Raw genomic sequence first — 55,656 nt, 5'->3', positions numbered from 1 at the left:
TGCCAGGGATTGGGCCTTCGACTACGAGCAGGTGATCTTCGTTGCCGGCGTGTTCAGCGCGCGACCGGACAAGTTCGACCTCTACTACCGCTGGCTCACCCACGAGCCCTACGCCTCGTCGCGCGTGCGCTTCAACACTATTGCCGACGATGTCGGGGCGGATCTCCTGACGCTGCCGACCACCTTCAAGGCGATCTGCGCGGTGATCGAGATCGACCGGCAGCGTGCCGTCGCCGCTGCCGAGCTCGATGATATCGAGCCGGCGATGCTCAAGCAGGTGCGGCTGCGCAAGGCCGAGAACGACCTCTATGTCGGTCGCTTCGTCGCCGCGCTCGGCTACCGCTACGGTTCCTACAGCTACGCGCTCGACCACTTCCTGGTGGAAACGCCGCACGGTGAGGCGGTGGAAGTCGACGAGCGGCTGAGCCGCCTCGCTATCTGGGTCGACCGCGCCGAGGCGCTGGATTTCTGCGGTGACGGCTGGGACGACAATGGCGCTGGCGCGGGCGCTATCCCCGGCCGGGTGCTGATGGATGCGCCCAGCGAGGGCGAATACCGCAAGTAGCTTGGTTGACCGACTGTAACCCATGAGTTACATATGGCCGAAATCGAGATCCGACAGACCGACGCGTATCGAACCTGGTTCTCCCGACTGCGGGACGAGCGGGCAAAGACCAGGATCAACCTCCGCATCTACCGGCTATCGCTCGGCAATGCCGGTGACGTGCGACCGATCGGCGGCGGTCTGAGCGAACTGCGGATCGACTACGGCCCCGGATAACCGGGTCTACCTGATGAGGCGCGGTGATCTGTACGTCCTGCTGCTGTGCGGTGGCGACAAGGGCAGCCAGGATCGGGATATCCGCCGCGCCCAGGAACTCGCGGCGGCATGGAAAGAAGGATGATCATGGTACTTGCGACGACAAAGTGGGACATCGCCGATCATCTCGATACCGACGAGCGAGCGGCGCTCTTTCTGGAGGCAGCGTTCGAGGACGGCGACCCGGCAGTGATCGCCGCAGCGCTGGGGGACATTGCCCGCGCGCGGGGCATGACGCAGTTGGCGCGGGATACGGGACTGGCGCGTGAGGCGCTCTATCGCGCCCTGAGCCCCGAAGGGCATCCGGAGTTTGCGACGGTACTGAAGGTGGTGCACGCCCTTGGTCTGCGCCTGACCACCGTACCTCTGACCAAGTCGGAGCCGCAGAGCTAGCCTCAGGTAGCGATGGTGCCGCACTTGAGGCCGGCGAGCGCCTTCTCGTAGCGGGCTCGCATTTCCGGGTGCGGCGGGGCGAGGCGGACGACGACGAACAGGTCGTCTTCCTTGGCCTCGACGATCAAGAGGCCCTCCGCGATATCGAGCTTCTGCTCTGCGAGGAGCCGTGTCTGCCCCGGGTTAAAGATGCCGAGGTCGAGCGCGGTGCCGATGCCGTCGCGGTTGGTGGTCGAATAGACCACCGTGCCGGCGCGGCTGTAGACGGCGACCGACCAGAAAGATTGCGGCAGCGTACCGGTGACCGAGGCGGGGCCGTTACGCAGATCGATGCGGCACACCGCATAGGCAAGTTCGGGGTCGAGCCGCAGCGGGTTGGGCTGGCTCGCCGTGGCGGCCGACAGCACGGTGGGGCCCGGGCCGGCGCCGGCGGCAGCGACGTGGTCCCAGGCGGACGTGGCTGAGAGTGCCGGCAGGCTGAGGATCACCGCGATGTGGATGATGCCGCCCAGCACCACGCCGCCAAGCAGCCAGAGCAGGGTGCGGATCATGCGCAGGCCTCGCGGATGATCGAGGGCAGGGCGGCGACATCGGCACCCACGCCCGACAGGCTCGAGGTGTCGTAGAGCGTCAGCACCAGGTCGAAGGCGCCGTCGCCGGTGATTTCGAGCCAGTTCTGCGGGGCCAGGGTTTTCGACACATAGAGCTCGACCGAGCCATCGCCGGCCCGGCTGAGCCGCGCACTGTGGAAATCTGTGGGGCCATCGGCGCGGGTGATCGGCGCGCCATCGCCGGGGGCCACCGGCACCAGGGTCCAGAAGCGGGCGGCGGGTGTCGTGCCGTCGATGCGGTAGCGGCAGGCGCGGTCGAGGCGGCGGTTGTCGCTGTCGGTAGTGGCGATGAACTGGATGCCCTCGCTGGCGCCGAGCTCGAGCGCACCCGAACGGGCGATGAAGGCGCGGGTGTAGGGGTCCGGCGCCGGCACGCCGACATCACGCCAGGCCGACCACGGGCCGATCTCGATGGCGCCGAACAGCCGGCCATCGCTCAGCGCGTACCAGCTGAGGCCGAAGCCGACCAGCAGTGCGACCAGCAGCATGCTGCCGAGGTGAACGAGAAAGCGCAAGGGTTACAGCGCCTTGGCCGGAGCGGGGGAAGTAATGGTGAGCGCCGCCTGGTTGCTGGCGCCGCCCAGCGCGTTGCGCAGGCGCTCGGCAACCTCCAGCAGCTTGTCCGCCGCGCCGGGCTTCAATCCCGGAGGGCGCTCGACGGTCGGGGCGACCGGCTGGCCTTCCTCGGCATTGGCGATGACGAACGGCGCCGGCGCGAAATCCACGCCCTCCACGGGTTTGATCTCGATATTGGTGTGGGCGTAGGCCATGAACTTTTGCCAGGCGGTGGTGGGCAGGGTGCCTCCGGTCAGGTTCTTGGTCGGCCGGTAGTCGTCATTGCCGAACCACACCGCGGCGACATAATTGCCGGTGAAGCCGCAGAACCACGCGTCGCGATATGATGACGTGGTGCCGGTCTTGCCGACCGAGGGTACGCCTTCGATCAGCGCGCGGCGGCCGGTGCCGCTCTCGACCACGGCGCGCATCATCCGGTTCATGTATTTGACCGTCTGCTCGCTGACCACGCGCTCCTGCTGCGGCTCGGAATCCGCGTCATAGATCGGATCGCCCGACAGCGTCGTGATGCGGGTGATGCCATAGGCCGGGGTCTTGTAGCCGTGGTTGGCGAACACTGCATAGGACGAGGCCATGTCGATGACGCTGACCGAGGCGGCGCCCAGCGCCAGCGAGCGGGTCACCGGGAAATCGTTCTGCAGCCCGATCTTGTGGGCGAAGTCGGCGATCGGCTGGCGGCCGGTCTTGATCGACAGGTTCACCGGCACGGTGTTGATCGACTGCTGAAACGCCGAGATCAGGCTGATGCGGCCGACCGAGTTGCCCGAATAGTTGCGCGGGCACCAGTTGCCGATGCACTGGGTGGCGCCCGAGACCACGGTGTCCGGGTCATACTCCGGGATCAGCTCGAAGGCGGTGGCATAGTCGAACAGCTTGAACGCCGAGCCGGGCTGCCGGTTGGGGACGATCGATCGGTTGAACTGGCTCTTGCCGTAATCCATGCCGCCGACCATGGCGCGGATCGGTCCTGTCGGCTCCAGCACCACCATGGCGGCCTGGCTGACATTGAACGCCTCGCCCTGCTCGCGCACCACCGAGGTGACGGCATCCTCGGCATAGGACTGCAGCACCGGATCGATGGTCGAGCGCACGACGAAAGTGTTCGAGGTGCTGCCCGAGGTCTCGATGATCTTCTTGGCTTCCTCGAAGGCGTAATCGAGGAAGTAGTTCGGCGAGTTGGCCTCGGCGGAGCGGTCGATCGGCACGGCCGGGTTGCGGCGCGCCGCGGTGACCTGCCCCTCGGTGAGGAAGCCCGCATCGACGAGGTTCGACAGCACCAGGTTGGCGCGGCCGCGCGCCGCCGCCAGATCGACATGCGGTGCGTACTTGGTCGGCGCCTTGAACAGCCCGGCCAGCATCGCCGCTTCGGCGAGGTTCACGTCGGTGACCTTCTTGCCGAAATAGAACTCGGCTGCCGCCGCGGCGCCGAAATTGCCGCCGCCCATATAGGCGCGGTCGAAATAGAGCTTGAGGATCTCGTCCTTCGTATAGTGCCACTCGAGCCAGACCGACAGGAACGCTTCCTTGATCTTGCGCTCGAGGGTGCGCTCGGACGAGAGGAACAGGTTCTTGGCCAGCTGCTGGGTGATCGAGGAGCCGCCCTGCGTCGAGTTCTCGCCCTGCGCGTTCGACACCAGCGCGCGCAGCGTGCCGACCACGTCGATGCCCCAGTGCTCGTAGAAGCGCCGGTCCTCGGTGGCGAGCGTCGCCTTGATCAGGTAGTCGGGCAGCTTGTCGAGCGGGTAGGAATCGTCGGACCGGATGCCGCGCCGGCCGATCTCGTTGCCGTAGCGATCGAGGAAGGTGACGGCGAAATCCTCGGCCTTGTTGAAGCGGCCGGTGACCGTGGCATCGAACGCCGGCAATGCCAGCGCGGTGACCAGCACCATGCCGATGGCAAGGAAGCTGAAGCCGTCCGAGAGGATCTCGACGAACAAGCGCTTGATGCCGGAAACGCGGAAACGCGAGAAGAAATCCTCGACCCGGGTGTAGCCGCGCCCCAGCGATTGGCCGAACTCATAGAGCGCCGAGTCGAGCCAGGCGTCGGCCGCCAGCATGCGGGTTTTCTTGCGCCGCTTCTCTTTGTGGTAGAACGGATCTTGCACCGAACACTCCGCGGCGTGCCAACAGCGCCCCTATGGTCTTGAATCTCCCCAATTTGGGGCGCATTGGCAAGGCAGTCGCTCGAATATGATCAGCGGACAGTTTGCGCAAGCGCAGTTGCTTTGCGTAGCGGGACCCAAACGGAAGAGTCCACGGCTTTTCCCGGGTCCCGTTCAGCCGTCACAGGAACCTGAATGGCCTTCTGGGAAGAAAAGACGCTCGAGGAAATGACTGACGTGGAGTGGGAATCGCTCTGCGACGGCTGCGGGCGCTGCTGCCTGATGAAGCTCGAGGACGAGGATACCGGCGACATCTACGTCTCCGATGTGCGCTGCCAGCTGCTCGACGGCGAAAGCTGCAAATGCTCGGACTATCCCAACCGGCTGAAGAAGGTGCCCGACTGCATCAAGCTGACGCCGGAGAACGTCCGCACCATCGAGTGGATCCCGAGGACCTGTGCCTATCGCCGCATCGCCGAAGGCAAGGGCCTCGCCTGGTGGCACCCGCTGGTCTCGGGTGACCCCGAAACCGTCATGGCGGTCGGCGTCTCGGTCCGCGGCCGCACCGTGCCCGAGCAATCGGTAAAGCCCGGAGAGTGGGAAGAGCATGTGGCGGATTGGCCGAACTGGGAGCCGCCGGAGGAGATCTAAATGATCTCACGATTGGGCTGCACCGGCGAAACTGATGGGCTCGGCCTTTGAGCCCCGGCTGTCATCCTGGCGAAAGCTCACGTGCGCTAAGTTACCGGATTTCCCGCCCTGATGCGGGGCCATCGCCGAACTTGTCACCAGACGGCGCCCCAAACTCGATGTAACCGGGGTGAGCGCGGTGGTCTGCTCGACCTCGGCGCGTCCCGACTCTCCACCGGCCGGGATTCGCAGGGATGGCCCCGCAGGTAGCTCAACTCACCTGTGAAGAGATCTAGAGCTGCTTGGTCAGCCACAGCAGCAGCTCGTCGTCGATCGGGAAGGTTGCGCCCGGCACGACCGGGGCGTGGCGGTAGGTGATGCCGTGGCCGTCCGGTCTGTAGCCGAGGCGGGTATAGAGCCGTTGCGCCGGGCCGTAGTCGGCGTAAAGGCCGACGCCGAGGCCGGTCACATGGTGGCCGCGCTGGCGCGCCAGGTATTCCAGGGCGGCGATCAGGCTGGTGGCGACACCCTTGCCGCGGTGCTGCGCCTGCGTTGCGAGGTCGTGGACTTCGGGAATGTTGGCGGCGGCGAAGCCTGGGTAGCCCGAGCGCCACAGCAGGCTGCCATAGCCAACCACCTGCGCGCCGAGCACCGCCACCAGTGTGGTGCGCTGCCCCGTCTCGATCTGGGCGAGCACGCCCAGCCAGTGCTCCTCGCGCCGGTTCCAGCCGTTGCCGCCGTCCTGAGCGATGATCGACGCCGCGCGGGTCGGTGTGAGGGGAAGGATGTTCATGCTGTGCCGAAGCTAGCCCATGACAGGCGCACTCGAAAGCAGCCGTCCTCACCTCCAGGCACACGCTCTGCACCGCGCGGTGGCGGATCGAGAACTGATCGGCGGCGTTTCCATGCGCTCCCAACTTGCCGTTGTTTGATCAGTCAAAGCTTTCGTTGCAGATCCGCGGCGGGTGCAGCGTCGTCGCAAAGCTTTCTTAATTATGACAGTGCTTTAGCTCGAAAGCTGTGCTTGTCTAAGCTTCGGGCTCGCGGCAGTTTGAGTCGACACTTTACGTCATATCTTATGGATTTTGAGGGCGGCATGTCTGTTGGGGCAACCGGGCGCGGCTACGCTGATCGCGGCTGGAACCTTGGCAGGGCGAGGCTGCTATCGGGCGTTGGCTTGGCAGCGCTGGCGCTGGCGGCCCTGTGGGCGGGTCCCGCGGCGGCCCAGAGCTGGACGGGAACCACCAGCGACGACTGGACGGTCGGGAGCAACTGGTCCGGAGGAACGGTGCCAGTTGCCGGCACTGTCAACATTGATCCGACTTCGCCAAGCCCGACTGTCCTCGGTAAGAACGGTCCCGCTGTCGGCACGACGGGTTCCCTGACGGTCGGCAATACGCCTGGCAGGTTCGGCAATCTGACAATCCAGAACGGCAGCACGCTGACAAGCACTGGCGCCGAGCACCACATCGCCGACGGCAATGGGACCAATGGCACAATCACGGTCACCGGAGCCGGATCGCAGTGGATCGTGTCCGGTGCCCAGATTGAAGTCGGCGCCGGCGGCGAGGGTGTTCTCAACATTGAGAACGGCGGTAAGGTCGTCGCTCAATCGGGAGTCACTTTAGGGAGCTTTACGAATGGCGACGGCACGATCAACATCAGTGGCGGGAGCACGCTCGAGACCAATAGACTTTCACGTGCCTCTTCCGGCACCGGTCAGGTCAATTTCGACAACGGCATTCTGCGAGCACGGGCCGACAACAACTTCTTCATCTCCGGATTTTCGCCAGGCACGCTCAATATTGCGGCAGGCGGCCTGACCGTCGACACCCAGGCCTTTGAGGTGCGTGCGGGCTCCGGTTTTTCCGGCATCGGCGGGCTAACCAAGACCGGTGCGGGCATCCTCGATGTCCGGGCCGTCAATAGCTATGCCGGGGAGACCGTGCTCCAGGCAGGCACGATCGAACTGGTGGGCAATGGCTCGATCGCCGCCTCAAGTCGGGTGGTGGTGAACGGAATTTTTGACATTTCCGGTGTCAGTGCGGCCGGTACCAGCATCCAGAGCCTCGCCGGCAGCGGCGTCGTCACGCGCAACGCCAAGAGCCTGACGATCACAGATGCGAAGAACGATGTGTTCTCCGGCATCATCTCGGGCAGCGGCACACTGACCCTCACTGGCGGCACGCAGACGCTGTCGGGCGCCAATACCTATACCGGCGCTACCAGCGTGAACGGCGGCACGCTGCGGGCCGGGGCCGCCAACATCTTCGGCACGACATCGGCCTTCAACGTCGCCTCCGGCGGCACGTTCGACCTTGCCGGCTTCAACCAGACCCTCGTTTCGCTCAACAATGCCGGGATCGTTCGCCTGGGCGGTGCTGGTCCTGGCACCAAACTCACGGTGACCGGCAACTATGTCGGCAACGACGGTACCGTCTATCTCAATACGGCGCTTGGCTACGACAATACCTCGGCCACGGATCAGCTCGTCGTCAACGGCTCCACCTCGGGCAACTCGTCGCTGGTTATCACCAATGTCGGCGGCGCCGGCGCACAGACAGGCAATGCAGGCATCAAGGTCGTCGATGTTCTCGGCGCATCGAACGGCACCTTCTCGCTGCTCGGCGACTATGTGTTCGAGGGCGACCAGGCGGTGGTTGGCGGGGCCTATGCCTACCGGCTGTACCAGGGCACCCAGACCACAGCCGACGGCGATTGGTACCTGCGCTCCGAAATCATCGACGCCGGCCCGCTCTATGCGCCGACCGTGCCGCTCTACGAGAACTATGCCAACGCGCTGCAGGCGTTCAACGAACTGGGCACCCTGCAGCAGCGCGTCGGTGGCCGGCAATGGCTGAATGGCGGGGAGGGCAGCACCGATGGCGCGCTGGCGCCCAACGCCATCTGGGCCCGCATGGATGCCTCGCAGGGGCATTTCGAGCCCGGTGTCTCGACCACCGGCGCCAGCTATGACGTGACCACCTGGCGGCTGCAGGCTGGGCTCGATGGCGTGCTGCACCAGGGTGAGGCCGGCACGCTGGTCGCCGGGGTGAACGCGCAGTTTGGCACCGTCAGCTCGGATATCACCTCGATCTATGGCGCGGGCTCGGTCAACGCCCTGGGTTTTGGCGTCGGCGGCACACTCACCTGGTACGGCGCGGGCGGGCTCTATGTCGACGGCCAGGCGCAACTGATCGGTTACTCGGCCGATATCGTCTCCGACGACACCGGCGCCACGCTGGTCGAGGGCAACGATGCCTTCGGCTACGGGCTCAGCCTCGAGGCCGGCCAGAAGATCGGGCTCAACGACAACTGGTCGCTGACGCCGCAGGCCCAGCTCAGCTATTCGGCCGTGCGCTTCAGCGATTTCACCGACCAGTATGACGGCACGGTCTCGCTCGACGATGGCGGCGACACCCTGGTGGGCCGGCTCGGGCTTTCCGCCGACTACGAGAGCGAATGGCAGGACGCGGCCGGCGAGACCAAACAGACCCACCTCTACGGTATCGGCAACCTCTACTATGACTTCCTCGACGGCTCGAGGGTCGATGTCTCCGGCACCAAGTTCGCCTCGCAGAACCAGGGGCTGTGGGGCGGTGTCGGTGTCGGCGGTTCGCTGAGCTGGGCCGACGAGCAGTACAGCGTCTTCGGCGAAGCGCTGGTGCGCGGCAGCCTCGACGATTTCGGCAATAACAACGCGATCGGCGCCAAGGTCGGGTTCAACGGCAGGTGGTAAGGGCGCTCAACGGCGCCCAACCCACCTCATTCGCGATCCGGCTCCCGGCACAGCGCTTCGAACCGCCCCGCAGCGGCTGAGAGGCGGCGTTCGCGGTGGCGGAGGATCGAGAACTGCCGGGGTGGCAGCTCGATATCGAGCACCTGCAGCTCGCCGCTTCTGACAAACGGTGCGACCACCATCTCGGAGAGGGCGGCGGCGCAACTGCCCGAGCGGACAGCGCTGAGCACGGCTTCGTTGGTGGGCAGCACCAGGGCAACCTGCAGTTCGGCCGGATCGTAGCCGGCGGCGCGCAGCCCGGCTTCGAACACTGCCCGCGTGCCTGAGCCGCGCTCCCGCATGATCCAACTGAGGTCGCTGAGTGTCGTGCGAGTACCTGCTGTCGCAACCACCACCAGCCGGTCGCGCACCACCGGCGTGCTGGCCAGCACCGGCTCGTCGATACTGCCTTCGACGAGGCCGAGTTCCGCTCGGCCGTCGACCACGGCCGCAGCGACGGCGCTGGTATTGCCGACCTCGAAATTGATCGTGACGCCGGGGTATTGCCGCTGGAAGGCCAAGAGGCGCGGCGGCAGCCAGTAGTTGGCGACGGTCTGGCTGGCCTGCACGTCGAGGATACCAGTCCTGAGGCTGCCCAGTTCGCTGAGCACGGATTCGGTGTTGCGGACCTGCGCCAGGGTGAGCCGCGCTTCGGCCAGCAGCACGCGCCCCTCACGGGTGAGCTCGATCCGCCGCCCGACGCGATCGAACAGGCGCACATCGTAATAGGCCTCGAGCGACTTGATCGCCGCGCTCGCCGCCGACGGCGAGAGGCCGACGGCATTGGCGCCCTGCGTCAGGTGCTCGCGTTCGGCGACGGCGATGAATATCGAGAGCTGCTCCAGCGTCATCGTGCGATCCAGCAGAATGAAACATGCATTTCTATGTCATTATCCAGAATGATCGCAATGCCTATGCTGTCCGCGACTTGGTCTGGAGCATGCTGTGCTAGCGAGGCGGAAAATCGTGGCTGTCCTGCCTGGGCTGGGACTGGCCCTTGGCGTGACGGCAGTGGCCCTGGGCGCGGAGGCGCTGCAGGAGCGGTTGCTGGGCGGGCGCTGCGTTGATGGCCTGGTCATCGCCATCCTCGCCGGCACGCTGATCCATACACTGATGGGCCTCGCGCCACGCTTCGTCGCCGGCGTACAGTTTGCCTCGAAGACCATCCTGGAAATCGCCGTCGTACTGCTGGGTGGCACGATCAGCGCAGCTGCCCTGGCGCAGTCGGGCATTGAACTGATCGCCGCGGTGGCGGTGGTGGTGCTGCTGGCGCTGACCGCCAGCTACCTCGTTGGCCGTTGGCTCGGGCTAGACGAGCGGCTGGCGACGCTGGTCGCCTGTGGTAATTCGATCTGCGGCAACTCGGCGATCATGGCGACGGCGCCGGTGATCGAGGCGCCGGCCGAGGACGTCGCCGCCTCTATCGCCTTCACCGCGGCGCTGGGTATCGTGGTGGTGCTGCTGCTGCCGCTGGCATTCGGCGCGCTCGGGCTGACGCAGTGGCAATACGGCGTGGTTGCCGGCCTCAGCGTCTACGCGGTGCCGCAGGTGCTCGCTGCGACCGGGCCGGTGGGCGTGATGAGCACGCAGGTCGGCACCCTGGTGAAGCTCATGCGGGTGCTGATGCTGGGGCCGGTAGTGCTGTTCGTCGGGTTGCGCCACGGGCGGAAGGAGGCGGTGCGACCGTCCTTCTCACTGCTGCTGCCCTGGTTCATCACCGGCTTCCTGCTGATGATGGCGGCCCGCTCGCTCGGGCTTTTGCCGGAGGCGACGTTGCAGCCGCTGCAGGCGGCCTCGTCGCAGCTGACTTTGGTCTCCATGGCAGCCCTCGGCCTGTCGGTCGACCTGCGCAGCGTGCTGTCGTCGGGCGGCCGGGTGCTGGCCGCCGGCTTCATCTCGATCCTGGTGCTGTTGGGCCTCGCGCTGGCCACAGCGTTGATGCTGCAGGCCGGCTAGCCGGCCGGCGACTCGATTGGCACGACCGACGCAATCTCCCGCCGGCACACCCATCGGCAGGCGCGGCGTCATTGCAGCACACATCGGGTTCATATACGGGCTACCAGCAGAGCCGCCGGCGCCCCAAGCGAAGATTACTGTCCGTCTGGCAAAGGACAATCGAATGGCAATGTCTTGGGCCCCAAACGGCAATATCTACCTTTCTCCGCATCATGACGACATTGCCTTCTCGCTTGGCGCGCGGATTGCGGCGGAGCCTGGTGGCCGGCTGGTGAACGTCTTCACACGCAGCGGTTATGTCGCCGGCGCGCCGCTCGCCTTGCCCCCGGATGTCGCGACGATCGAGCGGGTCACCACGCTGCGGGTCGCCGAGGACATGGCGTTTGCCGAGCGCTTTCGGTTGGAGCGGATCGATCTGGGCCTGGAGGATGCCCCAGTGCACGGCCGTTCGCCGTGGGACCTGGATGGACTGGCTGACGACATCGTGCAGGTGCGGGCGCCGCTGGCCGAGCTGTTGCGGGAGACTGAAGGCGCCCGGGTGTTCTGCCCCGCGGCGATCGGCGGGCATGTGAACCACCTGGCCGTACGGGCGGTGGTGATCGAGCTGCTGCCGGAGCTGGAGCGGCGTGCCGAGGTGCTGTTCTATGAGGACCTGCCTTATGCCAGCTCGAGCCGGGCGCGGCGGCATTGGCTGCCGGATTTCAGGGCAGCATTGGGCGTCCGGCGACTGCGGCGACGCACCTCGGCAGCGGGACCCGAGAAGCTGGCGGCGGTGAACCTATACCCTAGCCAGCATACCAGCACGGTGATCTCGTTGCGGCAGTTCTCGCCGAAGACACTGTGGCCGATCGGGCCGCATGAGGCGGTCTGGCGGCTGTTCACAGCTTCGTGATCGGAACTTTAACCCGGCCGTGCCGTTGGCCAAAGGCGAGATTGTGGCAGCGCGGCTGCTCGCAGACTCCTGACGGATAAAGCAAGTCAGCATCGCTGCCATTTCAGGGCCGTACTTCGCCGCAAAGATGAACGGCAGATGAACGATGCCTTTATTCAAGATTCAGCCAAAGTTCCTATTTATCCGGCCAACCAACCGAACCGACCCGAAATTTTCCGGAGACGCATGACCATGCACCTCGCGACCAAACTTGCCGCCGCCGTGTTCGCCACCCTCTGTGCCGCGGCCCCCGTATACGCTATCGCTGCCGATCCGACCGGCACCTGGCAGGCCGATGACGGCAAGAGCCGTTACAAGATCACCGAGTGCGGCAGCGGCGCCCTGTGCGCGCGCCTGATCTGGCTGCGCGACAAGGATGATGTGAACCGGCAATACCTGAACCAGGTCATCGTGCAGGGCACTCAGTCCTCCGACAACAAATGGACCGGCACGGTCAAGAACGCCGGCGACGTCTATTCCGGTACGATGATCATGACCGGCAGTGACAGCCTGAAGGTCAATGGCTGCCAGGGCGTCTTCTGCCAGACCGTCAGACTTAGCCGCGTTTGAGGCGCTGCTTGAAATAGGCAGCCTTCAAGAACTGCCGTACTTGAAACCCGCGCCTCCGCCGGCGCGGGTTTTTTGTTGCCTACGCCTCTGCGATCATGGCGATCGAGATCTTGAGGCCAGGCACCCGAACCGGCAGCTTGGCGCCCTGCCGCGCCGGCGGATCAGCCGGAAACCACTTCAGCCACTCCTCATTCATCCCGGCGAAGTCGTCCTCCTCGGCGAGGATGACGGTCGCGCTCACCGCCTTGTCGAGGCTCGTGCCCGCGGCCGCGAGGATGGCGCTGATGTTGCGCAGCGCCTGGGCGGTCTGTTCCCCGATGGTTTCGCCCACGATCTTGCCGGTCTCAGGCGAATAGGGGGCAGTGCCGGAAACGAACACCAGCCCGGCGCTCTTTACCGCATGGCTGAAATAGGGGGATGGCTTGGGCAGGTGTTCAGAAGAAACGATGGTGCGCGGCATCCGCTTGGCCTCCAGCCGTGATCTCGGACGCGGATAGCGAGCGCGCCGTGAACCGTGGCTGAACGGCTGAGGAGCAGCCCGCCGAACCGTGTCGGCGGGCTCTCGTGCTTCTGGCTAGAGCTTGCCCCGGATCCCGGCGGTGACGCCGAGGCTGTAGCTGTCGCCGAGATGGTTGAGGCTGCTGCCGAGATTGACCTCGCCATAGAGCGACAGCGCGTCGCCGGCCCAGTTGACCGAGCCGCCGAGCCCGATGCTGCCCCACAGCGGGTCGACCTTGCTGCTCAACGTGTCGCCACCGACGCTGGTCGACGTGCCCTGAAGGAACTCATAGGTCAGGTTGGCGATACCGTAGAGGCGGGTGCTCCCCGTCTCGCCGGCCGCGTCCTGCCACTCGCTCTCGTGGTCGACCAAGAGGCCGAGGCGGCCGAGCAGGCTGTCGCCGCTCTGGAGCGCTACGGTCGAGCCGTAAGAGACGAACTCGTTGAAATCCACCGCGGAATAGGCGAGCTGTGCCTGCGGCGTCACCGACCAGTTGTCGCCGAGCGCCACCTCCTGGCCGGCCTCGAGGCTGAGCGCGTAGCCGAACCCGGCATTGCCGGAGACGATGGTAGTGCCGAGGGTCTCCGAGTCCAGCGTGCTGTCGAACCAGGTGAGCTTGCCCTGGCCATCGAGATAGAAGCCCTCGTCGCCGTACCAGGTGAGCGTGGCGCCGAGGCCATAGCCGTTGCTCGCCACGCTGCCGCGGCCCGAGGCCGAGCTAATATCGGCGGAGATGATGCCGAACTGCGCATTGACGCCTGCGACCAGCGTTCCCGCGTCGGACTGGCTGAGCACGCCATCGAAGCCTGCCTGCAACTGCCAGGTGGTGACGTCGTAGCCGGCGCCGGTGCTCGAATCCGGCGCAATCGAGACACGGCCGGCTTCGATGCGGCCCCAGAGCCCGTTGCCATCGGACATGGTGCGGTTGCCGATGCGCTGCAGGAGGCTCTCGGTGGTGTTGAAGGCCTGCAGCGCTGCGCCGACATAGGCTTCGATGACAGGGGCGGCCGGCTGGAACACCGGCCCGTCGTCGATAATGTTGCGCAGGTGCCAGTCGCCATCGTCAACGTCCTGGTAGAGGCCGTAGAGATAAGCGCCGCCGATCACCGCCTGCTCGCCGTTGTGGACGATGTCGCCGCTGAGGTTGAAGGTGCCGGCAGAGGTGCCGCCAACCTCGATGATCCTGATGCCGGTGGTGGTCACACCGCCGACGCCACCGATATTGGTCACCTTGACGTCGGTCGTGCCGCTGGTGTTGCCGTTGACGACGAGACGGCCGGTCACGGAATTGTCGTCGCCGAGGGCGGTCTGGATCTCCAGCAGTCTGCCGGTGCCGATATGATCGCCGGTGAGGACAAGGGTGCTGTTGATGCCGATCCGGGTATCGCCGGCATAGGTGCCGGCACCGGTAAGAGTAAGCGTGCCGGGATTCGCACCGCTGTTCATCACGCTGAGATCGCCTGCGCCGCCGAATCCAACGGCGCTGATCGCGAAACCGTTGGTGTCCACGGTCAAGCCGCCCGCCGCGATGGTGAGTTCGTTGACGGCCAATGTGCCGGTGAAGGTGGCAGTGTTCGCCAGCGCGCGAAGCGTCGCATTATCGAACGTGAACAGAGCGCCGCCAGCGCCTTTGGTCAGGCCGGTCGTTTCCAGCACGCTGCCGCCGTTTACGTTGACCGATCCAGTGCCAGCAGCATTGAAGCCGAGGCGCACGCCGCTCAAGGCAGTCACGGTGCCACCGGACCAGATGTTGAGCGTACCCGAACCGGTGCCCCCTACAGTCAGTTGCCCGCTGGTTGTCCAGTGCGAGCCGCTTCCGGTCACGGCGACGGCCGCAAGGCTTCCATTTGCCGCGCCTATCGCCGCAGTCGAGCTGGAGAGCGTGCTGCCGTTCTTGACGGTTAGCGAGCCGCTCCCGTTGAGGATGACACCGTTGGTGGCACCAGACACCGCACCGCTGTCACCCAGCGCTGTAGGGCTGGCGATGGTCGTACCATCGCTGCTGTCCGGAACGCCGTTGGTCCAGTTCGATGCGTCTGTCCAGTCGGTGCTGGTCGCTCCGGTCCAGACCGTCTGCGCCGCGGCCGGCGCTGCAACAAGCATCACGATCATGCCGACCGAGGTGGCAGCCAGCGCCCTCTTGGTGGTCGCAGCCGAGAGGCAACTCAGATGGCGTAGCAAAACGTCTCGCTGCTCCGATGCAGCGCCTCTATCAATGATCACATCATTCCTCGTTAGTTGACGAGCGGCCTCGCCGGTGGTCTGCCCCACGTATCGCCAAGCTTAGGCGCGATAAATCGCTCAGTCTGGGCAATGACTTATTCGCAATGACGACAACGTTAGCTCATGCTGGCCGCCTTGAAAATGACGTTATTGATCACAGTTTCGACGACTTTCGACTAAGCTTGCAGGGCGACGCCCAGCGTGTTGGTTTGTAGCCGCGCTGCAGCCAGTGCAGCGTCAGTGCGGCGGACGTGAACTGTCTCCGCGGCAAGCATCCGGACGACCTGCTCTCTCACGACCAGATGCAGGTCGAGCACCCGGCCCACCAGCGCAACCGGGAGGCTGCCCGCGCGCCCGACAAGTGCGGTGGCGAGGCGAGCCAGCTCGGTGCCGGCGGCCCGCAGGATCGCCGCCGCCGCCGCATCGCCGTGGGTGGCGGCGCGAGCCACGGCAACAGAAAGCGTGCCAATGCGGCCGCGGTCGCCGCCATAGACGTACTGGCGTACATCATCCCAACTGTTGCCGCCGATGGCGCCAAGCAACTCCTCGGCCAGCACCGAGTCGGCGCCGAATGAAGCGTGGCGGTCGTACCCGCGGAAGATGTGATCGAGGGCCCTGAGTGCAATCCACGCGCCTGAGCCGGCATCGTCGATCAGGATGCCCCTCCCACCGACGCGGATTCTCGATCCATCCGCCGCAATGTGGAGCCCGAACGAGCCGGTCCCGGCAGACACCAGGTGCCCCTCGCCCGGCGCGAACTGCTCAAGATAGGCGAGCGTCATGTCGTCGACTGCGAGGACACTCGTATGCGCAAGCGCCAGCGGCTGCGCCAGCACCGCCTTGACCTCGTCGGCAGCGCCGGGTCCAAACCCGGTCAGGCCGGCAATGACTCGTTCGGCGACCAGGCCCTGTTGCGCCAAGGCCTGGGCGGCGAGATGGGCGGCAGCGGATAGGCGGTCGCGTTCGAGCGGGTCGAACACGCGGCCCGATGCCCCGCCTGTTTCACCGCGAGCCACCACCGCGCCGGAGGGGTCGCACGCGACCCAACGGCTAGCCGTCCCGCCGATGTCCAAGCCAAGCCGAACCGGGATGCCCACGAGCCCCTAGCCCTTGACGGCGCCGGCCGACAGCCCGGCCACCAGGTAACGCTGTACCACCAGGAAGAAGGCCAGTGCGGGCAGGGCGAAGATCACTGCAGCCGCCATCATCTGACTCCAGTCGAGCGTATACTCGCCGCGGAACGAGGTGAGGCCCACCGACAGCACCCACTGGTCCTGCGAGGCGATCAGCGTGCGGGCGAGGAAGAACTCGTCCCAGCCCGAGATGAACGACATCGCGACCACCACGACCAGGCCGGGCAGTGATAGCGGCAGGATCACCCGATAGAAGGCGCCCAACTGCGAGCAGCCGTCGATCATCGCCTGCTGCTCGATTTCGACCGGGATCTGATCGAAGAAGCCTTTCAGCAGCCAGATGGCAAGCGGCAGGATGAAGGCGGTGTCGGCGATCGCCAGACCGACAAGGCTGTTGTAGAGCCCGATCTGCTGGAAGATCACGAACAGCGGCACGACGATCAGCGCGGCGGGTAGCAGTTGCGAGAACAGGATGATGACGGTGAACACCGAAGTGGTCCTGGTCTTGAAGCGTGACAGCGCATAGGCCGCATTGATGGCGATGATGGTCGAGAACAGCGAGGTGCTGCCGGCAACGATCAGGGTGTTCAAGAGCCAACGGCCGATGTCGCGCTCCTCGAAGATGGTCCAGTAGGAGTCGAGGCTGAACCCGCTCGGGATCAGGTTGGGCGGCCAGGTGAAGATGCTGTCGGTTTCGACCGAGGAGACGAACATCCAGTAGTAGGGAAAGAACACGATGGCTGCGAAGACCAGCGTCAGGGCAAACCAGAATGCGTTGAGGATCGACTTCTTGCGCGCCGGGGTCATTTGGCCTGGTTGCTCCGCATGATGCTCCAGAAATAGACGAGGCTGAAGGCCAGGAGGATCAGCAGCAGCACGGTGCCGACGGCGGCAGCGTAGCCGACGCGCTGGTACTCGAAGGCGGTATTGTAAGTGAGAACGGACAGCGTTTCGGTCGAACGGGCGGGGCCGCCGCGGGTCATCGCATAGATCATGGTGACGCGCCGGAACGAGTTGAGGATCAGCAGCAGGATCAGGATGACGTTCACTGACCTGAGGCCGGGAAGCGTCACATGCACGAAGCGCGTCCACGCCCCGGCGCCGTCCATCTTGGCGGCTTCGTACTGCTCCTCGGGAATGGTCTGCAGGCCGGCCAGGAGGATCAGCATGGCCAGGGGGAACTGTTGCCAGGCAGTTAGTACGACGAGCGCAGGCAGGGCGAGGTGCGATTGCGACAACCAGGCCTGCGGCTGCTCGATGACCCCGATCATCACCAGCAGGTAGTTGCCGACGCCGAACTGCGGGTCGAGCATCCAGGCAAAGATCAGGACCGCGACAACCTCCGGGATCGCCCAAGGCAGGATGAAGATCGTTCGGATGAAGCCACGGCCCTTGAAGTCGCGGTTGAGCAGCAGCGCGAAGCCAAGGCCCAGGGCATAGGTGCAGATGACCGAGGCGGCGCCGTAGATTGCCGTCACCCTGAGCGAATTCCAGAAATATTCGTCCTGGAACAGGGCATTGAAGTTGGCGAGGCCAATGAACTTGCCCGCGGAGTAGTTGAGGATCCGAGTGTTGAAGAAGCTCAGGGCGACGCCCTGCACGATCGGCCAGATCAGGATCACGGCCAGCAGGATCGCCACCGGCCCAAGCAGCCAGATCGGTAGCCAGTTGATGCGTTGCGTCATAGGTCTCGGCATTGGCGTTCTTCATATTGGATCGAGGGGCGTTTCGGGGCGGCCTGCGCCACCCCGAAACACGGGGGTTGGACGTTGCTAGAGTGTCGCTTTCCAGTTCTCCAGCTTGCCCTGCAGGCCGTTGAGCCCGTCCTCCACCGAGGTCTTGCCCGAATAGATTTCAGACAGGGCGTCGACCACCATCTGACGGAACTCGGCAGCCTGGATCAGGTAGCCCGGAGGGGCGTAGCCAATGCCGCCCGGATACTGGGCCGCGATGTCGGCCATCTTGCCGACCCAGGCGTTCTTGGCGAGGAACTCGGGGCTGGCCTGCACCTTGGTGCCGGGGATCTGCAGCAGGTCCTCGAGCCAGTGACGCTGCGCGTCTTCGCTGAGATAGGCGGTCAGTAGCTTGCAGGCCGTTTCGGGGTTGGGCGACTTGGCCGGGATCACGTAGAAGGCGCCACCGGTGATCGCCGCGTGGGTCGGCGTCGGCACCACCTCGAAGTCGATATCGGCCATCATTTCGGGTTTCTGGCTCTGCACCTGAGTCATCAGCCAGGGGCCTTCGAACATGATTGCGACCTTGCCGTCGAGGAACAGATCCCGCGCCTGGATCACCCCGAGGCCGACCGGAGCGAGTTGCTCATCCATGAAGCGCTTGATCCAGCCGATTGCCTCGACGTTCCTTGGGTCATTGGCCGTGATGGTGCCATCGGGCTGCGACCAGTCCGAACCAAAGCCGAGCACCCACTGCATCGAGTTGATGTAGACGTGCAGCGGCGCGGCCATGTCGTTGCCGAAGGCATAGCCATAGGCGCCGGTCTTCTCCTTGACCGCTTTGGCTGCGGCGTAGAGCTCTTCCACGGTCTTGGGCATCTCGGTGATGCCTGCATCGGCCAGCAGCTTCTTGTTCACCACTACCGACCAGGGGCTCATGGTGAGCGGCACGCCATAGGTCTTGCCGTCGACCTGGGCAAAGCTCACCGAGGGCAACAGGCGGTCACCGAAGCCGCCGTCGGCGATGCACTGGTCGAGTGGCGCGAGCGTACCGGCGTCGATCATCGGCGGGAGCATGGAGGTGAAGGCGGTCATCAGGTCGGGAACCGCGCCGCCGGCGATTTGGGTGGTGACGACCTTCTCGAAATCGGCAGACGGGATCTGGGTTGGGGTGACCTTGATGCCTTCGGCGGCCTCGAACTGGGCGGTGTTGGTCTTGAACCAGACGCCCACATTGCCCTCTTCCCACATCCAACTGGGCACGCTGAGGGTCTGCGCCTCGGCGGCGCCTATGCACAGGCTCAACATCACGGTTGCTGCCGCGGATAACAGAATGCGCTTCATTTGCTAGTCTCCCTTGCTTGTAGTGATTGGGGCCCCCGCCCCGCATCAATGCCCGCGTCCAAAGCGACGCGGAGAATTCCCCCGGCATCCACCAGTCGTGCCTTGGCCTCAGCGGTGGGGAGGCCTGACAACCGGACGAAGATCGCGAGCTTGGTGTCATGCCCGGCATCAACCAGAGCCTCGCCGGCCTCGGCGATCGAGCACCCGGTGGCCTGCGCCACGATGCGCACCGCACGAGCCCGCAGCTTCTCGTTGCTGGCCCTGAGGTCGACCATGAGGTTGCCGAAGGCCTTGCCCATCTGCACCATGCTGGCGGTGGTCAGCATGTTGAGGATCAGCTTCTGCGCCGTACCCGACTTCAGCCGGGTCGAACCGGCCAGAACTTCCGGCCCCACCTCGGGGGCGATCGAGATATCCGCCTCGTGTGTCATCGGCGAGCCGGGGTTGCAGGTGACTGCGATGGCCGTCGCCCCGAGGCTCCGCGCATAGCGCAGGGCTGAGGCGGCATAGGGTGTGCGGCCCGAGGCGGCGAGCCCCACCAGCACGTCCTTGCAGCTGAGCGTGATGCGCTGCAAGTCGGCCACGGCGGCGGCTTCGTCGTCTTCGGCCCCTTCGACCGCGTGACGCAGGGCATGGTCGCCGCCGGCGATCAGCCCCACCACCATCGATGCGTCGACACCGAAGGTGGGCGGGCATTCGGATGCATCCAGCACGCCAAGCCGGCCGCTGGTGCCGGCGCCGGCGTAGACCAGCCTGCCACCCTCGCCAAAGGCGGTAACGATACGCTCGACCGCCACCGCGACCTCGGGCAGGACCTTGGCGACCGCAACCGCAACGGTGCGGTCCTCGTCGTTCATCGCCTGCACCAGCTCAATGGCGCTCATGCGGTCGAGACGGTCGGTGCGGGGGTTGCGCGCCTCCGACACCAGGCCATCCAGCTCCGACAGTAGCCTCGGTTCCACCTTGCTTTCCTCCCGCGACACCGTTCTAGACCGACAGCTGCACCGGCTGGCCGAGGCGAGCCGCCTCGATCAGGGCGCTGATGATCCTGGTGTTGGCGAGGCCATCCTCGCCAGTTGCCAGTACGGGCTTGTCGTGCAGCACCGCCTCGACGAAGTGCACCACGGCGTCGAGCACGAAGCCGGTCAGATGCGGCCCGAACGGGGGTACCAGCATGTCCGGGAAGGAGCCCTTTTCGCTGGTATAGAGTTCCATGGTGCGGTTGTGCGACCCGTCGATATTGATGGCGCCCTTGCTGCCGAGTAACTCGAGCTTGAGGTCTTTTACCGTGTTGTAGGTACGCGGCAGGATCCAGGCGTGTTCGAACACGGCGACCGTGCCCTTTGCATACTCCACAGTGGCGACATGGAAGTCAGGCGCATCGACGCCCAAGTCCTTGAGTACCCCGTCGCGCGAGACGACATAGGCGCGCACCGGCTTGTCATCGAGAATCCAGCCGACGACGTCGATCATGTGGCTGCCCAGGAACCACAGGGCCGACGAATTGCTCGACCACTTCAGCATGTCCTGCGGCACGGCGACGGTGTTGCTCAAACGCGCGTAGACGTAGGACGGCTTGCCGATATCGCCGCGCGCCAGGGCGTCGCGTGCCGCCACCATCGGGGGGTTGGCCCGGTTGTGGAAATCGACCATCAGCTTGACGCCGGCCTTGCGGGCGGCCGCGATCATCGCCTCGGCGTCCTCGATGGTCGTGGCCAGCGGCTTTTCGACCAGGATGTGCTTGCCGGCTTCGACCGCGGCGAGGGTGGCGGCGCGGTGGGCGTGATCGGGCGTGGCGATCGAGACGGCCACCACCTCGGGATCGGCGAGCACCTCGTTGATATCAGTGGTGTACTTGCCGGCGCCATAGGTCTCAGCGATGCGCTTGGCGCGAGCCTCGTCGAGGTCGCAGACATACTTGAAGTCCACCAGCGGATGGCGGCTGTACGCCTGAGCGTGCCTCTCTCCAAACAACCCGGCACCAACCAGGGCAAAACCGTTCTTCATAGTTTCCTCGTTTCGACATTCAGCGGCGCTTTTGGGTCGCCGGGGACTTCACTTCCAGAATTCGATATGATACCGGTATTATATCGCGGTATCAGGCGCAGAGCGAACAGTTGCGGCAGAAAGTATCGATCTCCGGAGGCTGGTTGCATCGCTCCATCTCGCGCGGGATGGCGCGACTTGCCTGCGGCTGCGGGATTCCTCGGGAAACTTCATGCGCCCCACCCGGCGTTGCGTATTCCGTGCTATCCGCGGGGGAACTGGTGACCTCGTACTCGGTCATTCCTCCCTCGCGGTCTGATTGTGGTATGATACATGTCTTACAAAACTCGTCAATAGAGCGTCATGGATAAGACCGGTACTCTTGTTGGTCTGCTATTGGAGCGGATCGAAAGCGGCGAATACCCGGCCGGCGAAGCTGTGCCCTCTGAGCGACAGCTCGGTGAAGAACTCGGCCTGTCGCGTACGACGATCCGCCGCGCCATCGACGACCTGGTGCAACGGGGGCGGTTGCAGCGCCAGCCGGGGCGCGGGACTTACGTTACCGGCGGCAGCGCGCCCGCCGAGGCGGTAGCCGGCGCCCAGCGCATCGTTTCGGTGATCATTCCGACATTCTCGAACCCGTATTACGGCGAGATGGTCAACGGCATCGAGAAGGAAGCCCGGCGCTACAATCTGCGCGTCATGGTAGGGCAGTCCGAATACTCGACTGCCAGCGAGAGCTTGCAGGTCGGCCAATCTGCCGCCGACCCGACGGTGTGCGGTGCGCTGGTTGTGCCCAACTCGGTCGAGCAGTCTTCGAGCGGCGTGCAGCAGTTCATCGCTGCGGGCAAACCGCTCGTCTATATCGGCCGCTGGCCCAGGGGAGTGAACTGCGACGGGGTCTGTGTCGACTACCGTATAGCCGCCCACCAGGCGGTCGAGCACCTGATCGGGCTGGGTCACCAGCGGATCGCCTATGTGGAGGGCCTGCCGCACCTGCCGGGGTTCTCGCCGTACGACGGCTACGCCGACGTATTGCGAGAGCATAAGGTTGCTATCAAGCCGGAGCTGGTGCGGTCTTACGATCTGCCATCGGAGGCCGCGGGCCAGCAGTCCGTAGCCGATCTGGTCTCGCGTGGAGCGGAGTTCACGGCGATCTTTGCCCGCAACGACGTGACCGCGATGGGAGTGATTCAGGGCCTCCGCCAAGCGGGACTGCGCGTGCCCCAGGACGTTTCGGTCGTTTCGATCGCCAATAGCCTGTGGTCGCGTTCGCTCGACCCACCGCTGACCAGTGTTAACCCACACCCGGGTGCTGTCGGGCAGCTTGCCATGCGCATGCTGTGCGATCGGCTGGAAGGCACCTATACCGGGCCGGCGATCCGCACGACCGTGACGCCCGATTTGATCGTTCGGGCGTCGACAGCTGAACCGTCATAGTTGGCTGGCGAAGCAGGATAGAGGATCGACATGGCAGCGATCAGCATCGTCCCGTTCACCGATCTCAGCTCGTCGCAGCGGGAAACCGCCGCCGAGATCCTGGTCGCGGCGCTGGCGCATGTGCCGGCCGCCTGGAAGACGCTGGACGAGGCGCGCGAGGAGATCGAGAAGCTGATTGCCGACCCGGAATGGGCTGGCCTCGCGGCGGTGGAGGGCGATGCGGTTTGCGGCTGGGTCGGCGCGATCGCCAGCTATTCACACGCTTCGGAGCTTCATCCGCTGGTCGTCGCGACTGATCGGCAGGGGCAGGGGATTGGCAGCCAACTGATCGTCGCCATCGAAGACCGGGTCCGCGCCACCGGCGCGCTGACGTTGTTCCTCGGCAGCGACGACGATTTCGGCGGTACCACGGCGTTCGGCGCCGATCTCTATGCCGATACACCTGCCATGCTGCGCGAGCTGGCCGCCACACCGGGCGGCAAGCACCCGCTCGAGTTCTACCGAAAATGCGGGTTTCGGGTGATTGGGTTTATCCCGGACGCCAACGGCCTCGGAAAGCCCGACATCTGGCTGGGGAAGCGCCTGTAGGACCGGACTCGTCGTCGTGAGGCGGTCCCCTCACCTCGGTTGCAGCGACGCCAGATAGAACTCCAGCATCACTGCAAGTGGCGCAGGGTTACGTTTCAGGCGGCTGCGCAGAGCCGCGCCTTCCCAGCAGTTGACCAGCAGCTCGGCGAGCTCGCGCGTGTCGCTGTCGGGAGCAATGCTGCCATCGGCCTTGGCGGCGTCGAGGCAGAGCTGCAGGCGATCGGCGATCGAGGAGAAGCACCACTCGATCTTCTGCCGGAAGGTGTCGCTGACTCCGGAGAGCTCCTGACCAAGGCCGCCCATCAGGCAACCGAGATAGCCCTCGCGCTCGTAGGAATTCTCGACGTTGCGGAAGAACGTCCGTATGCGGTCGAGCGGCGCAAGCGCCGCGTCGTGGACACAGCTGTCGAGCACGGCATGCACATCGGCGACATAGGCATCGACGACCTGGAGGGCGAAATCCTCCTTGTCGGCGAAGTGGTGATAGAATGACCCTTTGGGCACGGAGGCGGCATCGAGCACCGCCTGAATACCGAGGCTGTTGTAGCCCTGCTGCAGCAACTGCTGCAGCCCGACATCGATCATCCTTCGCTTGGTGGAATGCATGATCTGCGATGACCGCGTTCGATTCACGCGGTCACCCTGCGCGCTCGCCTGCCAATATCCAAGTGCTCTCAGCCCGAGGTCCGGGCGATCATGTGGTCGATCACCTGACTATGCTCGTGCTCGGGGCTGAACATGATGATGCTGGCGTCGCAATCGACCCGCACATTGTGGCCAGGCGGCCAGTAGAACAGGTCGTTCTCCTCGACGGTTTCCTCGTTGCCATCAGCATCGGTGGTGGTGAGCCGGCCGCGCAGCACATAGCCCCAGTGCGGGCATTGGCAGAGGTTGCCATCGAGGCCCTCGAACAGTGGTGCGGTGTCGACCCCGGCGCTGAGCGTGAAATGCTCGCCGCTGATCCGGCCATAGCCGCTGACATCGCCGAAGCCGCGCCGCTGCCGGATGATCGCGCCCGGCAGTTCCAGCCGGATTTCGACGTCGCCTTTCGAAACGTGCATCCTCTCCTCCGTTAGACCGAGTGGTCTAGACTGACTGGTCTAATTGTGAGATCCCACGGAGTCAATCGGCTGGAGTGGCGAGGCCGAAAATGTGATCGGGGAGGCGTTGATGCCTCCCCGATGGTCCTTATTCCGCCGCCTGCGGTACGGCGCTGGGGACGCGGCTGGTCGCCGACCTCGGCCCAACCGCGGCGATCAACGTCGTCACCACTGCCAGCGCCGCAACGAACGCTCCACCGGCAATGTAGGGCTCCCAGCTGAAGCCCGGCGCTGCCGTGAAGATGGCGGAGACCGCCGCGAGGACAATGCCGCCGCCGATCTGGAACGAGGCGAACAAGAGCCCCGAGGCAAGGCCCGACTTGTCGTCTTCGACGTCGGCGAGGGCCGCGACCTGCACCGAGGGGTAGGTGGCGGCGTAGCCGAGGCCGAGGAACAGCTGGGTGATGATGACGAGAGCAATCGGATCGAACCGGCCGATGGCCAGCACCCAGAAGACGTAGCCCACCGCCTGCAGCGCCACGCCGATGGCCATCACCTTGGTCGTGCCGTTGCGTTGTGCCACGCCGGCGAGGCGCGGGGCGAGGAACATCACGCAGGCGCCGCCGAGTGCGAAGCTGAATCCGGTGGCGAAGGCCGACCAGCCATAGACATGCTGATAGTAGAGCGTCGCGAGGAACTGGAAGCCGACATAGACCCCCTGGAACAGCGCGGCGACGATGTTGGCGTGGCTGAGCTTACGCCGCTTGAAGATCGACAGCGGCACCATCGGATCGTGATGGCGGGCCTCGACGACAAGGAAGATGACGATCAGCGCGATGGACGCGGCCAGCGGTCCCCAGGTGAGCGGGGCGGTAAAGCCGGCGGCCGAGGCGTTGGTGACGCCGAACACGAACAGCAACAGGCCCGGCGTGATGGTGATGGCGCCGGCCCAGTCGAACGAGGCGCGTGACTTGCCGCTAGCCTTATCAGGCGGCAGCACGAACGGCGCGATGAGCAGGACGAGGATGGCGACCGGCGCCGCCATCACCAGCGTGGCGCGCCAGGTGAAGACGGTGACCGCGCCACCCAGCACCATGCCGAGCACGAACCCGGCGGCCCCGGTGGAGGCGAAGAGGCCAAGCGCCTTGGCCCGGGCCTGGCCCTCACCGAACACGCTGAGCAACAGGGCGAGCGCCGCTGGCGCAGTGAAGGCGGCCGCAATGCCCTTGATCAACCGGGCGGCGATCAGGGTCGGACCAGAGTCGACGAAGGCGCCGGCGATCGAGGCGGCGGCGAAGATGCCGAGCGCCCAGAGGAAGACGCGACGGTGGCCGAAGATATCGGCGACCCGGCCGCCCAGCAGCAGGAAACCGCCATAGCCCAGCACATAGGCGCTCACTGCCCATTGCAGCACATTGGGCTCGAGCCCGAGTTCGGCCTGGATGGCGGGCAGGGCGACGCCGATGGTGGAAACGTCCATGGCGTCGAGGAAGTTGGCGGCGCAGAGCAGGAACAGGGCCAGCCCGGCGACACCTCCGATCTTGGTAGAGGTCATCGAAATTATCCCTTTCGCAATGCCGCCGTCGCGTGAGGGAGGAGCGCCGGCCGGCAGAGGGAGCGGAAACTGACGAGCTGCCATCCATATTGCAAATTGATAGTGATCATGCGAGGTATCACTGGCAATGATGAATGATACCGCCCTCCGCAAGATCGATCTGAACCTGCTGCTGGCCTTTTCGGTGCTGATGCAGGAGCGCAATGTCAGCCGCGCCGCCGAGCGGCTGCTGCTCGGCCAGCCCGGCCTCTCGGCGGCGCTGAAGCGGCTGCGCGAGGCGCTCGACGACGAGCTGTTCGTGCGGGTGGGGCGCGGCTTGCAGCCGACCCCGCGGGCTCTCGATATCGCTCCGGCGATCGAGGATGCGCTGGGCTCGATCGAGCGGGCCATCCGCATGCCGGATGCGTTCGACCCGCTCAGCTATGAGGGCACTTTCCGCATCGGCATGTGCGACAACCTCGAAACCGCGTTCTTCGGGCCGCTGGCGGCGCGGATCCGCCGCGAGGCGCCCAGGGCGAAGCTGGTTTCGGTGGCTTCTCACACCCACCACCCGGGCCAGCAGCTCGATGATGGCGATTTCGATCTCTCGGTCTCGGTGCACCCCGAGCCGGCCTCGTGGCATGTGCGCCAGCCGCTGTTCCACCAGAGTTCGGTTTCCATCTATGATCCCGATCAATTGAAGCTGACGGCACCCCTCACCTTGGCCGATTTCACCCGCGAGGCGCATATCGCGGTCTCCTTCGAGGGCGACATGGCGGGCGATGTCGATGCGGCGTTGAAGAAGGTTGGGCGGACCCGCTCGGTGGTGGCGACAGTGCCACGGTTTTCGGCCCTGCCGACGGCGCTCAGCGCCATGCCGGCGATCGCCACCATCCCCGAATCGATCGCCCGCTGCATGGCATCGCTGCATGGCCTCGCCATCTCAAAACCGCCAGTGGAGCTCGAGGCCTCGCCGGTGTCGCTGCTCTATCGCCGGGTCGACCGGGCCGACGGGCGGGCCCAATGGTTCCGCCGGGTGTTCGTCGAGGTGGCGCGCGAAGCGTTGAAAACCAGCGGCTGCAGCTGCGATATTGCGGTAGCGGCGTGAGCAAGAGCCGGAACGGCTCGGGACTTACTGGAGGAACTACATGACCAACACCGTCCGCGAACTGCGCCTGGTGATCACCGTCGACGATTTCGAAGAGGCGCTGGCGTTCTGGCGGGACAGCATGGGGCTGAAGGAACAGATCTCGGTCGGTGACGATGACGGGCATGTGGCGATCCTCGGCGCCGGGATCGCCACGCTTGAGATCAGCGACAAGAAGCATGCCGAGTTCATCGACAAGATCGAGGTCGGCCGGACCGTCGGCGGGCAGTTCCGCGTGGCGCTGCGCTTCGACGACGTGCCGGCGGCGACCGACCGGCTGGAGGCAGCGGGCGCCAAGGTATTGGGGACGCCCCGGCCGACGCCCTTCCGCTCCACCAACTCGCGGCTCGAGGCGCCCGAGGGCGTGCAACTGACCTTGTTCGATGCGGAGTGAAGCGTGAGCGACTACCAACTGATTGAGCGGATCCCGACCATTGAGGAATATCGCGAGCTGCGCCGGCTGTCGGGGCTGAGCGGCAAATCCGAGGAGGCAGCGGCACGAGGCCTGCCCAACACCATCCATGCGGTGGTGATCGAACACGCCGGCCAGACCATCGGCATGGGCCGGGTGATCGGCGATGGCGGCACGGCGTTTCAGGTGACCGACATCGCCGTGCTCGAAGCGCATCGCGGCAAGGGGCTGGGCAAGCAGATCGTCGCGGCTTTGGTCGATTGGCTCAAGGCCAACGCGCCGCCGACCGCCTATGTCAGCCTAATCGCCGACGGCCCGGCCAAGGCGCTCTACGCCCAATACGGCTTCGCCGAAACGGCGCCAAAGTCCGTCGGCATGTACCTGTGGGTGAAGTGAAGCGGTCGCGGTCCTCGCACCTCAGCGGGCGGCGACATGCGGCTGCAGCCTGAGGCGCGGCTCCGCCCGGTCCGATTGGGTGAACGGATAGCTGTCGCGGATATGGGCGTTGAAATACCGCCCCTTCGATGGCGAGTGCCGGAGTGCGTCGTACTCGACCGCGGGGACTTCGAAATAGTCGTAACGGCGGCCCGAGGGGCGGAACCAGACCGAGAGCGTCTGGGTCTCCGGGTCGTAAGCCATGTCGGCGATCACGGTGGATGGCATGTGGAATCCCTCCATGCCCCTCACAACGCGCCGCACGACCGTCCGTTGCCGAGTTGGCGGAGGCTATTCCAGCTCCGCCACCGAAATATCGACATCGAGGTCGGGCCAGCGCAGGCCCGTGCCGCCCTCGGTGAAGCGCCAGTTGAGGCGGGCGGCGGGCGGACCGTCGCGGAGGCGGGGATAGCGGGTGAGCGGAGCGATCAGCTCGCGCCCGTCCTCGAGTTTGACTTCAAGCGTAGCGGTGCCGAAGCGGACGTCGATGGCCCGGGAGCCGGTCTTGGTCGTCGTGCTCATTGGTCCTCCTCCTCAGAGCATCCAAGGCGCTGTCCGGCAGGATTGGAGCCTCCCGCCTTGAAAGCGCAACAGATCAAGGCCAGCCTAGCTGCGTTCCGGCGAGTGGAGAAGGTGCGAACTGCGGCTGTCCCGTCCATCGCCAGCGCCATGTCGGCGCCATCGTGATTCCATTCCGGTCCCTGTTCATCCCACATTCAGCCATCTTCCCGCATAACCCTCCGATGAAACAGAAACTGACATTGGTGGCGGCCGGCGTATTGACGCTGGGGCTGGTGTTCGGTGTTGCCGCTCCCGCGGTGGCGCAGGAGTGCCTGAGTAAGCGCGAGATCCAGCAGATGATCGACAATGGCGAGCTGGTGCAGCTGTCGCAGGCGATTGCGCAGTCGGGCGTCGACGGCAAGATCATCAGTTCGCAGGCCCGCGTCTGCATGGTTGGCGGCCAGTGGGAATGGCAGGTCAACGTGATGGACGAATATGGCGAAAGCAAACCTGTGAGCTTGCCGGCTCAGTGAAGCCTCACATAAAATCAACGTCGGACACTTCTCGCGCGTAGGGCCGGCCGTTGCCGGGCGCGGGAGTTGTCGTGGCGGCAATAGGGGACTTTTCGATGCGCATTCTCGTCGTTGAAGACGACACTAATCTCAACCGGCAGCTGAAGGATGCGCTGACGGAAGGCGGCTACGTCGTCGACGTGGCGTTCGACGGCGAGGAAGGCCATTTCCTCGGCGACACCGAACCATATGACGCCGTGGTACTCGATATCGGCCTGCCGCAGATGGACGGCCTCTCGGTGCTGGAGGAATGGCGTCGTGCCGGCAAGAAGATGCCGGTGCTGCTGCTGACCGCCCGTGACCGCTGGAGCGACAAGGTACAGGGCATCGACGCCGGCGCCGACGATTACGTCGCCAAGCCCTTCCACATGGAAGAAGTGCTGGCCCGCGTTCGCGCGCTGGTGCGCCGGGCCGCCGGGCAAGCCTCCAACGAGATCAGCGCTGGCTCGGTGCGACTCGACGTCAAGGCCGGCAAGGTGACGGTGGATGGGCACTCGGTGAAGCTGACCAGCCATGAGTTGCGGCTCCTCAGTTACCTGATGCACCACAAGGGCAAGGTGATCTCGCGCACTGAGCTGACCGAGCACCTCTATGACCAGGACTTCGACCGCGATTCCAACACCATCGAGGTGTTCGTCGGGCGGCTGCGGAAGAAATTGCCTGACGATTGCATCCAGACGGTGCGCGGGCTGGGCTACCAGATCGCCGAGGACTGAGGGTATTCGGACGTGGACCCATCACCGAGTTTTCGGTCGAGTGCCTTCTCCCACAAGGGGAGAAGGCACTCGCCGATGGTTCAGGTGGTGGGCCGTGGCTGATACCTCGGTGCAGCCCGTTTCGCAGCGCAAGGGCTCGATCGCCGCCTCGCTGTTCCTTTTGTCGGCCGGCTGGCTGATCGTAGCCTTGGTGGCGACGGCGTTCCTGCTCACCGAGCTCTATTCGCGGGCGCTCGATAACAGCCTGGTCGAGACGCTGGAGTTCCACGTCGAGACGCTGACCGACCTCAGCCTCCTCTCCGACACGCCGAAATCGGACCAGATCAAGGTCGCCGATCCGCGCTTCGACCGCACCGGCTCCGGCTGGTACTGGGCGATCCGCGACGAGACGGGCGAACTGCTCAACTTCTCCAACTCCTATGTCGGCATGGTGCTGGGGCCGCTGCCGGGGCCGTTCGACGCGACCAACTCGAAGTCGGCGGTGCTGACCGACCCGTTCAACATCAAGATCCGGGTGATCGAGCGGGCGGTGACGGTGAACGGCATGCCGCTCCACATCATGGTCACCGGCTCGCTCGACGAAATCCTGTCGCTGGTCGACGAATTCCGCGGCCAGACGCTGATCGTGCTCGGCGCGGTGGCGATCATGCTGGCGGTGATGTCGACCATCGTGGCGCGGCTGGCGCTGCGGCCGATCGGGCGGCTGCGTCGTGAGGTGGAGCAGGTGCGCGAGGGCGATGCGGCCTCGCTCACCGGCGCCTATCCGGCCGAACTGGCGCCGCTCTCCGAAGAAATCAACGAACTGTTGCGCTCCAACGCGCAGATCGTCGAGCGGGCCCGCAATCAGGTGGGCAACCTGGCGCATGGGCTGAAGACGCCGATCGCCGTGCTGCGCAACGAGGCCAACGCCGACAAGAAGAACGGCCTCGCCAAGGTGGTAGCCACCGAAACCGAGAAGATGAGCCAGCTGGTCAGCACCTATCTCGATCGCGCCCGGCTGGCGGCGCGCTCGACCGTGGTGGGCAAGAAAGCTGACGCGACGCACGTCATGCTGCGGCTGACCCGGGTGATGCAGAAACTCAACCCGCAGGTGACCATCGCCATGGTGCGCCCCGACGCCTCGCTGCCCTGGTTCCGCGGCGATGAGGGCGATCTCGAGGAGATGGCCGGCAACCTGCTCGACAATGCCTGCAAATGGGCAAAGTCCTCGATCGGCGTCACCGTGGTGGCCGAGCGCAGCGGCGGCGCTGCGAACCTCCTGATCAAGATCGACGACGACGGACCAGGTCTGACTGAGGAGGAAGCGACCAAAGTGTTGCGCCGCGGTGTCAGGCTGGACGAGAAGACCCCGGGCTCGGGGCTGGGCTTGGATATCGTCAAGGAACTGGTTGACGTCTACGGCGGCTCCCTGCAATTGAAGCGCTCAGTGCTGGGGGGCCTCCTGGCAGAATTGCGGCTTCCGGCCGCAAAGGTTGCGGGTTTCCGCACTTTTGCCTCAATACGTAAGGAATAAGGGCCCCGGCCACCCCTCGAGACCGACATGCAGCAGATCGTCCGCGCCCTTCCCGTTTTTGCCATGCTCCTGCTTGCCGGTTGCAGCATGGGCCCCTCGACGTCCGACGTCGCCCTGGGGCCGACGCTGCCGCAGCCGAACTCGACGCTGGGGACGCAGCCGACCATTACGCCGGCTTCGCTGCCGGCGCCGGGCGCGATTCAGTCTGCCAACACCACGATGAACGACGTGAGCGCTTTCCTCGACCCCTCGGTGCTTGGCCAGCTCTCGGCCAAGGACAAGTCGGAAGCCGCGAGCGCCCAGTTCAACGCCCTGACCTTTGGTCGCCCCGGCGCGCCGCGCGCCTGGACCGGCGACAAGGGCACATCCGGCAACGTGACCGTCGGGCCCTATGTCCGTGTCAACAACATCGACTGCCGCGATTTCACCCACACCGTGACCATCGGTGGCGCGCCGCACGCCCGCAAGGGCACGGCCTGCCGCGAGGTCGACGGCACCTGGAGCGTCGCCGGCTGAGGTCGGCGCGGTCGCTGCATGCATCGTCGCCTGACAGCGATGTGATCGGCAGCGGGCTTTCGGATAGTCTTTTGTTTACCGTCGCGCGCTAGGTTCGAGGACTATCCTCGGACCCTGATGCCCGCCGGTTTTCATGCCCAATACTGCCACTCGTCTTTCATCGTCTGAGACTGCTCGGTCGCAGCGGGCCGTGCGGCCGTTCTTCGGGCTGATCGATGCGGTGATCGTTCCCGGTACGGCCGGTTTCGATTTCGACGGCGGCATCGCCGAAGCGCATGCGCAGGGCATCTGGACCTGGATGGTGCGCGATGTGGCGCCCGACCTGATCGACCCCAATGCGGCCGATGATGACCAGGCGGCGCGCCAGGCGCTCGATCTCCTCGTGCCCGAACTGCTGCAACGCGCCCGCGCTGCCATCTCGGCGGTCGGCACCCCTGACGCGGAGCGCCGGATCCAGCTGCAGATGGGCGGCGATGACGCCTTTCGCCGCGTCGGCGTGGTGCTCAATGCGCTGAAATGCCGAAGCCTGCTCGACAAGGCCCAGGCCTTTGGCCGGGCCGCCAACGGCATGACCGACGAGATGGCGCTGGGCGTGGCGCTGCAGTCGATGCCGCTCAACGATCATGCCGTCTCGGCGCTGCTGTTCCAGGCGGCGATGGGGCAGGTGAGCCACCCCGGCCGGATGATGGCGGCGGCGATTCGGCTGGCCGGCTCCGCCACCGAGGCATCGATGCAGCGCGCCGGCTTCGCGCCGCTGATCGAGGCGATGCTGTCGCATGCGCAGGCCCAGATCCCGGCGCTCGACCAGCACGGCGCCTTTGCCGATATCGATCTGACCTGCCGCGCCATCGACCGCTTCCATCGCTTGATGCGAGCGGTGACCGGCTATGTCGAACTCGGTCGGCTGACCCGCTGGTCGACGGCGGTCGCCGCATTGACCAAAACCGTGTCGGAGCTGGTCGAACCGAAGCTGCGCGACGTGTCGCCGAACGTGAACCTGGCGCTGCGCCGCCATTCCGGCCAGGACCGGCTCGATGGCGACCAGGTGCTGGCGGCGCTCAATGGCTGCTACGTGCTGGCGACGATCCGCGATTGCCGCGATTCGCTGGCGCTCAACGCCATGTTCGACCAGACCTGGACCCAGGTGGGTCAGGCGCTGGAAATGCATGTGCAGCGCAACCTCGAGCTGTTCCGGCAGAACCCCGGTGACCGGGTGATCGGCGCCCGGCTCGATGCCGCCATCAAGATGGCCGAACTGCGCTTCAACCCCGACTATGCCGATGTACTGCGCCGGGCGCGGGAAACGGCTGAGAAGCGGGCGAGCTGAGGCAAGCGGAAGCTAGCGCCGCCGGTGCGCTCTGACCCCCACCCCTGTCCCCTCCCCGCAAGGGGGAGGGAGACCAAAACACCAGCATCGCAGTCCGCGTCTCCCTCCCCCTTGCGGGGAGGGATCAAGGGTGGGGGTCGGCTCGCGCCGGCGTTTCAGGCCTTTGCCTTCAGCCGCTCCACCAGCCGCGCCGCCACCGCCGTCCCCGCATCCCGCACATAGAGTTCCGCACCCACCGCCTCCGGGATGCTGCCCATCAGCGCGATACCGCCATTGGCGCCCGGGCGGTGCGGGGCGTAGGTGACGCCGATGGCTTTGAGCGGGTCGCGTTGCTCGGAATTCTCGAACACGAGGCACCCGGGCTCGAACGAGCGGGCGTCGGCGGCGGTCAGCGTCCAGATCTGTGGCTTGTCGCCGAATCGGCCGGTGAGATAGGCGGGTGGCGTCGGCACCGCGTCCTCCGGCACGGGCCGAGCCGGGACGCGCCAGCCGGTGTCGCTGATTTCGCCCGACAGCGCGCAGCGTTCGGCAGCGACCGAGCCGGCATCGCGCGCCGCCATGGCGCCGATATCGACTGCGGCGGCGATATCGCCCAGCCCGAGTTGCACTGCGCGGGTGGCGAGGCCGGAAACCCCATGCTTGCTGGCCGCCGCGGCGCGGCGGGTGATCAGCGATTGGCCACGATCGAGATAGGTGGCGCCGCGGGCCGAGGGGCGGAACGGCGCCACCGGGTTGCGGGCGTCAGGGGTCTCAAAGGCTTCCTCGATGACATCGTCGAGCACCGGCGGTGCGGCTTTGCCGAGAAAGCCGAGGACGGCCGCCTTGCCGCTGCTGAGCGCCGCCGCGGTAGTATGAAGGCCTGCCGCCGAGCCGGCCAGCGCCACGGCGGGCAGGGCGCCGCGCGGGCCAAGCCAGCCATTTGCCGCATCCCAGGCGGCAGCCCCGCCGGCACGGAGCCACAGCAGGATTTCAGGCTGCCAGGCGCCGGCGGCCACCAATTGGTCGGTTTCGATGGCGCTCGAATCCTGGGCGATCTCGTCGATGGCGACAGCGAACCCGACCTTGAGGCCCGGCTTGTTGCGCTCCAGCGGTTCGGCATGGCTGGGGGCGAGCGCCGAGGCGAGCGTGATGCCGGTCGCCTTGGCGAAATCGACGAAGCGGGAGGTGGTGCTGAGCCGGCTGTCAACGATGCGCTGGACTTCGACGCCGGCATCGGCTGCGTGCAGCGCCAGCCGATAGGCGAAGCTGTTGGGGGTGGTGAACAGTGCGCGGCGGCCGGGCCAGACCCCGAACCGTTCAGCGCGCTGGAACGCGGTCAGCGCCCCGACGATGCCGGGCGTGCGGTTGCCCGGAAACAGCGGCAGCCGCTCGAGCGCGCCGGTGGCGAGGATGACGTATTTGGCAGCAACGACCACAATGCGGGACACCGGGCGGCCCGCCTCGACCACCACGTGGTGCACTTTCAACTGCGTGCCGGTGATGGCGAAGGCTTCGGCACGGAGCAGCGGCGTGACCTGGCCCTTGCCATCGAGGCTGGCAACCAGCCGTTCGATCGTGGTGTCGGGCGAGGCCTCGGCATCGACGGCGCCGAAATAGCGGATGGTGCCGCCGAGACTTTGGGTGCGCTCGATCAGCACGGCGCGCTTGCCGGCAGCCGTAGCGGCGGCCGCAGCGCTGAGACCCGCGACGCCGCCACCGACGATGGCAAAATCGGTCTCGATGGTTTCGTCGACCGCGCCATTGTGCCAAGGCGGACTGGCCAGCGGCGTGTCGCCGAAGCGGTGGTTCAGGGTGCGCGCCGGGCCGAGCAGTTTGTGGCGCAACGCCCCGAGCAGGCCGCCCGAGGCAATCGGATCGCGCCGCGTGCCGATGGTGACGAGGTTGAGCCCGTTCAGCGCCGGGGTGCGCTCCATCGGCAGCGCGCCGCCCTTGCCGGAGCTGACCAGCGGCGCAAAGCTTTCGTCGAGCGACAGTGCTTCGTCACCATGGCGACCGGCGATCTGGATGCCGTTGGCCAGTGCGGCAGAGAGCACGGTGTCACCGGCAAAGCCGTGGATCGTCCGACCGTTGAGGCGAAACTGCAGCGGTGCCTTGCGATCGAGCTCGGCGCCGCCCAGGCCGTGCGGCGCATCGCCGGGGAGACGGTTGCCATGCTCGCTCACGCCGGCACCGCCAGATCGTCAGCGGGCAGGTAATCAGCGGCAAGCAGGCGCTGGTTGCCACGGGCGGGGCCACGCGCCGCGAACCACTCGGCTTCATCCGCTGGAGCGGTTCCGGCAATGTAGCGCGCCAGCGCCGGTGCAAAAAAGGCGGCAGCGGGGCCGAGGGCGGCGATGACCATCGCCTTATGGCCACGCGCCGGACCGACCAAGGGCGCGCCATCACTGGTGCGGAGATTATTGACCACGGTTTCTCCGGCGAGACGCAGCGCATCGCCGCGGGAGGCGGCGCTGCCGAGCCGGGCCCGGGCAGTGGCGGGGTCGCCAATGAGCAGCGCTGACACGCTGACTTTGCCATCCTGCACCAGCACCACGCCCCGATCGAGGAACGACACATAGGGGGCGGGCAGGGGCTTGGCCGCATCGAGCAGCATGGCGGCGCCGGGCACGGCCTCGAGGCTGCGGTCGCGCGCCTCCTCGGGCAGGTGCTCGAGCACGGCATCGTCGCCGGCAAGGATCACCTGAGCCGCCTCGACGCTGCGGCCACTATGGACGATGCGCGCGGTGCCGTCCTTGCGCAGCGTCAGCTCGGTATCGGCGCGATCGAGGTGGCGCACCTCGTGCTTCGACAGCCAGCCTTCGAGCGCTGGCTCGAGCCGGCCGTGGCCGAACAACTGCACATCGCGCACCCTGAGCAGCAAGCCTTCGGCAACGGCCCGATCGGCAACCGGCTCGACCGCATAGCCGAGCCCGATGGCGAGGTGGCGGAAATGACCGAGGGCCGCGATGCTCTCGGGCGTTTCGGCAACCAGCAGCGGATCGACGCGGCTGATGAGGCCCTTGCCCCAGCTGGCAACCAGCTTGCTGGTCTCGGCGGCGGCGCGCTTCAGCAGCAGCAGCGTTTCCGGACGGGTGACCGGCGCGATCGAGACATCGATACTGCGCTGCAGCCGGAACGGCGAGAACGGGTCGCCGACGAGGCAGACGCGTCGCTTGTGCTCGACGGCAAGCAGGCCCGCCAGCAGCCCGGCAAGCGGGGTGGAGCCGAGCACCAGATAGTCGTAACTGTCATCGGCCATGGGATCAGCGAACCATCGTGCGGGCTGCGGCAATGCGCCTCCCACACATCGATGTGTGCGGGTGCATAAATTGCCCGAATGCCTTTATAGATCGGGCGCGTTTCCGCACCTTCGCATGAGGCAGAGCCCTGCACATGATATTTTGGTCGCTCGCTTTTGTGGTCACTGCCGTCGCCTGCGCCGCGCTCTATTATGCGGGGGCCGGGCGAAGGGTCAACGCGACTGCCACTGTTGTAGACAGCCCTGAGATGGCGCACCTGAAGCTGCAGCTGAAAGAGATCGAGTCGGATCTCGCCTTGGGTCGCCTCGGCGCAGCCGAAGCGACAGCGGCGAAGGGCGAACTGGCGCGGGAGCTGCTGCGGCTGAAAGCGACGACGAAGACGGCGACGGAACCGGGCGCGCGCCGCGGCATCGTCGCGGCTGCAGCCGTCGTGACGGCCGTGCTGGCGTTCGGCGTCTATGGCGCAGTGGGTCGCCCCGACCTGCCGGCGCAGCCGCTGGCCGAACGGCAGGACGTGCCGCCGCCGGAAATGACCCTCGACGATGCGATCGCCCGGATCGAGGCACAGCTCAAGGCCAAGCCCGAGGACCTGCGCGGCTGGACGGTGATCGCCCCGGCCTACATGCAGATGGGCCGCTTTGCCGACGCGGCGAACGCGCTGCGCAAGGCGATCGAGCTCGATGGCCCGACCGCCGACCGCGAGACCGATCTCGGTGAAGCGCTTATGATGGCCAATAGCGGCAACGCCGCCGGCGAACCGCTGGCGCTGTTCCGCAGCGCCTCGAACCGCGACGTCACCCATGTGCGTTCGCGCTACTATCTTGCCAGTGAAGCGATGCGCGAGGGCGATTTCGCCACCGCCAAGGCCGAATGGCAGGGCCTGCTGAAGCTCAGCAAGGGCGGCGAGACCTGGCTCGCCAATGCCGAGGCCGGGCTGGCCGCGGCGGAAGCCGGCCTCGGCGGCGACATGCCGGCGAATGCCGACATTGCCGCCATGGTCGAAGGGCTGTCGAGCCGGCTCAACCAGAGCGGCGGCACGATCGAGGAATGGACCCGGCTGGTGCGCTCGCGGCTGGTGCTCGGGCAGACGGAGCTGGCGCAGACGGCCTATGATGCGGCCCGCAAGGCCTACCCCGCAGCGGGCGATCGCGCAGAACTCGATGTTCTCGCAGCGGATAATGGATTGGTAGCAAGTAATTGACTCGTAAGCAGAAACGCCTGGCTATCGTTGCCGGTCTGGGCGCCGTCCTCGCCCTCGCCGCGACGTTGATCTTCGTCGCCATGCGCGACCAGATCGTGTTCTTCTATTCGCCCAGCGAGATCCACGAGAAGGCCATCGCCGCAGGCACCTCAATTCGCCTGGGCGGGCTGGTGAAGGAGGGGTCCTGGAAGCGTGTGGGCGAGACCTCCGACTTCGTGGTGACCGATGGCCAGACCGAGATGGCGACGCATTATGTCGGGCTGCTGCCCGATTTGTTCCGCGAGGGACAAGGTGTAGTGATCGAGGGCAGCGTCACGCCGAACGGCACCTTCGCCGCCACCAACGTGCTGGCCAAGCACGACGAGAACTACATGCCCAAGGAACTGGTCGACGAGCTGAAGAAGCGCGGCGAATGGCAGCGCGAGGGGGCGGGAAGTTGATTGGCGTAATTCCAGAAGGCCCCCTCACCCGGATCGCTTTGCGATCCGACCTCTCCCCCCAGGGAGAGGTGGCGAGGGTCACCATCTCGCCACAGCACACCTCTCCCTTTGGGGGAGAGGTCGACGCGTCAGCGTCGGGTGAGGGGGCCTTTGGGTTCCGCCTCGAAGGAGCCCGTGCATGAGCATTGAACTCGGCCATTTTGCCCTCGTCCTGGCTTTTGCCATCTCCACCATCTCGGCAATCGTCGGGCTGATGTTCTGGAAGCGCGAGGCGCTGGCGGGCTATCTGCAGCAGGGGGCAGTGCTGCAGTTCGTACTGGTGGCGGCGGCCTTCGCGGCGCTGATCCAGGCCTTTGTCGTTTCCGATTTTTCGCTGAAGCTCGCCTATGAGCATGCCAATTCGGCGCAGCCGCTGATCTTCAAGATCACGGCGGTGTGGGGCAACCACGAAGGCTCGATGCTGCTCTGGGTGCTGATCCTGGTGATCATGGGCGCCGCCGTCGCCGCCTTCGGACGCAGCCTGCCCAAGGACCTGCTGACCCTGGTGCTGGCGGTGCAGAGCCTGATCGCCGCGGCGTTCACCGGCTTCACGCTCTTCACCTCGAACCCGTTCCTCCGCCTGTCGCCGGCGCCGTTCGAAGGGCAGGACCTCAACCCGATCCTCCAGGATATCGGCCTCGCCATCCATCCGCCGCTGCTCTATCTCGGCTATGTCGGCTTCTCGGTCTGCTTCAGCTTCGCCATGGCGGCGCTGATCTCGGGCCGCATTGACGCCGCCTGGGCCCGCTGGGTGCGGCCGTGGACGCTGCTCAGCTGGTGCTTCCTGACGCTCGGCATCGCCATGGGCTCCTACTGGGCCTATTACGAACTCGGCTGGGGCGGCTGGTGGTTCTGGGATCCGGTGGAGAATGCCAGCTTCATGCCCTGGCTCGCCGGCACGGCGCTGCTCCATTCGGCGCTGGTGATGGAAAAGCGCAACGCGCTAAAGATCTGGACGATCTTTCTCGCCATCATCACCTTCTCGCTGAGCCTGCTCGGTACCTTCATGGTGCGCTCGGGCATCCTCACCTCGGTGCACACCTTCGCCTCGGACCCGACCCGCGGTATGGTGATCCTGGCGCTGCTTGCTGCCTTCATCGGCGGCGCCTTCGCGCTCTTTGCCTTCCGCGCCTCGACGCTGCGGGTGGGCGGGCTGTTTGCGCCGATCAGCCGCGAGGGTGCGCTGATCCTCAACAACCTGTTCCTCGCCACCGCCACCGTGGCGGTGCTGGTGGGAACACTCTACCCGCTGCTGCTCGATGCGCTGGTCGGCGAGACCATTTCGGTGGGCGAGCCGTTCTTCAACCTGACCTTCGGGGTGATCATGACGCCGCTGCTGATCATCCTGCCGTTCGGGCCGTTCCTCGCCTGGAAGCGCGGCGACGTGATCGCCGTGACGCAGCGGCTGGCCGGCGCAGCGGGGCTTGCTCTGTTCGCCGCGGTGCTATGCTTTGCGCTCACCGGCGGCGAGGTGTCGCTGGCCCCGCTCGGGCTGCTGCTCGGCTTCTGGGTGGCGTTCGGCGCGCTGGCCGAACTGGTCGATCGGGCAAAGTTCTTCCGCACCGATGTCGTCACCTCGTTCAAGCGGCTGTTCGGCCTGCCGCGCACCGCGTGGTCGACGGCGATCGCCCATTTCGGCATCGGCGTCACCGTGATCGGCATCGTCGCCGCCAGCGCCTGGCAGCAGGAGCTGGTCACCACCATGGTGCCGGGTGAGGGCGTGGTGATCGCCGAACACCAGGTGACGTTCGAGGGCATGGAGCATGTCGAGGGACCGAACTTCGTCTCCGACACCGGCCGCTTCGCCATCCGGGCGCCGGGCGGTGGGGTACGCACGGCGCTGGCCGAGCGGCGCGTCTACAATGCCAGCGGCCAGCCGACCACCGAGGCGGCGATCGAGACCTACGGCTTCAGCCAGCTCTACGTGCAACTGGGCGAACCGCAGGCCGACGGCAAGTCGGTGGTGCGGCTCTGGTACAAGCCCTACGTCACGCTGATCTGGCTCGGCTGCCTGATGATGGCCGGCGCCGGCTTCCTGTCGCTGAGCTATCGCCGGCTGCGCGTCGGCGCGCCGCGCCCGGCCTCCGCCCGGGCCGCTGCCGAATGAGGGCGCTGCTTGCCCTGATGCTGCTGGTGCTGCTGAGCGCGCCCGCGCTGGCAGTGCGCCCCGACGAGGTGCTGGCCGATCCGGTGCTCGAGACCCGGGCCCGGGCGATCTCGGAAGGCTTGCGCTGCCTCGTCTGCCAGAATCAGTCGATCGATGATTCCGACGCCGACCTGGCGCACGACCTGCGTGTCCTGGTGCGCGAACGCCTGACCGCCGGGGACAGCGACCAGCAGGTGCGGGATTATCTCGTCGCGCGCTACGGCGAATATGTGCTGCTCAACCCCGTCATGGCGCCGCACACGGTGCTGCTGTGGATCGCCGCGCCGGCGGTGCTGGTGATCGGCGGCATCGTGGTGTTCATCGGCGCACGGCGCAAACGCGCCGCAGGCCAGACCACCCTGACCGAGGATGAAGCCAAGGCGCTCGAGGAACTGGAGCGCTGAGCGCTAGTGCGTGCCAAACAGGATCGGCACGGTCGCTGCAACCAGCAGCACCGCCGCGCCGATGTTGAAGGCTGTGGCATAGGCCGGCTGGACGAGGAAGCGGCGCAGTACGGCGCCGCCGGCTGACCACACCGAAACACAGGGGATCGAGATCAGCGCCATCGCCGCCGCCGCGAGGGCGAGGTTCAGCGCATAGCCGTCGGCCGGCAGATAGGTGGCGGCAGCCCCCGTGGTGATGGCCCAGGCCTTGGGGTTGATCCACTGGAAGGCGACTGCTCCGGCAAAACCGAGCGGCGGACGCTCGTCGGCCTCGACATCGATCGGCCCGCCGCGCGCGATCTTGATCGCCAGCCAGACCAGATAGGCAGCGCCGGCCCAACGCATCGCATCGTGCAGCGCCGGAAACGACTGCAGCAGCGCGCCAATGCCGAGCCCGACGGCCACCAGCTGCAGCGCGACGCCCACCGCGATGCCGGCGACCAGCGGCATCGAACGGCGCACGCCGACCCGCACGCCTGAAGCGAGCGCCATCATGTTGTTGGGGCCGGGCGTGCCGGTGAGCACGACGCAGAAGATGAGGAACGGGATGAGGATGGCTGGATCGGTCATGGCCCGGACAGTACAGCGGTCGACAGGGCGTTGTGTTGCAATCTGCAGCGCTGACTGGCAGTCTTGTGCAACAAATGACCGACCTTGATCGCATCGACCAGCAGATATTGCGCGAGCTGCAGCGCGACGCGCGCATTCCGAACCTGCGCCTGGCCGAACGGGTCGGCTTGTCGCCTTCGGCCTGCCTCCGGCGGGTGCAGGAACTGGAGCGGAGCGGCATCATCAAAGGCTACCGCGCCGTGATCGACCGCTCGCGGCTGGGCGCGGGGTTTCGCGCCTATGTGTCGGTGGGCCTCTCGAGCCACACCAAAGCCAGCCAGGAGGCGTTCGAGAAGGCCGTGGCGCTGTCGCCGGAAGTGGTCGAGTGCCACAACGTCACCGGTTCGATCGAATACCTGCTGCGCATCGAGGTGGCCGACATCGAAGCCTACAAGGCATTTCACACCGACGTGCTTGGCACCCTCCCGACCGTAAGCGCCATCACCACCTTCGTGGTGCTGGGCTCGCCTAAGGACGAGCGAGCTTAGGGGTTTGGACTCGATCTCTCCGACATCTCCCCCCTTGTGGGGGAGATGTTCTTGGGCTGGTGGGCACCATCTCTCCTCCTCACCGGTGTCATCCCAGCGAAAGCTGGGAGCCATCCATCCGCTGGCGCTGGCGGCGAGTTGGGTCCCAGCTTTCGCTGGGATGACACCTGAGGTGGGGCGCGCACCATGCCTCCAACATCCCTCATTCTCCCGTGCCGATCGTGAGATGAGACGCCCGCCGCTTGTCCCGACTCGGCGCGCGGCGCTACGCCATTCCCCGTGTCCGTCACCGATCTCCTCCCCGCCGATCTCGACCTGACCCTGGAGATGGCGCTCATCGTCCTCAGCTTCGTCACCTCGCTGATCACTGCGACGTTCTCGCTGGGCGGCGGCACGCTGATGGTGGCGGTGCTGGCGCTGGTGTTCCCGCCGCTGGTCGTGGTGCCGCTGCACGGCGCCATCCAGCTCGGCTCGAACAGCGGGCGGGCGCTGGTGCAGCGCGCCCATATCCAGTGGCCGCTGGTGCTGTGGCTGTCGCTGGGCGGAGCGATCGGCACCGTTGTCGGCGGGCAGTTCGCCAGCCTCCTCCCCGCGACGGCGCTGCAGATCGCCATCGGCGCCTTCGTGCTGCTCACCACCTGGCTGCCGCAACCGAAAATCGTCGGGCACTCGCGACTGGCGCAGGTGCTTGGCGGCGGAGTGATTGCCGCGGTGTCGATGGTGGTCGGAGCCACCGGGCCGCTGGTCGCGGTGTTCATCAAGGGGCTGGCCGACCGGCGGCAACTGGTTGCCACCCACGCCATGCTGATGACGCTGCAGAACAGCTTCAAGGTGGCGATGTTCGTTTGGCTCGGCTTTGCCTTCGCCGCCTACCTGCCGTTGATCGTCATGATGATCGCTTCGGGTTTCGTCGGCACGGCAATAGGCAGCCGGCTGCTGGTGAAGGTGCCCGAGGTGGCGTTCCGCTGGGGCTTCAAAATCGTGCTGACGCTGGTGGCGCTCGACTTGCTGCGCACTGCCCTTTCTCAGGGGCTCCGATAACGTTCGGAACATTACCGATAATTAACGCCCGGGTCACCGTGCAGAAAGGCGATGGGCTCCATATCTCTCGGCCATCAAGAGTGCCTGACTGAAGGAGATCATCATGCCCTCGACTAAGTTCAACGCTCGCCGCTGGCTCGGGGCTTCGGCTCTGGCGATCCTCGCCGGCATCGGTGGTGGTACCGCCTTCGTTGCGGCAACCGCCCCCTCTACCGCACAGACTGCCACACTGGTCCCCGCCGCGCAGATCACCGCGCCGGCCGTGACCAACGCCCCGAACTTTGCCGACCTCGTCGAGGCGGTGAAGCCGGCCGTGGTTTCGATCATCGTCGAGGGCGGCGAGAAGGAAGATGCCCGCGATCTGCAGCGCGGCGGCCCGCAGTTCAAGTTCGATTTCCCGGATCTGCCGAACGACCATCCGTTCCGCGATTTCTTCGAGCAGTTCGGTGACCAGTTTGGCCAGGGCCGTGGCGGCCCGGGCGACAACCAGGCGCGTCCGCAGGCGCCGCGCAAGTTCATGGCGGCCGGTTCGGGCTTCGCCATTTCGGCTGACGGCTACATCGTCACCAACAACCACGTCGTCGACAACGCCGACAAGGTGACCGTGGTGTTCGACGACGGCAAGGAAATGACCGCCAAGGTGATCGGCACCGATGAGAAGACCGATCTCGCGGTGGTCAAGGTCGATGGCGTCACCGACCTGCCGTTCGTCAAGCTGGCCGATAACGAAGTGCGCGTCGGCGAGTGGGTGGTGGCCGTGGGCAACCCGTTCGGCCTTGGCGGCACCGTGACCGCCGGTATCGTCTCGGCCCGTGGCCGCGACATCGCCGGCTCGGCTTATGGTGATTTCCTGCAGATCGACGCGGCGGTGAACACCGGCAACTCCGGTGGTCCGGACTTCAACCTCCAGGGTGAAGTGGTCGGCGTGAACACCGCCATCTTCTCCCCCAATGGCGGTAATGTCGGCATCGCCTTTGCCATCCCGGCCAGCGTCGTCAAGCAGGTGACCGGCCAGCTGATCCAGAGCGGCACCGTGACCCGCGGCTTCCTCGGCGTCGGCATCCAGGACGTCAACCGCGACATCGCCGACAGCGTCGGCCTGAAGGATGCGGCTGGCGCACTGGTCACCGAACCCACCAAGGACAGCCCGGCCGACAAGGCCGGCGTCAAGTCCGGCGACGTGATCACCGCGGTGGATGGCCAGGCCGTCACCAACGCGCTCGACCTGAGCCGCACCATTGCCGGCAAGAACCCCGGCACCGCTGTGGAACTGTCGGTGTGGCGCGACGGCAAGGAGCAGAAGATCTCGGTGACTTTGGGCAAGCTCGAAGAGGCGGCCAAGCCGTCCGAAGAGCAGCAGCAGGCTCCTGCCGAGGAACCGGCCGCTCCGGCTCCGACCAGCGTCGGCCTGACCCTCGTGCCGAACTCGGGCGGTGAAGGCCTCTTGATCCAGGACGTCGATCCGAATTCGGCGGCTGCCGAGAAGGGCTTCGCCGTGGGCGACACCATTCTCGAGGTCAACAACCAGGCCGTGTCGTCGGTCGCCGACTTCGAGAAGGCCGTGCAGGGCGTCAAGGACGCCGGCCGCAGCACTGCCCTGGTCAAGGCGCAGCGCGACGGCAACACTCGCTTCATCGGTTTGCCGATCACCGAAGCCAAGTCTTAATCACTGCCGGGCTCCGGGGCATCTGCTCCGGGGCCCGTTTCCCTTACGTCGTCCTCGCCAAGACCGGGATCCGCAAGGGTTCCGGTCTTTGCCGGAATGACGCAGAATAGCGTGGGGCCTGTCACATGAAGATTCTGCTGATCGAAGACGACCGCGAGGCAGCGAGCTACCTGATCCAGGCGCTCGACGAAGCGGGTCACATCACCCACCACGCCAGCGACGGCGAGACCGGCTACGCCATGGCGTCGTCGATGGATTACGACGTGCTGGTGGTCGATCGCATGCTGCCGCGCCGTGATGGCCTCTCCATCATCGAGAGCCTGCGCGCCGAGGATGACAAGACCCCGGTGCTGATCCTCTCGGCGCTCGGCGAGGTCGACGACCGGGTGACCGGCCTCCGGGCCGGCGGCGACGACTACCTGGTCAAGCCCTATGCCTTCACCGAACTGCTCGCCCGCATCGAAGTGCTGGCCCGCCGCTCGTCGCCGGCCGAGGCTGCGACCAGTTTCGAGGTCGGTGGGCTGGCGCTCGATCGGCTCAGCCGCAAGGTGGAGCGCGACGGCGAGCAGATCCTGTTGCAGCCGCGTGAGTTCCGGCTGCTCGAATACCTGATGAAGAATGCCGGCAAGGTGGTGACCCGCACCATGCTGCTCGAGAACGTCTGGGACTATCACTTCGACCCCCAGACCAACGTCATCGACGTGCACATGTCGCGGCTTCGCGCCAAGATCGACAAGGGTCACGCCAACCCGCTGCTGCACACCATCCGCGGCGCGGGCTACATGATCCGCGACTGACGATGTTCAGGCTCGCCCAGCTCTGGCGCACCACCACCGTGCGCCTCACCGCGCTCTTCATCGCAATCTTCGTGATCTTCGCGGTGGTGCTGCTCGGGCTGATTACCTGGCAGACCTCGATACAGTTGCAGCGGCAGCAGACCGATGCCATCGACCGCGAGGCGGTGCAGTTCAAGCGGCTCGACAGCGACGGCGGCTTCCGCGCCACCATCATCGCGGTGCAGCGTCTGGCGAGCCAGCCGGGGCCAGGCATCTACTACCTCGCCGATCCCGCTGGGCAACTGATCGTCGGCAACGTCACCGACTTGCCGCCCGAAGTGCTGGCCGAGCCCGGCACCTACAGCTTCAACTATTCCAAGCCCCGGCTGTTCGACGATCCGGACGGCGAAGCCGACGACCCGACGCCGCAGCGCCAGGGCTACGCCATGGTGCGCTCCGACAAGCTGCCCAGCGGGCTGATCCTCGTGGTCGGGCGCGACGTGGTCGAGCGGCGCGGCTTCACCGCCATCGTGCTGCAATGGTTTGCGGTCGGCGCCGGCGGCATCCTGCTGTTCTCGCTGGTGGCTGGTGTGCTGACTGCGGTGCGCGTGCTGCGCCGCATCGACACCATCTCGTCGACCTCCAACAAGATCATGTCAGGCAATCTCAGCGAGCGCGTGCCGGTCACGAGGCGCAACGACGAGTTCGACGCGCTCGCCACCAACCTCAACCTCATGCTCGACCGTATCGAAAAGCTGATGCAGGGGATGAAGGAGGTGACCGACAATGTCGCCCACGATCTCAAAACCCCGCTGACCCGGCTGCGCAACCAGGCAGAATCGGCGCTGCGCGATGGGCAGGGCGAGGAGACGCGCAAACAGGCGCTCGAGACGACGATCGAGGAGAGCGACAAGCTCATCAAGACCTTCAATGCGCTGCTGATGATCGCCCGCGCCGAAGCCGGTACGCCATCGGGCGCACTGAGCGAGATCGACCTGAGCGCGGTGGTGACCGACGTCGCCGAACTCTACGGCCCATTGGCCGAAGATGAAGGGCTGACCATCGAGACCGACATCGCCGAGGGCATCAGGATCAACGGCAACCGCGAACTGCTCGGGCAGGCGCTGGTGAACCTGATCGAGAACGCGCTGAAATACTACGAGCCAGAAGCGGGCAAGGCGGGCCGGATAGCGGTGAGCCTCAAGCGCGACGGCAGCAAAGTCCGCATCGAGGTGGCCGATAACGGCCCGGGCATAGCCGCGGAGGACCGGGGCAGGGTGATCGAGCGCTTCGTCCGGCTGGAAAAGAGCCGGACCGAACCCGGGTCGGGGTTGGGTCTGTCGCTGGTGGCGGCGGTGGCGCAGCTGCATAAGGGCGAGCTGCGGCTCGAGGACAATGCCCCGGGCGTACGGGCGGTGGTCGAGCTGCCGGGCTAAGAGCGCCAAACTCCATGCAATTTGCGATCGTCTTGTAAACCTGTGGAGATACAAGCCGTGGCATGAGGCAAGCATGACCACCTTCGTTGTCCACATACCGGCCGCGGAAGTCCACCGGTTCTACATGTTCGATCAGGGCGCCGTGCAAAGGGTGCCCGCACCTCACGTGGTGAGCCTCCGGCCGGACCGCTCGATCATGGTCGTGCGCACCACCTTCCGCACCGTCAGCAAGATGGCCAAGATGTTCCCCGACTGGCATTTTCAGGCACTGCTCGGGGCTTAGTGGGCCTGGCCCAAAGGTATCAGTCGGCGGCCCTCCCCCGTAAACGGGGGAGGATCACAGAAGACTGCACGTCCGGTCTAGTGCGCGGTCTGTACCGACGTCTCGCCGATACCGATGCCGGCGACTTTGCCGCCCTTGATCAGGTAGCCGATATACTGCGCGATGTCCGAATAGCCGCCCGGGCGGTCGGAGCGGTAGGCGATCTTGCTGCCCGAGGCGGCGCCGAAGGTGGCCTTGAGCTCGGCGGTGGAGGCGCCGAGGCCCGGGATGCCGAAGTTCGGCGCGGTGAGCCCGGCTGGCGCGGCGTCACAGCTCTTCGACGGCTTGCTGGCAGCTTCCGCGGCCACCATCATCACGAACTCGTATCCGCCCAGTGCGTTCGAGATGAACCACACATTGGCGCCCTCGGCGCCGTAGCACAGCCAGTCGGCGCGGCCGGTGCCGTCGCCCTCGCGCCGGATCGTGCCGCCAAAGGCCTTCTGCACGTCCTTGAGCTTGGTGCGCTGCAACTGCACGGTCAGCTTGCCGACGCCGATCGCCTTGACCGGCGCCTTCTCGATATTGGCTTTGCTGAAGTTGAAGCTGTTGCCGAAGATCGCCTCGCCCATGCCATCGAGACCGGCAGCGGAGGCAGGGATGGTCGTGAGGACGAGGGCGGCCAGAAGGGTGACAGTAAGGGCGGCAATACGGGTGCGCATGCGGGGCTCTTCGGATTTGGCTGGCGCGGGAACATAGCGGGACCGATGCCGAAATCCAGTGACTTTTAGGCTTAGCGCCTGCGCCGCAATGACATCCGGGGTGGGGCAGGGTATCGAGGGGGCATGAAAGTCGCGCTCGAAACCCTTCTCGCTTCAGCCCCTTACCTCCAAAGTCTCGCCGATCGTCACGCCGACTGGTTCGCCGCGGCGCGAAAGCTGTCGCCCGATACGGCGCTGGCGGCGGTGCTCGATCAGGTGGCGAAGGCCGGGCAGGCAGCGTCGACTGAGGACGAGATCGGGCGCGAATTGCGCATTGCCAAGGGGCGTGTCGCGCTGCTGGCGGCGGTGTCGGAAGTCGAGGGGCGCTGGACCACGGCACAATCCACAGCGGCACTCTCCGATCTCGCCGATGCGGCGCTCGACGCCGGGCTCGAGGTGCTGCTGCGGCTTGCCGCGGCGCGTGGGCTGACCGGGGCGACGGCGGCCAATTCGGGGCTGGCGCTGTTCGCGCTCGGCAAGCATGGCGGGCGCGAGCTCAACTATTCGAGCGACATCGACATCGTGGCGTTCTTCGATCCCGACAAGGGGGCAGTGAAGGAGCGCGGTGAGGAGACAAAGTTCTTCACGCGCATCGTGCAGCGGCTGGCGAGCCTGATGCAGGACCGCACCGAGCACGGCTACGTGTTCCGCACCGATCTGCGGCTCCGCCCCGACCCCGGCGCCACCCCGGTGGCGCTGCCGACCGAGGCGGCGCTCGCCTACTACGAGAGCCGCGGGCAGAACTGGGAGCGGGCGGCCTGGATCAAGGCGCGGCCCTGCGCCGGCGACAGGGAGGTGGGGGAACGGTTCCTCAAGGACCTCGCCCCCTATGTGTGGCGGAAGCACCTCGACTTCGCGACCATCGCCGACATCCAGGCGATGAAGCGCCAGATCAATATCACCAAGAATGTCGGCGATGCGCGCGTCGCCGGGCACAACGTCAAGCTCGGCCTGGGCGGCATCCGCGAGATCGAGTTCTTCACCCAGACCCAGCAACTGATCGCCGGCGGGCGCGACCAGGCGCTACGCGTCCGCCCTACGGCACTGGCGCTGAAGGCGCTGGCGGCGGCCAACTGGATTTCGAGGCGGGCGGCCGAGGATCTGACACGGATCTACTGGTTCCTGCGCGGCGTCGAGAACCGGCTGCAGATGCTGCGCGACGAGCAGACCCATGTGATGCCCGAGGCCGAGGCGGATATCGCGGTGATCGGCACACTGATGGGTGAAGCCAATCTGCCAGCGTTCGAAACGGCTTATCGGGCGGCGTTGAATCAGGTTGTGGGGTACTATTCCGACCTCTTCGCCGAGGGCGAAAGCCTCGCGGCGGGCGGCGGCAACCTGGTGTTCACCGGCTCGGACGATGACCCCGAGACCATCGAGACGCTGAGCGGCATGGGCTTCAAGGCCCCCTCCAAGGCCATCGAGACGGTGAAGAAGTGGCACTATGGCAGCTACGCTGCGACCCGCGCTGCGGCAGCGCGAGCCCATCTCACCGAGCTCTTGCCAGCTCTGCTCGCGACCATTTCGGGTGCCGGCAATCCCGACGAGGCGCTGGCGCGCTTCGACAACTTCCTCTCCCGTCTGCCCTCGGGCGTGCAGCTCTTCGCGCTCCTGCGCAATCACGAGAACCTCAGGAGCCTCTTGGTCGCGCTGATGGCCTCGGCGCCGCGCATGGCCGACGCGGTGATCCACCGCGCGCATGTGATGGACGGGCTGATCGACCCGGCTTTCGCCGACGACGTGCGGCGGCGCGAGACGCTGCTTGGCAAGATCGAGGCGTTCTTTGCCGATGCGCGCGACTATCAGGACGTGATCGACCGGGCCCGCATCATCGGCCAGGAGCAGATGTTCCTGATCGCTGCGGGCTTGCTCGCCGGCTCGATGGACGCGGCGCGGGCAGGGGAGCAGTTCACCACTTTGGCCGAAGCGTTGCTGACCCGGCTGTTCGACGCGGTGCGGCGCGAGTTCGAGAAGCGGCATGGCGTGGTGCCGGGCGCGCGGGTAGCGCTGCTCGCCTTCGGCAAGATGGCGAGCCGCGAAATGACGGCGCGCTCCGACCTCGATTTCATCATGCTCTACGACACCGTCGGGGCCGACGAGTCCGATGGCGAGAAGCCACTGGCGGCCAGCCAATACTATGCGCGGCTGACGCAGCGACTATTGGCGGCGCTGAGCGCCCCGACCTCCGAGGGGGTGCTCTACGAGGCCGACATGCGGCTGAGGCCGTCGGGCAATGCCGGCCCCTTGGCCACCAGCCTTTTGGGCTTCATCCAGTACCACCACGAGAGCGCCTGGACCTGGGAGCACCTGGCGCTGAGCCGGGCCCGCGTCGTCTATGCCGATGGCGAACTGGGCGCCAAGGTCGATGCGACCGTGGCCGAAATCCTGGCCCGACCGCGCGACGCGGCAAAGACCATCGACGACGTGCTGACCATGCGCGCCCTGGTGAGCAAGGAGCGGTCGCCGCGCCACGCCTTCGACCTGAAGCTGGCGGCGGGCGGGCTGGTCGATCTCGAGTTCATCGCGCAGTCGGCACAGCTGGTGGCCGGCGACACGGTCGCCGCGCCGCAGGCCACCACCGGCGTGGTGCTTCGCCGCCTGGCCGAAACCGGCTTGGTGCCCGAAGGCTTGCGGCTGGCCGAAATCCTCGAGCTTTACTCCACCGTGCTGCAGGTGATGAGTGCGGCGTTGGCCGACCCGTTCAAGGACGAGGGCTGGACCGAGGCCTTCCGCGAACTGCTGGCGCAGCGCACCAACACGCCGAATTTCGAGCGGCTCGCCGCCGATATCAGCGAGATGGAAGCCGAAGTCAGCGCCGCAGCCGGGGCGTGGTACGCCAAGGCGCGCGGGCTCTAGTCTTCACGTCCCGATCGGCGCGTGGCCAATGGCATAGGCGCCGAGGAACAGCGCCCAGTCGTTGATGATATGCGCGCCCGCCGACACCCAGAGGTTGCGGGTGACGAGGTATGAGAGCGTCAGCACGATACGCGCCGTGCCGATGATGCCGAGGCACTGCACGATGTTCCAGCCATAGGTCGGCAGGTGCAGGGCGGAGAACCACAGGGTCGAAACGACGACGGCGATGGCGAGGCCGACGCGCTTCGACAGGCCGAACCGGCTGACGCAGAGCCACAGCACCGCCAGCAGCGGCAGGATCGTGGTCACCTCCTCGCCGATCAGCTGGATGAAGGTGCGGGCAAGGAACAGCACGAGCTCGGCCGGCCCAATCCCGGCGAGCGACGTCACCGCCGGATTCGCCACCATCGGGGTCAGCAGGCCGAGCAGGAAGCCCGCCGTCCATCATAGAACGGCAGGTCCGTGTGTTCGCTCATCTCTGCCCCCGGTGCTCTATCGGCCCACTAGGCCATGGAACCCCTGGTGGCGTCGAGGTGGCTCAGGCGGGGGCGTACGCGACTTCCACATCCAGCACCCAGGTGATGCCGAAGCGGTCCCTGAGCATGCCGTAGAGCGGCGACCAGTTGGCCGGGGCGAGCGGCTGCAGGACCGTCGCGCCAGCCGCGAGCTTCTGCCAGTAGGGGGCGACTTCCTCGGCGTTGCTGCCGCGCACCGAGACGAAGACCGGGATTTCGCCCGGGTTCCAGCCGAGGCGCGATGGCACGTCGTAGGCCATGATGCGGAAGCCGCTCTCGGCCTCCACCTGGCCCCACATCACCTGGTCGGCCTCGTCGGGGCTCTGCACCGCGCCGGCGTCCCTGTAGGTGACGACTGCTTGCTGGCCGCCGAACACCGACTGGTAGAAGGCGAGGGCGGCGCGGGCATCGCCGCGGAAGTTGAGGTGGGTGGTGGTCTTGATGGTCATGGCATGGCTCCTGTTTGCTGGCCTGATGCGACCTGCTATAGCCGGGGCCAACTGCCACTTTCTGTCAGTTGGATGATGGCCCGACCCGACCGGCTTTTCCGCCTGCTGCAGGCGATGCGCGTGCTGCCCGCCCCGATCACCGCCGCTCGCCTCGCCGAGGAGACCGAGGTGTCGCTGCGCTCGCTGTATCGCGACATCGACAGCCTGCGCGCTGCGGGGGCGCGCATCGAGGGCGAGCGCGGCTATGGCTACCGGCTGATCGAGGACTATGCGCTGCCGCCGCAGACCTTCGACCGTGATGAGATCGAGGCGCTGGCGCTGGGGCTGGCCGAAGTGAAGCGGATGGGCGATCCCGCGCTGGCGAAGGCCGCAGCCTCGGTGCTGGCCAAGGTTGCGGCGACGCTGCCGGACGATCGCGAGCAGCATCTGTTCCACGCCGTCTCGCAGGTTTACCGACCGGACGCCCGCTTTGCCGCCGGGCTCGATATGGACCTCGTGCGCCAGGCCTGCTGGCGCGAAGAAGCGCTCGCCATCCGCTACACCGACAAGGCCGGCGCAACCTCCGAGCGCACCATCCTGCCGCTGGCCGTCGTCTACACCGAAGGCACGCTCACCGTTCTCGCCTGGTGCTGCCTGCGCGAAGCGTTCCGGATGTTTCGGGCGGATGGGATCAGCCAGCTGCGGCTGGCCGGGACCAGCTTTCGGCCGCGACGCGTGGTGCTGCTGCGGGAGTATCTGGCGGAGCTGCAGGGGAGGAGGACGGGATAGCGGTAATGTCGCCTTGCGGCTTCACCAAGCTCGACATGGGGGGGACGAGCCCGGTGGCTACCGAAGTCCCTAAGCCGCCTTCGCCGCTTCCTCGGCCAACACCGGCAGGCTCACCGCCACCGTGGTGCCGAGGCCCTGCCGGCTGTCGATGGCGAGGTGGCCGCCCGACAGCTCGGCAATGGCGCGGGCGATGGCGATGCCCAGCCCGGCGCCTTCGCGGTCACGGGTGAGGGCGGCGTCGCCGAACACGAACGGCTGTGACAGCGTGGCGAGGCGTTCGGCGGTCATGCCGATGCCGGTATCGGTGATTTCGAGCACCACGCCGTCGCTGCCGGCATAGGCTGCGAGGGTGACCTTGCCGCCGCGCGGGGTGAAGCGCACCGCATTCTCGACCAGGTTCGAGACCATCCGTTCGAGCGCGAAGCGATCGGCGGTGAGTGGGGCTGTGCAGGGGCCGCCGAGGCCGAAGATCACTCCGGCGTGCTGTGCCTGGCCGGCAAAGCGGCGGAACACCCCAACCAGCAATTCGTCGGCAGTGAAGCGGTCGCTCTTCAGCTCACGCCGGCCGCCTTCGAGTTCGGCCAGCTCGAGGATCGAGCCGAAGAAGCCGAGCAGCCGCTCGCCCGAGGTTTTTACCGCTTCGACGTAACCGAGGTAGCGCGGGTCGCCGAGCGACCCATAGGGCTGCTGCCGCATCATGTCGGCAAAGCCGATAATGTGGTTGAGCGGGGTGCGGATGTCGTGGCTGAGATGGGCGAGGAAGCTGGTCTTGGAGCGGCTGGCGGCCTCGGCGCGGAGCTTTTCCTCATGGTAGCGCCGGGCAAGCAGGCGCTGCTCCTCGCGCACCGTGGTCAGCAGCTGATTGGTGCGGCGGCTCTCGGTGACATCCATCAGCAGCGTGACGAAGCCGGAGCCGGCGAGCGGGCGCTCCTCGATGAGGAGGGTCGAGCCGTCCTCGCGATGCAGCTCGAGCAGGCGGTTCTCGAAATCCTCGCGCACCGATTGCATGTAACCGCCCTGCGCCAGGCTCTTCACCACTTCGTGGTAGGCCGCGCCGGCCGCCAGTGCGTCGGGCGCCACGCCCAGGCGCTCGGCGAAGCGGTCGTTGCTGGCGAGGAGCCGCGCATCGGCGCCCCAGCAGGCGACCCCGAACGGCAGCGTGTCGATCAGCGCGGCATAGCCGCTGGCGGTGTCGCGGCCGGTTGCGCGGACGAGCAGCCACTCCAGCGCGCCGATGATGGTGCGGCGCAGCCAGTTGCCGCGCATCAGTCCATCAGGCGCGCGGAATCGCTTCGCCTCGTCGCCGGATTGCTCCGTCGGCCGCATCAAGTTCTCCGTCTATGTGATTGGAGCGACCCAGTGATTTGCCCCTTGGCGGGGACTTTGAATCGGCTTCGCCGTCACTGTCCAGAGGGGTTTCTGAACGGGAAGACGGCGAAGCCAAAATCATGAGTCGGCTGAATCACTTAGCGGGAAAGAAAAATTCTTCTAGCGCTAAGGTTCTGTTAACCAGCCAGCGTCCGCTCGAGGATATCGGCAGTGTTGCGGCTGAGCCCACCCGATTCCTGCAGCGATTTCAGCGCTTTCTCCGCCTCGCCGCGACGTACGGATTCGAAGCTGCGCCATACGCGGAAGGCCGTAAGCACGCGCGCCGCGACCTGCGGGTTGCGTTTGTCGACATCCCCGACGAACTCGGCGAGGAAGCGGAAGCCCGCGCCGTCCTGGCGCGCGAACTGCGTCGGATTGTTCATGCCGAAGGTCGCCATCAACGCCCGCAGCCGGTTCGGGTTGTTCCGTGGGAAATCCGGCGAAGCAAGGATGGCCTTGATGCGCTCGAGCGCCGCGTCGTCGGCGGCGAGCGCATTGAGCGACAGCCACTTGTCGAGCACCAGCGGGTCGGCGGTGTACTGCCGGTAGAAATCCGACAGCAGCGTATCGGCATCGGCGGTCCAAGACTGCACCACCGTCGAAAGCGCCGACAGCCGGTCGGTCATGTTGAGCGCCCGCTGATATTGCTCGCGCGCCAGCTTGTCCGCGCCCTCGGCCTTGCCGAGCACCAGGAGGGCAAGAGCGGTGTTCTTCATCGAACGCCGGCCGGTCTGCTGGAAATCGGGCGAATAGGCGAGACGGCTGTCATTGGTCAGATAGACCTTCTCCAGCGTCGGGGTGAGGCGGGCAACCAGGGCTGTCACCAGCCCGGTACGCACTTCGTGCACGCGGTCGGGGTCGACATCGCTGCCGACCGCCCGGGCGATGGTCTGTTCGTTCGGCAGGTTCAGCGCCAGCGCCTTGTAAGCCGGGTCGAGCTCCTTGGAAGCCAGCGTCTCCTCCAACGCGTCGGCGATGGCGACGACCTGTGCGTCGCTCCATGGCCTGCCGCCGATTGCCTCGAGCATCAGCCGCATCGACACGTCCTGTAGCGCCTGCCAGCGGTTGAACGGATCGGCATCGTGACGGGCTAGGAACAGCTGGTCGGCTTCGCTGGCGCTGCTGCTCAGCTGCACCGGCGCCGAAAAGCCGCGGAACAGCGACGGCACCGGGCGGTTGGGGATGCCGGTAAAGCTGAGGCTGAGCCTGTTGGTATCCATGACGATCAGGTCGTCGCGCACCTCGCCGCCGGACACCGAGGCCCAGCTCATCGGGCTGCCGTTCGGACCGATAAGGCCGAACTTGATCGGCAGCACCATCGGTTGCTTTTCGTCCTGGCCAGGGGTCGGCTTGTTCTCCTGCACGATATCGAGCGTATAGGTCTGCGTCGCCGCATCGAACCGGTCGGTGACGCTGACCTCGGGCGTGCCGGCCTGCAGGTACCACTGCTGGAAGTGCTGCAGGTTCTGGCCAGAAGTGTCCTCGAACACCTTGATGAAGGCCTCGATGGTGGTGGCCTCGCCGTCATGGCGCTCGAAATAGAGGTCCATCCCCTTGCGGAAGCCGGCCTCACCGAGCAGCGTCGCCAGCATGCGGACGATCTCGGCGCCCTTCTCGTAGACCGTCGCCGTATAGAAGTTGTTGATTTCCTTGTAGCGGTCGGGCCGCGCCGGATGGGCGAGCGGGCCGCCATCCTCGGGAAACTGCGTCTGGCGCAACTGCCGCACGTCATCGATGCGGTTCACCGGGCGCGAGCGCTCGTCCATCGAGAACTCCTGATCGCGGTAAACCGTCAGGCCTTCCTTGAGGCAGAGCTGGAACCAGTCGCGGCAAGTGATTCTGTCGCCTGTCCAATTGTGGAAATACTCGTGCGCGATGACGCTCTCGATATTGATGTAGTCGGCGTCGGTAGCGCTCTCGGGTTTGGCGAACACCAGCTTGTCGTTGAAGATGTTGAGCCCCTTGTTCTCCATCGCGCCGAAATTGAAATCGGAGACGGCGACGATGTTGAACACGTCGAGATCGTATTCACGGCCGAAGCGGCGCTCGTCCCAGGCCATGGAGCGCTTCAGCGAATCCATGGCGTAGAGGCACTCGCTCTCCTTGCCGTGTGCGCAGTAGATGCCGAGCGCCACCTTGCGCCCCGAGGCGGTGGTGAACTCGTCATGGATCGAGCCGAGATCGCCCGCC

Annotated in this window: 56 protein-coding genes (2 of these 56 cut by a window edge); 30 read left to right on the top strand and 26 right to left on the bottom strand. The window is 66.0% G+C overall.

Going from position 1 to position 55,656, the window contains the following annotated elements:
* From ACSQ23_RS19310 to ACSQ23_RS19300, 3 genes are all read left to right on the top strand, one after another.
* A protein-coding gene (locus ACSQ23_RS19310; RefSeq protein WP_436091568.1) for a hypothetical protein crosses the window boundary here: on the top strand, positions 1-565 show its 3' portion. Its footprint begins 227 nt before the window's first position; 565 of the gene's 792 nt are visible here — the last part of the coding sequence; the start codon falls outside the window, past its left edge; the stop codon is at positions 563-565.
* 33 nt (positions 566-598) lie between these two features.
* Positions 599-781 (top strand): type II toxin-antitoxin system RelE/ParE family toxin, encoded by a 183-nt coding sequence (locus tag ACSQ23_RS19305; protein ID WP_436091567.1) that lies wholly within the window; start codon positions 599-601, stop codon positions 779-781.
* Between the two features lie 120 nt (positions 782-901).
* Positions 902-1,213, top strand: a complete 312-nt coding sequence (locus ACSQ23_RS19300; protein WP_436091566.1) for an addiction module antidote protein — start codon at positions 902-904, stop codon at positions 1,211-1,213.
* Between the two features lie 2 nt (positions 1,214-1,215).
* Here ACSQ23_RS19300 and ACSQ23_RS19295 read toward each other — a convergent pair whose 3' ends face one another.
* Genes ACSQ23_RS19295 through ACSQ23_RS19285 form a run of 3 tightly spaced genes read right to left on the bottom strand, consistent with a single transcriptional unit; the run spans position 1,216 to position 4,505 of the window.
* Positions 1,216-1,764, bottom strand: a complete 549-nt coding sequence (locus tag ACSQ23_RS19295) for a DUF1254 domain-containing protein (protein WP_055885309.1) — start codon at positions 1,762-1,764, stop codon at positions 1,216-1,218.
* Positions 1,761-2,339, bottom strand: a complete 579-nt coding sequence (locus tag ACSQ23_RS19290; RefSeq protein ID WP_055885313.1) for a DUF1214 domain-containing protein — start codon at positions 2,337-2,339, stop codon at positions 1,761-1,763. Before ACSQ23_RS19290 ends, ACSQ23_RS19295 begins: the two co-directional genes overlap by 4 nt.
* A gap of 3 nt (positions 2,340-2,342) precedes the next feature.
* Complete coding sequence (locus ACSQ23_RS19285; RefSeq protein WP_436091565.1) at positions 2,343-4,505, bottom strand: transglycosylase domain-containing protein; 2,163 nt, start codon at positions 4,503-4,505, stop codon at positions 2,343-2,345.
* A 192-nt stretch (positions 4,506-4,697) separates the two neighbouring features.
* Here ACSQ23_RS19285 and ACSQ23_RS19280 point away from each other — a divergent pair, with 192 nt between their 5' ends.
* On the top strand, positions 4,698-5,153 hold the full coding sequence (locus ACSQ23_RS19280) for a YcgN family cysteine cluster protein (protein WP_436091564.1): 456 nt from the start codon (positions 4,698-4,700) through the stop codon (positions 5,151-5,153).
* A 271-nt stretch (positions 5,154-5,424) separates the two neighbouring features.
* Here the strand turns inward: ACSQ23_RS19280 and ACSQ23_RS19275 are convergent, their stop codons facing one another.
* Complete coding sequence (locus tag ACSQ23_RS19275) at positions 5,425-5,925, bottom strand: GNAT family N-acetyltransferase (RefSeq protein WP_055885321.1); 501 nt, start codon at positions 5,923-5,925, stop codon at positions 5,425-5,427.
* Positions 5,926-6,228: 303 nt separating this feature from the next.
* On the opposite strand from ACSQ23_RS19275, the gene ACSQ23_RS19270 reads away from it, so the two are divergent.
* A complete protein-coding gene (locus ACSQ23_RS19270; RefSeq protein WP_436091563.1) occupies positions 6,229-8,871 on the top strand; it encodes an autotransporter outer membrane beta-barrel domain-containing protein in 2,643 nt (880 codons plus the stop codon).
* Between the two features lie 26 nt (positions 8,872-8,897).
* Here the strand turns inward: ACSQ23_RS19270 and ACSQ23_RS19265 are convergent, their stop codons facing one another.
* Entirely contained in the window at positions 8,898-9,761 is an 864-nt protein-coding gene (locus ACSQ23_RS19265; protein ID WP_436091562.1) for a LysR substrate-binding domain-containing protein, read from the bottom strand.
* Between the two features lie 94 nt (positions 9,762-9,855).
* Between ACSQ23_RS19265 and ACSQ23_RS19260 the strand changes: the two genes are divergently transcribed.
* From ACSQ23_RS19260 to ACSQ23_RS19250, 3 genes are all read left to right on the top strand, one after another.
* Positions 9,856-10,866 carry a YeiH family protein gene (locus ACSQ23_RS19260; protein ID WP_436091561.1) on the top strand — a complete coding sequence of 337 codons (1,011 nt, stop codon included), beginning with the start codon at positions 9,856-9,858 and terminating at the stop codon, positions 10,864-10,866.
* Positions 10,867-11,029: 163 nt separating this feature from the next.
* The gene (locus tag ACSQ23_RS19255; protein ID WP_436091560.1) at positions 11,030-11,758 is read left to right on the top strand and encodes a PIG-L deacetylase family protein; all 729 of its coding nucleotides are present in this window, start codon (positions 11,030-11,032) and stop codon (positions 11,756-11,758) included.
* A 225-nt stretch (positions 11,759-11,983) separates the two neighbouring features.
* Complete coding sequence (locus ACSQ23_RS19250; RefSeq protein ID WP_436091559.1) at positions 11,984-12,367, top strand: DUF2147 domain-containing protein; 384 nt, start codon at positions 11,984-11,986, stop codon at positions 12,365-12,367.
* A 79-nt stretch (positions 12,368-12,446) separates the two neighbouring features.
* On the opposite strand, the gene ACSQ23_RS19245 is transcribed toward ACSQ23_RS19250, so the two are convergent.
* The 8 genes from ACSQ23_RS19245 to ACSQ23_RS19210 all read right to left on the bottom strand — a co-directional run bounded on the left by ACSQ23_RS19245 (position 12,447) and on the right by ACSQ23_RS19210 (position 21,246).
* Positions 12,447-12,827, bottom strand: coding sequence for a RidA family protein (locus tag ACSQ23_RS19245; protein ID WP_055885332.1), 381 nt, complete (start codon positions 12,825-12,827; stop codon positions 12,447-12,449).
* 114 nt (positions 12,828-12,941) lie between these two features.
* Complete coding sequence (locus ACSQ23_RS19240) at positions 12,942-15,047, bottom strand: autotransporter outer membrane beta-barrel domain-containing protein (RefSeq protein WP_436091558.1); 2,106 nt, start codon at positions 15,045-15,047, stop codon at positions 12,942-12,944.
* A 218-nt stretch (positions 15,048-15,265) separates the two neighbouring features.
* Positions 15,266-16,186: an N-acetylglucosamine kinase gene (locus ACSQ23_RS19235; protein WP_082528442.1), complete on the bottom strand. Its 921-nt coding sequence runs from the start codon at positions 16,184-16,186 to the stop codon at positions 15,266-15,268.
* 6 nt (positions 16,187-16,192) lie between these two features.
* Positions 16,193-17,029 carry a carbohydrate ABC transporter permease gene (locus ACSQ23_RS19230; protein ID WP_436091557.1) on the bottom strand — a complete coding sequence of 279 codons (837 nt, stop codon included), beginning with the start codon at positions 17,027-17,029 and terminating at the stop codon, positions 16,193-16,195.
* Positions 17,026-17,919, bottom strand: coding sequence for a carbohydrate ABC transporter permease (locus ACSQ23_RS19225; RefSeq protein ID WP_055885342.1), 894 nt, complete (start codon positions 17,917-17,919; stop codon positions 17,026-17,028). The genes ACSQ23_RS19230 and ACSQ23_RS19225 overlap by 4 nt, the downstream gene beginning before the upstream one ends.
* A gap of 75 nt (positions 17,920-17,994) precedes the next feature.
* Positions 17,995-19,239, bottom strand: a complete 1,245-nt coding sequence (locus ACSQ23_RS19220; RefSeq protein ID WP_055885345.1) for an ABC transporter substrate-binding protein — start codon at positions 19,237-19,239, stop codon at positions 17,995-17,997.
* On the bottom strand, positions 19,236-20,201 hold the full coding sequence (murQ, locus tag ACSQ23_RS19215; RefSeq protein ID WP_055885348.1) for an N-acetylmuramic acid 6-phosphate etherase: 966 nt from the start codon (positions 20,199-20,201) through the stop codon (positions 19,236-19,238). The genes ACSQ23_RS19220 and murQ overlap by 4 nt, the downstream gene beginning before the upstream one ends.
* 25 nt (positions 20,202-20,226) lie before the next feature.
* Entirely contained in the window at positions 20,227-21,246 is a 1,020-nt protein-coding gene (locus ACSQ23_RS19210; RefSeq protein ID WP_055885350.1) for a Gfo/Idh/MocA family protein, read from the bottom strand.
* 342 nt (positions 21,247-21,588) lie between these two features.
* On the opposite strand from ACSQ23_RS19210, the gene ACSQ23_RS19205 reads away from it, so the two are divergent.
* Positions 21,589-22,665, top strand: coding sequence for a GntR family transcriptional regulator (locus ACSQ23_RS19205; protein WP_082528443.1), 1,077 nt, complete (start codon positions 21,589-21,591; stop codon positions 22,663-22,665).
* A 30-nt stretch (positions 22,666-22,695) separates the two neighbouring features.
* On the top strand, positions 22,696-23,253 hold the full coding sequence (locus tag ACSQ23_RS19200; RefSeq protein WP_055885354.1) for a GNAT family N-acetyltransferase: 558 nt from the start codon (positions 22,696-22,698) through the stop codon (positions 23,251-23,253).
* Positions 23,254-23,283: 30 nt separating this feature from the next.
* On the opposite strand, the gene ACSQ23_RS19195 is transcribed toward ACSQ23_RS19200, so the two are convergent.
* From ACSQ23_RS19195 to ACSQ23_RS19185, 3 genes are all read right to left on the bottom strand, one after another.
* Complete coding sequence (locus ACSQ23_RS19195) at positions 23,284-23,859, bottom strand: TetR/AcrR family transcriptional regulator (RefSeq protein WP_055885356.1); 576 nt, start codon at positions 23,857-23,859, stop codon at positions 23,284-23,286.
* Between the two features lie 68 nt (positions 23,860-23,927).
* The gene (locus ACSQ23_RS19190; RefSeq protein WP_055885361.1) at positions 23,928-24,314 is read right to left on the bottom strand and encodes a hypothetical protein; all 387 of its coding nucleotides are present in this window, start codon (positions 24,312-24,314) and stop codon (positions 23,928-23,930) included.
* A gap of 127 nt (positions 24,315-24,441) precedes the next feature.
* The gene (locus ACSQ23_RS19185; RefSeq protein WP_055885362.1) at positions 24,442-25,848 is read right to left on the bottom strand and encodes an MFS transporter; all 1,407 of its coding nucleotides are present in this window, start codon (positions 25,846-25,848) and stop codon (positions 24,442-24,444) included.
* 127 nt (positions 25,849-25,975) lie between these two features.
* On the opposite strand from ACSQ23_RS19185, the gene ACSQ23_RS19180 reads away from it, so the two are divergent.
* Genes ACSQ23_RS19180 through ACSQ23_RS19170 form a run of 3 tightly spaced genes read left to right on the top strand, consistent with a single transcriptional unit; the run spans position 25,976 to position 27,782 of the window.
* A complete protein-coding gene (locus ACSQ23_RS19180; protein WP_055885365.1) occupies positions 25,976-26,935 on the top strand; it encodes a LysR family transcriptional regulator in 960 nt (319 codons plus the stop codon).
* Between the two features lie 40 nt (positions 26,936-26,975).
* A complete protein-coding gene (locus tag ACSQ23_RS19175) occupies positions 26,976-27,368 on the top strand; it encodes a VOC family protein (protein ID WP_436091556.1) in 393 nt (130 codons plus the stop codon).
* Positions 27,369-27,371: 3 nt separating this feature from the next.
* Positions 27,372-27,782 (top strand): GNAT family N-acetyltransferase, encoded by a 411-nt coding sequence (locus ACSQ23_RS19170; protein WP_055997240.1) that lies wholly within the window; start codon positions 27,372-27,374, stop codon positions 27,780-27,782.
* 21 nt (positions 27,783-27,803) lie between these two features.
* Here ACSQ23_RS19170 and ACSQ23_RS19165 read toward each other — a convergent pair whose 3' ends face one another.
* Positions 27,804-28,049 (bottom strand): KTSC domain-containing protein, encoded by a 246-nt coding sequence (locus ACSQ23_RS19165; RefSeq protein ID WP_055997978.1) that lies wholly within the window; start codon positions 28,047-28,049, stop codon positions 27,804-27,806.
* Positions 28,050-28,112: 63 nt separating this feature from the next.
* Entirely contained in the window at positions 28,113-28,343 is a 231-nt protein-coding gene (locus ACSQ23_RS19160) for a DUF2442 domain-containing protein (RefSeq protein WP_055885373.1), read from the bottom strand.
* A 221-nt stretch (positions 28,344-28,564) separates the two neighbouring features.
* Here ACSQ23_RS19160 and ACSQ23_RS19155 point away from each other — a divergent pair, with 221 nt between their 5' ends.
* The 5 genes from ACSQ23_RS19155 to ACSQ23_RS19135 all read left to right on the top strand — a co-directional run bounded on the left by ACSQ23_RS19155 (position 28,565) and on the right by ACSQ23_RS19135 (position 32,966).
* Entirely contained in the window at positions 28,565-28,855 is a 291-nt protein-coding gene (locus ACSQ23_RS19155; RefSeq protein WP_436091555.1) for a hypothetical protein, read from the top strand.
* A gap of 95 nt (positions 28,856-28,950) precedes the next feature.
* Positions 28,951-29,610, top strand: coding sequence for a response regulator transcription factor (locus ACSQ23_RS19150; protein WP_055885382.1), 660 nt, complete (start codon positions 28,951-28,953; stop codon positions 29,608-29,610).
* A 94-nt stretch (positions 29,611-29,704) separates the two neighbouring features.
* Positions 29,705-31,123 carry a sensor histidine kinase gene (locus ACSQ23_RS19145; protein WP_436091554.1) on the top strand — a complete coding sequence of 473 codons (1,419 nt, stop codon included), beginning with the start codon at positions 29,705-29,707 and terminating at the stop codon, positions 31,121-31,123.
* A 27-nt stretch (positions 31,124-31,150) separates the two neighbouring features.
* Entirely contained in the window at positions 31,151-31,639 is a 489-nt protein-coding gene (locus tag ACSQ23_RS19140; protein ID WP_436091553.1) for a hypothetical protein, read from the top strand.
* A 190-nt stretch (positions 31,640-31,829) separates the two neighbouring features.
* The gene (locus tag ACSQ23_RS19135) at positions 31,830-32,966 is read left to right on the top strand and encodes a hypothetical protein (protein ID WP_436091552.1); all 1,137 of its coding nucleotides are present in this window, start codon (positions 31,830-31,832) and stop codon (positions 32,964-32,966) included.
* 155 nt (positions 32,967-33,121) lie between these two features.
* Here ACSQ23_RS19135 and ACSQ23_RS19130 read toward each other — a convergent pair whose 3' ends face one another.
* A complete protein-coding gene (locus tag ACSQ23_RS19130; RefSeq protein WP_436091551.1) occupies positions 33,122-35,128 on the bottom strand; it encodes an FAD-dependent oxidoreductase in 2,007 nt (668 codons plus the stop codon).
* Positions 35,125-36,204: a hypothetical protein gene (locus ACSQ23_RS19125; RefSeq protein WP_436091550.1), complete on the bottom strand. Its 1,080-nt coding sequence runs from the start codon at positions 36,202-36,204 to the stop codon at positions 35,125-35,127. The genes ACSQ23_RS19130 and ACSQ23_RS19125 overlap by 4 nt, the downstream gene beginning before the upstream one ends.
* 134 nt (positions 36,205-36,338) lie before the next feature.
* Here ACSQ23_RS19125 and ccmI point away from each other — a divergent pair, with 134 nt between their 5' ends.
* The 4 genes from ccmI to ACSQ23_RS19105 all read left to right on the top strand — a co-directional run bounded on the left by ccmI (position 36,339) and on the right by ACSQ23_RS19105 (position 40,435).
* Complete coding sequence (ccmI, locus tag ACSQ23_RS19120) at positions 36,339-37,406, top strand: c-type cytochrome biogenesis protein CcmI (RefSeq protein ID WP_082528131.1); 1,068 nt, start codon at positions 36,339-36,341, stop codon at positions 37,404-37,406.
* On the top strand, positions 37,403-37,846 hold the full coding sequence (ccmE, locus tag ACSQ23_RS19115) for a cytochrome c maturation protein CcmE (RefSeq protein WP_436091549.1): 444 nt from the start codon (positions 37,403-37,405) through the stop codon (positions 37,844-37,846). Before ccmI ends, ccmE begins: the two co-directional genes overlap by 4 nt.
* A gap of 178 nt (positions 37,847-38,024) precedes the next feature.
* Positions 38,025-39,992, top strand: coding sequence for a heme lyase CcmF/NrfE family subunit (locus ACSQ23_RS19110; RefSeq protein WP_436091548.1), 1,968 nt, complete (start codon positions 38,025-38,027; stop codon positions 39,990-39,992).
* Complete coding sequence (locus ACSQ23_RS19105; protein WP_055879741.1) at positions 39,989-40,435, top strand: cytochrome c-type biogenesis protein; 447 nt, start codon at positions 39,989-39,991, stop codon at positions 40,433-40,435. The genes ACSQ23_RS19110 and ACSQ23_RS19105 overlap by 4 nt, the downstream gene beginning before the upstream one ends.
* A gap of 3 nt (positions 40,436-40,438) precedes the next feature.
* Here the strand turns inward: ACSQ23_RS19105 and ACSQ23_RS19100 are convergent, their stop codons facing one another.
* Positions 40,439-41,044 (bottom strand): LysE family translocator, encoded by a 606-nt coding sequence (locus tag ACSQ23_RS19100; RefSeq protein WP_436091547.1) that lies wholly within the window; start codon positions 41,042-41,044, stop codon positions 40,439-40,441.
* Positions 41,045-41,118: 74 nt separating this feature from the next.
* Here ACSQ23_RS19100 and ACSQ23_RS19095 point away from each other — a divergent pair, with 74 nt between their 5' ends.
* The 6 genes from ACSQ23_RS19095 to ACSQ23_RS19070 all read left to right on the top strand — a co-directional run bounded on the left by ACSQ23_RS19095 (position 41,119) and on the right by ACSQ23_RS19070 (position 46,773).
* Entirely contained in the window at positions 41,119-41,571 is a 453-nt protein-coding gene (locus ACSQ23_RS19095) for an Lrp/AsnC family transcriptional regulator (RefSeq protein ID WP_055879736.1), read from the top strand.
* 279 nt (positions 41,572-41,850) lie between these two features.
* Complete coding sequence (locus ACSQ23_RS19090) at positions 41,851-42,612, top strand: sulfite exporter TauE/SafE family protein (RefSeq protein WP_436091546.1); 762 nt, start codon at positions 41,851-41,853, stop codon at positions 42,610-42,612.
* A 103-nt stretch (positions 42,613-42,715) separates the two neighbouring features.
* Positions 42,716-44,278 (top strand): Do family serine endopeptidase, encoded by a 1,563-nt coding sequence (locus ACSQ23_RS19085; RefSeq protein ID WP_055879732.1) that lies wholly within the window; start codon positions 42,716-42,718, stop codon positions 44,276-44,278.
* Between the two features lie 125 nt (positions 44,279-44,403).
* A complete protein-coding gene (locus ACSQ23_RS19080) occupies positions 44,404-45,075 on the top strand; it encodes a response regulator transcription factor (protein WP_055997263.1) in 672 nt (223 codons plus the stop codon).
* A gap of 2 nt (positions 45,076-45,077) precedes the next feature.
* Positions 45,078-46,490: an ATP-binding protein gene (locus ACSQ23_RS19075; protein ID WP_436091545.1), complete on the top strand. Its 1,413-nt coding sequence runs from the start codon at positions 45,078-45,080 to the stop codon at positions 46,488-46,490.
* A 73-nt stretch (positions 46,491-46,563) separates the two neighbouring features.
* Positions 46,564-46,773: a hypothetical protein gene (locus ACSQ23_RS19070; protein WP_055879725.1), complete on the top strand. Its 210-nt coding sequence runs from the start codon at positions 46,564-46,566 to the stop codon at positions 46,771-46,773.
* A gap of 77 nt (positions 46,774-46,850) precedes the next feature.
* Here the strand turns inward: ACSQ23_RS19070 and ACSQ23_RS19065 are convergent, their stop codons facing one another.
* Positions 46,851-47,471: a hypothetical protein gene (locus ACSQ23_RS19065; RefSeq protein WP_055997265.1), complete on the bottom strand. Its 621-nt coding sequence runs from the start codon at positions 47,469-47,471 to the stop codon at positions 46,851-46,853.
* A gap of 123 nt (positions 47,472-47,594) precedes the next feature.
* Here ACSQ23_RS19065 and ACSQ23_RS19060 point away from each other — a divergent pair, with 123 nt between their 5' ends.
* Complete coding sequence (locus ACSQ23_RS19060; protein WP_436091544.1) at positions 47,595-50,366, top strand: bifunctional [glutamine synthetase] adenylyltransferase/[glutamine synthetase]-adenylyl-L-tyrosine phosphorylase; 2,772 nt, start codon at positions 47,595-47,597, stop codon at positions 50,364-50,366.
* 3 nt (positions 50,367-50,369) lie between these two features.
* Here the strand turns inward: ACSQ23_RS19060 and ACSQ23_RS19055 are convergent, their stop codons facing one another.
* Complete coding sequence (locus tag ACSQ23_RS19055) at positions 50,370-50,756, bottom strand: CPBP family glutamic-type intramembrane protease (RefSeq protein WP_436091543.1); 387 nt, start codon at positions 50,754-50,756, stop codon at positions 50,370-50,372.
* Between the two features lie 148 nt (positions 50,757-50,904).
* Complete coding sequence (locus tag ACSQ23_RS19050) at positions 50,905-51,330, bottom strand: VOC family protein (protein ID WP_055997274.1); 426 nt, start codon at positions 51,328-51,330, stop codon at positions 50,905-50,907.
* A 75-nt stretch (positions 51,331-51,405) separates the two neighbouring features.
* Here ACSQ23_RS19050 and ACSQ23_RS19045 point away from each other — a divergent pair, with 75 nt between their 5' ends.
* Positions 51,406-52,098, top strand: coding sequence for a helix-turn-helix transcriptional regulator (locus tag ACSQ23_RS19045; protein ID WP_055997277.1), 693 nt, complete (start codon positions 51,406-51,408; stop codon positions 52,096-52,098).
* Positions 52,099-52,167: 69 nt separating this feature from the next.
* Here ACSQ23_RS19045 and ACSQ23_RS19040 read toward each other — a convergent pair whose 3' ends face one another.
* Both ACSQ23_RS19040 and pepN read right to left on the bottom strand, forming a co-directional pair.
* A complete protein-coding gene (locus ACSQ23_RS19040) occupies positions 52,168-53,424 on the bottom strand; it encodes a sensor histidine kinase (protein WP_055879708.1) in 1,257 nt (418 codons plus the stop codon).
* A 179-nt stretch (positions 53,425-53,603) separates the two neighbouring features.
* Positions 53,604-55,656 carry the 3' portion of an aminopeptidase N gene (pepN, locus tag ACSQ23_RS19035; RefSeq protein ID WP_436091542.1) on the bottom strand. The gene runs 587 nt beyond the window's last position, so 2,053 of the gene's 2,640 nt are visible here — the last part of the coding sequence; its start codon lies off the right edge, out of view — the gene reads right to left on this strand; the stop codon is at positions 53,604-53,606.

It is taken from the genome of Devosia sp. LjRoot16, from assembly GCF_964252795.1.
In the GTDB taxonomy this organism is placed as follows: Bacteria; Pseudomonadota; Alphaproteobacteria; order Rhizobiales; family Devosiaceae; genus Devosia_A.
This window is presented reverse-complemented; position numbering and strand designations above follow the sequence as displayed.

Excerpts from the sequence above, each read along its gene's own strand:
- ACSQ23_RS19060 (WP_436091544.1), top strand. The coding sequence starts at position 47,595 with ATGAAAGTCGCGCTCGAAACCCTTCTCGCTTCAGCCCCTTACCTCCAA.
- ACSQ23_RS19155 (WP_436091555.1), top strand. The coding sequence starts at position 28,565 with ATGAAACAGAAACTGACATTGGTGGCGGCCGGCGTATTGACGCTGGGG.
- ACSQ23_RS19265 (WP_436091562.1), bottom strand. The coding sequence starts at position 9,761 with ATGACGCTGGAGCAGCTCTCGATATTCATCGCCGTCGCCGAACGCGAG.
- ACSQ23_RS19140 (WP_436091553.1), top strand. The coding sequence starts at position 31,151 with ATGCAGCAGATCGTCCGCGCCCTTCCCGTTTTTGCCATGCTCCTGCTT.
- ACSQ23_RS19180 (WP_055885365.1), top strand. The coding sequence starts at position 25,976 with ATGATGAATGATACCGCCCTCCGCAAGATCGATCTGAACCTGCTGCTG.
- ACSQ23_RS19225 (WP_055885342.1), bottom strand. The coding sequence starts at position 17,919 with ATGCCGAGACCTATGACGCAACGCATCAACTGGCTACCGATCTGGCTG.
- ACSQ23_RS19150 (WP_055885382.1), top strand. The coding sequence starts at position 28,951 with ATGCGCATTCTCGTCGTTGAAGACGACACTAATCTCAACCGGCAGCTG.
- ACSQ23_RS19160 (WP_055885373.1), bottom strand. The coding sequence starts at position 28,343 with ATGAGCACGACGACCAAGACCGGCTCCCGGGCCATCGACGTCCGCTTC.
- ACSQ23_RS19300 (WP_436091566.1), top strand. The coding sequence starts at position 902 with ATGATCATGGTACTTGCGACGACAAAGTGGGACATCGCCGATCATCTC.
- ACSQ23_RS19050 (WP_055997274.1), bottom strand. The coding sequence starts at position 51,330 with ATGACCATCAAGACCACCACCCACCTCAACTTCCGCGGCGATGCCCGC.
- ACSQ23_RS19250 (WP_436091559.1), top strand. The coding sequence starts at position 11,984 with ATGACCATGCACCTCGCGACCAAACTTGCCGCCGCCGTGTTCGCCACC.
- ACSQ23_RS19125 (WP_436091550.1), bottom strand. The coding sequence starts at position 36,204 with ATGGCCGATGACAGTTACGACTATCTGGTGCTCGGCTCCACCCCGCTT.
- ACSQ23_RS19095 (WP_055879736.1), top strand. The coding sequence starts at position 41,119 with ATGACCGACCTTGATCGCATCGACCAGCAGATATTGCGCGAGCTGCAG.
- ACSQ23_RS19230 (WP_436091557.1), bottom strand. The coding sequence starts at position 17,029 with ATGACCCCGGCGCGCAAGAAGTCGATCCTCAACGCATTCTGGTTTGCC.
- ACSQ23_RS19100 (WP_436091547.1), bottom strand. The coding sequence starts at position 41,044 with ATGACCGATCCAGCCATCCTCATCCCGTTCCTCATCTTCTGCGTCGTG.
- ccmI (WP_082528131.1), top strand. The coding sequence starts at position 36,339 with ATGATATTTTGGTCGCTCGCTTTTGTGGTCACTGCCGTCGCCTGCGCC.
- ACSQ23_RS19185 (WP_055885362.1), bottom strand. The coding sequence starts at position 25,848 with ATGACCTCTACCAAGATCGGAGGTGTCGCCGGGCTGGCCCTGTTCCTG.
- ACSQ23_RS19040 (WP_055879708.1), bottom strand. The coding sequence starts at position 53,424 with ATGCGGCCGACGGAGCAATCCGGCGACGAGGCGAAGCGATTCCGCGCG.
- ACSQ23_RS19065 (WP_055997265.1), bottom strand. The coding sequence starts at position 47,471 with ATGCGCACCCGTATTGCCGCCCTTACTGTCACCCTTCTGGCCGCCCTC.
- ACSQ23_RS19075 (WP_436091545.1), top strand. The coding sequence starts at position 45,078 with ATGTTCAGGCTCGCCCAGCTCTGGCGCACCACCACCGTGCGCCTCACC.
- ACSQ23_RS19280 (WP_436091564.1), top strand. The coding sequence starts at position 4,698 with ATGGCCTTCTGGGAAGAAAAGACGCTCGAGGAAATGACTGACGTGGAG.
- ACSQ23_RS19255 (WP_436091560.1), top strand. The coding sequence starts at position 11,030 with ATGGCAATGTCTTGGGCCCCAAACGGCAATATCTACCTTTCTCCGCAT.
- ACSQ23_RS19175 (WP_436091556.1), top strand. The coding sequence starts at position 26,976 with ATGACCAACACCGTCCGCGAACTGCGCCTGGTGATCACCGTCGACGAT.
- ACSQ23_RS19245 (WP_055885332.1), bottom strand. The coding sequence starts at position 12,827 with ATGCCGCGCACCATCGTTTCTTCTGAACACCTGCCCAAGCCATCCCCC.
- ACSQ23_RS19305 (WP_436091567.1), top strand. The coding sequence starts at position 599 with ATGGCCGAAATCGAGATCCGACAGACCGACGCGTATCGAACCTGGTTC.
- ACSQ23_RS19220 (WP_055885345.1), bottom strand. The coding sequence starts at position 19,239 with ATGAAGCGCATTCTGTTATCCGCGGCAGCAACCGTGATGTTGAGCCTG.
- ACSQ23_RS19295 (WP_055885309.1), bottom strand. The coding sequence starts at position 1,764 with ATGATCCGCACCCTGCTCTGGCTGCTTGGCGGCGTGGTGCTGGGCGGC.
- ACSQ23_RS19070 (WP_055879725.1), top strand. The coding sequence starts at position 46,564 with ATGACCACCTTCGTTGTCCACATACCGGCCGCGGAAGTCCACCGGTTC.
- ACSQ23_RS19085 (WP_055879732.1), top strand. The coding sequence starts at position 42,716 with ATGCCCTCGACTAAGTTCAACGCTCGCCGCTGGCTCGGGGCTTCGGCT.
- ACSQ23_RS19270 (WP_436091563.1), top strand. The coding sequence starts at position 6,229 with ATGTCTGTTGGGGCAACCGGGCGCGGCTACGCTGATCGCGGCTGGAAC.
- ACSQ23_RS19195 (WP_055885356.1), bottom strand. The coding sequence starts at position 23,859 with ATGCATTCCACCAAGCGAAGGATGATCGATGTCGGGCTGCAGCAGTTG.
- ACSQ23_RS19110 (WP_436091548.1), top strand. The coding sequence starts at position 38,025 with ATGAGCATTGAACTCGGCCATTTTGCCCTCGTCCTGGCTTTTGCCATC.
- ACSQ23_RS19080 (WP_055997263.1), top strand. The coding sequence starts at position 44,404 with ATGAAGATTCTGCTGATCGAAGACGACCGCGAGGCAGCGAGCTACCTG.
- ACSQ23_RS19200 (WP_055885354.1), top strand. The coding sequence starts at position 22,696 with ATGGCAGCGATCAGCATCGTCCCGTTCACCGATCTCAGCTCGTCGCAG.
- ACSQ23_RS19205 (WP_082528443.1), top strand. The coding sequence starts at position 21,589 with ATGGATAAGACCGGTACTCTTGTTGGTCTGCTATTGGAGCGGATCGAA.
- ACSQ23_RS19190 (WP_055885361.1), bottom strand. The coding sequence starts at position 24,314 with ATGCACGTTTCGAAAGGCGACGTCGAAATCCGGCTGGAACTGCCGGGC.
- ACSQ23_RS19105 (WP_055879741.1), top strand. The coding sequence starts at position 39,989 with ATGAGGGCGCTGCTTGCCCTGATGCTGCTGGTGCTGCTGAGCGCGCCC.
- ACSQ23_RS19165 (WP_055997978.1), bottom strand. The coding sequence starts at position 28,049 with ATGCCATCCACCGTGATCGCCGACATGGCTTACGACCCGGAGACCCAG.
- ACSQ23_RS19045 (WP_055997277.1), top strand. The coding sequence starts at position 51,406 with ATGGCCCGACCCGACCGGCTTTTCCGCCTGCTGCAGGCGATGCGCGTG.
- ACSQ23_RS19275 (WP_055885321.1), bottom strand. The coding sequence starts at position 5,925 with ATGAACATCCTTCCCCTCACACCGACCCGCGCGGCGTCGATCATCGCT.
- ACSQ23_RS19210 (WP_055885350.1), bottom strand. The coding sequence starts at position 21,246 with ATGAAGAACGGTTTTGCCCTGGTTGGTGCCGGGTTGTTTGGAGAGAGG.